The following is a 54,220-nucleotide window of genomic DNA, read 5'->3' on the forward strand; positions in this document are numbered from 1 at the left end:
AGTTTGCAATTGGACACACTCCCATTAGAGTTTTTCGAGTAGAGTCGAAAAACTCCAACGACTACTCTAACGGAATTGTCTCAAAATCTAGACTGAGTTGGAATACACCTTCTTGTTAGACGCTTACGTCATGATCGGGAAGCCTTCGTGGATCGTGGGATCTTCCATGGGATTGTTGGGATCTGTCAAAGCGCAGGGCCATCTGCGAGACATTCTGTTCTCTTCCGGTATCTCCTCGCCGCTTTTGCCTGGAAATGAAGCGTACATCGGCCTGGTTCATGAAAAGATCAATGAGAAGGGCGAACTGACGGACGAACCTACGATACAGTACCTTGATCTCGTAGCCGACAATTTCGTGAAATGGATGAAGGAACAATCCCAATTGAAGCAGCTGCAGAGCTAACTAAAATCAGAAACCTTGGAGGGAGAATAGATGTTCGAGCATATTGTACTGTTGAAGCTCAATTCCAATTTTTCAACTGACCAACAAGAAGATGTAGTGAAGAGTGTGCTTGCCTTTAAAGATGAGATTCCGGGTATTGCCGATATAAGCGCCGGAATTAACGTTACGGAGGAAGTAGAGCATAAGCAGGGTTATACGTTGGGCATTCGAGTTACTTTTGAAAATCAGCAGGCTTGCCGGGATTATAATCAGCACCCCCTGCATCAAAATTTATTGCAATCCATTGGCCCATTTGTTGAAGGGATCGTCGTTATGGATTACCCAATTGCTTAACGCCTCAGAAAAGGAGATAGCAGAAATGGATAAGAAGCTTGCCGGCAAAGTTGCCTTGATCACCGGAGCGTCCAGAGGAATCGGCAGGACGATAGCCGAAAATTTAGCACATCATGGCGCGAAGGTGGTCATCAATTATGCGAACCGTTCGGAGCAGGCGGCAGAGGTCGTACAGGACATAAAAAGAAACGGCGGAGAGGCGACGGCGATTCAGGCCGACATCAGTCGATTGAGCGAGTTAGAGAGACTCTATCAAGAAACCCTTCAAACGTTTGGAAAGCTTGATATTGTTGTCAATAATGCAGGAATTGTCATTACCAAACCTATTGGCGATATTACGGAAGCGGATTTCGATCAGCTGTTTGCGATTAATGTCAAAGGGACCTACTTTTCATGTCAACTTGCGGCCAAGCATCTAGAATCAAATGGCCGCATCATCAACTTCTCCACTTCTGTGACGGGCCAAATGTTCCCAGCCTATAGTCTGTATGCTGGCTCCAAAGGAGCCGTCGAACAATTCAAACGTCAATTGGCAAAAGAGCTTGGAAAGAGAAATATCACGATTAATGCCGTAGCGCCCGGTCCTGTCAATACCGAGCTCTTTACGGTCGGCAAAACGCCGGAACAAATCCAAGGGCTTGCCAAGATGAACGCATTCGGCCGTCTCGGGGAAACCGAAGACATTGCAGCTGTCGTCCTCTTTCTTGCGAGCGAAGAATCGCAGTGGGTGACGGGGCAAACACTTCGCGCCAATGGCGGTTTTATTTAACTTACAGGAAGAACTTCATCAGCCCCTTCGCGGTTAAACCGCTGTAGGGGCTATTTGTTTTCAGCAATAATAGCTCTAGCATGTTTTACAGTCGCTATCTGCGCCTAAATCCTAAAAAATTCGCCCTACTTGTGATAGGGTTCAGCTTAACTGTCATAACGGCGAAAAAGCTGCGTGTTTCCCAAAAATATGTCCCTCATGTCCCAAATGTTACTTTCAAGTAACTATATGAGTTCAAAGTGCGTACTTTTCTCCAGTTCTCCTCCAGCTCATACTAACGGTAAAAGAGGAGGAATGTTTTATGGAACCAGATGAAATGAAAGTAAATAAAACTGCTCTTGTCGTTGGAGCTAACGGAGTGATCGGACGAAATCTCATCGACTATCTGATAACGCTCCCCGAATGGAATATCATTGGCGTTTCACGACGTGGCGGTGAGGATGCCGGCCGGTTACGATATGTGGCGGCAGACCTACTTAACGAAGAGGATACCTTAGCGAAACTAGGCAATCTAACCACAGTCACACATATCTTCTATGCCGCTTATCAAGATCGCCCTACATGGGCCGAACTGGTTCCGCCCAACTTAGCCATGCTTGTAAACGTGGTCAATGTGATCGAACCGATTGCCCCAAACCTTGCGCATATCAGTCTGATGCAAGGCTACAAAGTATACGGCGCACATCTCGGCCCATTCAAAACGCCGGCACGGGAGACGGATGCCAACCATATGCCTCCCGAGTTCAATATCGACCAACAGCAATTCCTTGAACAACGTCAGCCAGGAACCGGATGGACCTGGTCGGCCCTTCGCCCGTCAGTCGTTAGCGGGTTTGCATTGGGTAACCCGATGAACCTCGCAATGGTTATCGCTATTTATGCTTCCATGTCCAAGGAGCTTGGCCTGCCGCTTCGTTTTCCCGGGAAGCCTGGCGCTTATAACAGCCTGCTTGAAATGACCGATGCTAACTTGCTGGCTCGCGCAACAGTCTGGGCGGCGACCGATGAACGCTGCGCAAATCAGGCATTTAACATTACGAACGGCGACTTGTTCAGATGGAACGAGCTTTGGCCGAAGATCGCTTCATTTTTCGAACTCGAGACCGCCCCTCCGTTACCGATGTCTTTAGAGGTAGTCATGGCTGACAAGGAAGCGCTATGGAACTCTATGGTGGAGAAATATGATTTAATGCGGAATAGTTATAAGGACGTTTCTTCCTGGCGGTTCGGGGACTTCGTGTTCTCTTGGGATTACGACTTTTTCTCCGATAGCTCGAAATCTCGCCGTTTCGGCTTCCATGATTTCGTCGATACGGAAAAGATGTTTATGAACATCTTTGAACAATTCCGCCAGCGTAAGGTAATTCCATAACTTAAGGGTAAACTCGTCATACCGGCTCCTATATCCAGGGACCGGTTTTTTATCTCATTCGTCCGATTGCGGCGGTTCGAACAACACGATTCCCCTATCGCCGTATACCTTTTCAATATGCGTATCGCCCCATCTGCACATAAGATGAAGGATTTCTTTCAGGCTCCAGCCATAGACCGTCAGCTCATATTCGACTTTCGGCGGCACTTGATTATAAGAAATACGGTATACGATTCCATCATCTACTAGTTCACCTAGTTGCTGAGTCAGCACTTTTTGCGTTATGGCAGGCATCAGGCGCTTCAATTCGCCATTACGCCTTTTTCCGAACGTGAGATGAAACAAAATAACCGGCTTCCACTTGCCTCCGATCACTTCAAGAGTGGCTTCGACCGCAGTGTTATAAATTTTATCGGGCTCCTGCATAATCTGAACTACCCCCTGCACTTCATTTGTTCTCTTGCACTCGAATACTTTCTTATTCTCGCTGCTGCTTCGCCCTACTTATGATACGGTTCCCCCCTCATAATCTTAAACGCCCGATAAACCTGCTCCACCAGCACTAACCGCATCAACTGATGCGGCAGCGTCATCCGCCCGAACGACAGCTTCAGGTCCGCGCGCGCCAGGACCTCGGGGGCGAGCCCCAGCGAGCCGCCGATCACGAAGGCCACATGGCTGCGCCCATAGGTGGCCAGGTCCTGCAGCTGCCGCGACAGCTCCTCGCTGGACAGCGGGCGGCCGTCGATGGCGAGCGCGACGACGAAGGCATCGCTGCGCAGATGGCTGAGCAGGCGCTCGCCCTCCCGCTGCTTCACCTGCGCCTCCTCCGCGGCGCTCATGGATTCGGGTGCCCGCTCGTCGGGCACCTCAACCAGCTGCAGCTTGGCATAGGGGCCAAGCCGCTTGGCATACTCGGCGATACCCTGCACGAGATAGGATTCCTTCAATTTGCCGACGGCGACGATCTGTATGTGCATTGGCGCTTATCTCCTTTTCAATAAAATCCCAAATAGTTCCACGTGCAACATCGTGGTCTCAACAAAAAAGAAGGCCGTCCCCGACCCTCTCTCCCGCTTGCCTATTATACAACCAGAAACCGTCCCGCTTCCTTACACCGTTCGCAAGTAGACGGAGGCGTCCAGTCGCTGAATGTAACCTGCTCCAGATCGACGATATCCGGCGCTTCCTCATATTCGTCGACGAACATATCGATTGCCAATTCCAAGTGCTCTTTACAAACTACATACATAAACGAGACCCCTTTTTTCCAAACCTATTCGCTCCTGTGCAGACTTTGACCGACGTGCGAAGTACCCTCACACACCGGCTGCTGCCATATGGCGCCTTTCTAGTTTACCCTAATGAGCCACGTCCCACAACTCAGACTTGAGTCCCAATCCTCAGCGGTCCTTCAGCTCCTCCAGCGTCACATTCACCGTCTGCTTCTTCCCTGCCCGGTAAAACGTAATCGCCAGCTTGTCGCCGATCTTCTTGGCATTGTAGATATACTTGCGCAGTGACAGGGTGCTGTCCACCGGCTTGCCATCCAGCTCGACGATCACGTCGCTCCCCTTCAACCCCGCGTCCTTAGCCGGTCCCGTTGCCTCGACAATCAGAATACCCTGCCTCACGTCCTTCGGCAGCTTCAGATCCTCGATCCCCTTGAGCCCCTGCAGGTTCTGCGTGACTACGCCGATATACGGTCGCTTGATCTTCTGCTCCTTGATCAGCGACTCGATGATCGGCTTCGCCTGATTGATCGGGATCGCGAAGCCCAGTCCCTCTACGCCCGAGCCGGCGACCTTGAGCGTATTGATCCCGACGACTTTGCCGTCCAGGTTGACGAGCGCGCCTCCGCTGTTTCCGTGATTAATGGCCGCATCGGTCTGGATGACCTCCATCTCCCAGTCCAGCTCGCCTTCACGGCCTAGCGTTACCGGAATCGTCTGCTTGGGCCAGCTAATAATGCCCTTCGTCACCGTAGGGGCGAAGCCTACGCCCAGCGGGTTACCGACGGCGATAGCCGTCTCGCCAGGCTGAAGCGCATCCGAGTCGCCGAATTCCGCGATCTGCTTGATCCCGCTGCCGTCAATCTCAAGCACCGCCAGATCGGTTATCTGATCGCGTCCGAGCAGGGTAGCCTTGCGGCGTTCGCCCGTCAGCGTGATCACATCCAGCTGATTGAACCCCTCAACCACATGGTTATTCGTGACGATCCTTACCTTATCCTCCATCCGGGAGAAAATAACACCGGAGCCCAGCCCCATCGCATCGGGTCGGGATGATGACGATTTCTCCCCTTCCATGCCGGTGCCCAGAATGCTGACTACCGCAGGCCATACCTGGGCGGCCGCGCCTACGACGGTGTCGCTCATCTGCCTCTCGCCAGCGCCTGAGGAAGCGGCTCCCGGCAGCCCATAAGGTCCTGGACCGCCGCTGCCTCCTGAGCCCTGCCCCGAAGAAGGGCGGGCTATCGCAGCTACCGCCTCCTGCTGGGGATCGGCAGACATGCCGACGCTGCATACGGCCAGGAGCGTGGCGATCAAGAGCGCGCCGCCGGCGGCTGGAATCGCCCAACGCGGCAGATTCCCGAGACCAAGCGGTCCGCGTGCCGGAAGACGCCATGCTTCCCTCGGGGACATTTTTGTCGAATAGAAATCGTCATCAAATAAACTCACCGCCGCTGCCCCCTTGTACGGCGCCTGTCACCAAGCGACTCGTGCCTGTTGTATTGGTTACCCTCATTTTAACCGAAAACTACGAATCTCCGAAACTAAAAAATATAGGAATAGATGGCGCCGAATCCGACTAGAATAAAAGCATACCGTTCCGCAAAGCCGGAAGGAAGGATGATTCCCATGTCCACGAACCGCATGCATTCCCATCTCGACGAGATCGCCTGGATCGGCAAGCTTGCCGACCTGCAGGATCATCAATACCGCTGTACCCTGCTGTTGACGGCCATGCTGGAGCTGATGCAGGAGAAGGGGCTGCTGTCCATGCAAGAGATCGCCGACAAAGCCCGCCTGCTCGAGCAGCTGGACGCCGCCGAATGGAGCCACAGTGATACATCTGCATCTGCATCTGCACCGACACCTACATCTACACCAACCACAACAACGACAACGACGGCTAAGCCTACGTAAGGAACCGGGCGCGCGCCCGGTCTATTCCTCGCCCAGCCGGTCCCAGGCGGTAGCCCGGTCGTGGTACGTATCCATCAGCTTCGCGCGGTGGTCGTCCTCCTCCAGTCGGTCTTCTATGATGTTATTCACCGTAAGCCTGGCCAAATCCATCAAATTATGGTCCCGGCTCAAGTGAGCCAAATATACGCGCTTCGTGCGCTCGGAGACGATGTCCAGCATCGCTTCTCCCGCCGCCTCATTGGATAAATGGCCGACGTCGCTCAAGATGCGGCGCTTGATGTTCCAGGGATAGCGCCCCACGCGCAGCATGTCGATATCGTGATTCGATTCGAGCACGAGCACATCGCTGTCGCGCACCTTCTCCTTCACCTTGGAGCTCATATAGCCGAGATCGGTAGCCACGCTCAGCTTCTGCTCCTCATGATAGAAGCAGTAGCCTACCGGCTCCGCCGCATCATGCGAGATGCCGTAGGATTCCACCTGCAAGGAGCCGAACTCGCGTACCTCTCCGGTCTGCATGACGCACTTGTTCGACTCGGCGATCTCCCCGATGTGGCGCTCCAGCGCTTCCCAGGTTTTCTCATTGGCGTAGACTGGCAAGTCGTACTTGCGCGCGATCGCCCCCAGCCCCTTGATATGATCGGCATGCTCATGAGTGATCAGGATGGCATCGATCTCCGAGAGCGACATATCGCGCTCCTTGAGCAGCTGCTCGACCTTCTTGGCGCTAAGCCCCGCATCGATCAGCACCTTGCCCTCTTCTGTCGCGACGACGGTCGCATTGCCCGTAGAGCCGCTTCCGAGTATGGTAAATTGTATGCCCATGTTGTTCTGTTCTCCTAATCTGCTTGCACTAGTAAACTCTATTGAAATAAGATCTGTTGCACGCCTTATGCCGCTTGAGAGCGGCTAAGGTCTTTTATTCTGCGGGGCCTCCACCGCACCGTTGATCGCATGGATAAAGTAGGGATCGCCTCCGCTAACCGACACGCGCCAGGATGGCACCATATACATCGTCTGCGAATTGTACACCTGCCCGTGATACCCGAGACGCACTCCGGTAATGACCGAGCCGGGGGGCAAATAGTTCTCGATCAGGCTCGCCAGTACGATATACGGCGAGATGACGCTCTGCTCCTTCTGCACGCCCTCGGACTGCACCTCCACATACCCCTGCTTGTACGAGGTGACGATACCGTCCTTCTCCAGCAGCTCCAGCTGCACCTCGAACATCGGGAGCGAGCCGTAGAGCTGGTGAAACACATACGAACCGCTCCGGCTGCCGATCGGATCGAACTGGTACGATTCCGTGTTGGGGATCCCCGTCTTCGCCAGCATATCCTTGAAAGTACCCTTGATGATCAGCGGGTCGAATTTGAACGGAGTGGCAAGCGTCATCGCCTTATCCGGATTGGAACGTTCGTCGAATATGACGACAATCTCCCGAAGCTTCGGCGTCTCCTTCGGAATATCCGAAGGAAGCTGGATATTGTTCAGCTTCATCAGCCGCTGCAGCTCTTCCTTCGCCTGGGCTTCCGGACTCGTGCCGAAGTCGTTCAGCAGATCGGACCGGCTCGACCCGAGCTGCACCGCCAGAATAACATTCAGCAGCAGGAAGGATAGTATCAAAATTGTCTTGGCCCGGCCCCAATCCATCCGCCTTTCCCCTTCCCCGGCGAGTCCGCCGCCTCTATTCTAAAAACTCGTATTCGCCGTTGTACAGCTCGACCGCCCACATCGGCATCAGCTCGAATGTCTTTTCGCTAATCACCGGACGGTACGCCGGGAACAGCGAAACGATCTGCGATTTATCCTTGTACGGCTGCAGCAGCGCATCAAGCACCTCGCCTCCCGCCAGCAAGGCGTCCTGGCGCGACAGATTGCGCGAATCCAGCGAGACCGTCGACCGTTCATAACCGGAGACGATATCCTTCTGCAGCGTAACCTTCATAAACCCGATGTTTTCATCACGTGGATTGATAACAGGGAACGAGCCATAATATTGCCGGAATACATACGCCTGACTGCCCGGCAGGAAACGCTCAGGCACCCGCTGTACCCCATAAGTGCCATTCCAGCCGCCATGCTGGTTAATGAACGAGACGGCGGTCAGGAGCCCGCCGAGATAGTCGATCCGCGTATCCGTCGCCGGCGCGACCGGGTCCGAGTAGGTCATCCAGTGCTGCCCGTTTTTTAACTGCAGCCCCCGCTTGGAGTCCGTATAGATCTCTGAGCCGTCCCGTTCCGTCAGATTCCGCGTCAGGGCCGGATCGACGAAGAAGGTACGCTTCAGCTGGTCTACCGTCAGCTGTGAATATCCCATCGTGTAGGCATTCATCGGGAAAGGCTTCTGCGGGATATAAATATCCGATTGGAATAATTTGTATGGAATATGCGTGCCGACCGCCCCGACGAAACGCTCCTCAATGTCCTTAGTCGTGTAATCCGCCTTGGTGACCTCATACACCACGTTGGCCGTATCGGTGAACAGAATCGTCCGCACCTCATTATCGGTCTGGGCAAAAATCCAGATTCGCGTGATGACATCATTCTCCATCGGCACATCTTCCTTGAGCTGAATAATCCGCTTCAACACCTGAAGGGGAAGTCCGTCCCGGAAGCGGACTTCAAGGCCTGGACGCTTGGCCCGCACCTCGTCCCAGTCGATGCCGAGCGCGACTGCGCTGTTCTTGCGCAGCCCGTCCATATTCCGCTGCTTGACCGTGTTCATAATCTCCGTATATTGCCGGTCGAGCGGATACAGCACCGTGTGCTGCTGATTGCCCAGATGCACGACGAGCTGGTCCGGGAACAGCATGTCATCCAGCGAAGCCTGGGAGCCGAACATCTCCGTCTTTACATACTCGGCCTCCATGGCCGGCTGCTCCGGCTGCGGATAGCTGTAGGACAGCAGATAGCTTTGCAGCAGGCTCAGCAGGACGAGCAGCGTCAGGGCAACCGTCTTCAGCTTCTCCATCATAGGACTGCCTCCTCATGGTGGTAAGGGAGCGTAAACGTCACCTTGGTCCCTTGACCGAGCTCTGACTCCAATTGGATAGATCCTCCATGCGCTTTGACTATTTCCCGGGCAATCGATAACCCAAGCCCTGTGCCCCCCATCGACCGAGAACGAGCCTTATCCACGCGGTAAAAGCGCTCGAAGATGCGGGATAAATCCTTGCGCGGTATTCCGATCCCGTCATCCTGTACCGACACTTCCAGCCTGGCCTCATCCGGACAGCCCCCATGAATGACGATATGACCGCCCTCTGGCGTATACTTGATCGCGTTGGATACCAGGTTGTCCAGCACCTGATCGATCCGGTCGCGGTCAAGCAGGATGCTGCGTACGCCAGGCTCCACTTCCACGTCAATCGCGATACGGCGCTGCTCCAGCTGGAACGAGAAACGGTCCGCTACCTCCTCCAGCATCTCCGTCACATCCGTCTTATCTTTGGCAATAGTCACCCGTCGCGAATCCAGCCTGGAGAGCTGCAGCAGATCGTTCACCAGGCGGATCATCCGCTCCGTTTCGTTGTGGGCGACTCCGACGAATTTGCCGGCAAGCTGCGGATCCTCAAGCGCCCCATCCTCAAGCGCCTCCAGGTAACTCTTGATCGTCGTGAGCGGCGTCCGCAGCTCATGCGAGACATTGGCTACGAACTCCCTCCGCGACTGCTCCAGCTTCTCCTGGCCCGTCACATCCTGCAGCACCGCGATCGTGCCTGCCGCTCCCCGGCCCTTGCTGTGGAGCGTCGTATACGTAACCCGCACGGAGAGCGGATCCTCCTCCTCATGCGAGTATTGCAGCAGAGTCGTATGATCCTCGCTAGCCTCCAGCTGGCGGGCAATATCCGGCGTAATCCCGAGCAGCTCGGCGAGCGGCATGCCGAACGTCGTATCCTCATTGACCTTCAAGAGCTGCTTGGCCCGCCTATTGATCAAAATGACCCGTCCGTTATCGTCGGAGGCGATTAGCCCATCGTTCATATTGGCCAATATCGAAGCCAGCTTCTCCTTCTCTTCTTCATTCAGAGTAAGCGCCTCCTGGAGCCGTTCCATCATGAAGTTGAACGCTTGCCCCAGCTGCCCGAGCTCATCCTGTCCCATGATGAGCACCTTCTCGTCGAACCGTCCCTCGGCCACCCGGCCGGCCTGCTTGGTCAGCGCCTTGATCGGATTCGTGATCGTCGCCGACAGCATGACTCCCAGCACAGCCGTCATAGCCAGCGCGATCAGCGTTCCTGTAATAAAGAACCGGTTGATCCGGTTCAGCGTAATGTAGACGTCTTCCATCGAGGAGACGATGTAAACTGCCCCGATATATTTCGTCCCTGACCCGACAGGCTTCGCGATCACCAGCTTCCGTACCCCGCCCGCATCGGTAAAGGTACGCTGGTTCTCCTTGATGCCCTGCAGCGCCCGGGTGACTTCCGTCTGCGTGTTTTTGCTGCCGATAACCGACTTATTCGTTTCCAGCGAGGTCGTCACGACAAGCCCGTTGGCATCGATGACCTGAATCTCGGCCTGCATGCTGGCGAACAGGCTGTTGACCACCTGATTCAAGTCTGCATAAGTCCGCTTCGGTTCACGCTCGCTTCCGCTGCCCTTGACGGCATCCTGGCTCTGATTCTCGACCAGGTAATTTTCCGCGTACTGGGCCAGCAGCATGGCCGTGCTGTTCATATTGTCGATGAAATCCCTCTTCAGCGAAGCCTCCAGCGTCTGGGTAAAATAAACGGCGATCAGCTGCATCGCAATCATGATCATCAGCAGATAAATAATGATCAGCTTGGCCTGAATGGATTGAAAAAAACGGATGTTTCTCATCGTCCGCAGCACCGCCCGTTCACGCTAGTACCCGCCTGCGCCATTCTTCGCATTCCGCATCATGTACCCGAGACCCCTGCGGGTAATGATATACTCCGGCCGGCTCGGATCATCCTCCAGCTTCTCCCGCAGCCGGCGGATCGTCACATCGACCGTCCGCACATCGCCGAAGTACTCGAAGCCCCATACCGCCTGAAGCAAATGCTCGCGAGTCATAACCTTGCCGCTATGGCGAGCCAGGTACTGCACCAGCTCGAACTCGCGATGGGTCAAGTCCAGCGGCGCTCCGTCCTTATAGACCACGTACATGTCCGTATCGATAAACAGACTTTGAATACGCAAGCCCTGGCGCGCCGTCTCCTCAGCCCCGCCCGTCCCGCCTCCAACAGCCGAGGCCGTTTTCTGCTGTCTGCGCAGATGGGCCTTTACCCGGGCCAGCAGCTCCCGCGTTCCGAACGGCTTGGTCACATAATCATCCGCTCCCAGCTCAAGCCCGAGCACCTTGTCGATCTCATTATCCTTGGCCGTGAGCATGATGATCGGCGTGTTCAGCTTGGCTCTTACCTCCCGGCACACGTCCATCCCGTCCTTGACAGGCAGCATCAGATCGAGCAGGATGAGGTCCGGGCTCTCCGAGTACGCCAGATCGACCGCCGTTCCGCCGTCATAGGCGAGGATAACCTCATGGCCCTCCTTCTCCAGGTTAAACTTCAATATATCGGCAATCGGTTGTTCGTCGTCTACCACTAATATTTTTGCCATGGTACGTCCCACCCGCCTGTCTCTAACAGTCTCTTGCAATTCCAGGTTCATTCTATTTATTTTACCATATTCTCATGCAAAAAGAGACATGGACCCCGCATTTCCTGCGGCTTCCATGTCTCTATCTTTTTATTCCTTCCAAGTGGTTTGAACGGATCTATCAGCGGTTAAGAAACTTTAGAGGATTCTGCGGGGAATCGTTGCTCCGTATCTCGAAGTGCAGATGCACGCCGGTAGAATCTCCGGTGCTGCCCATAATCCCGATCTTCTCGCCTTTCTCCACGATAGCGCCCTTGGTCGTCAAAATCTTGCTCAGATGTCCGTATAACGTCGTATATCCGTTCAGATGATCGATAATGATATAATTGCCGTAATCGCTCTTCGAGCCGGCCGCGATCACCTTGCCGTTATCTGCCGCCATGATGTTCTTGTTGCCCGTAATATCGATGCCCTTATGGAAAGCGCCCCAGCGGGTGCCGAACGTACTTGAAATATTGGCAGACAGCACAGGCCAAGCAAACTTGCCCGTACCCTCTCCTTTAATAACTTTGGTCCCGCGCTTAATCACGGCCTTCACCGGCTGATTCACGATGTTCTCGTTCAGCACCGTTTCTTCTTCCAGCATTCCATTCACCTTGGTCAGCTGGAACGTGACCGTCTTGAGTCCATTCTTGCCGTTCGTGAGCGTCTGCGTCACACCGAGGCGCATCGTATCGTCCTGCACGTATTCCGTATCATGCTGAATCTCCTGATTCTCGACGACCTTCTCTACCGTACGGACGGCCAGCGCCGGCTGCAGAACCGTCAGGTCAAGCTGCTGCCCGACCTTGATCATATCGTTAGTAACCGACGGGTTGTTTTGATAGATGACCTGCTTCGGGATATCCAGTTTTTTCGCGATGCAGGATACGCAGTCGCCTTCCTCCACCGTATACTTCGTAGGAGCGATATTGCCCGTCTCCAGCTTCTTCTGGAGATCCTCCGGCTCCATCAAGTCTTCTTCCTTAATGCGAATCTCCTTCATCTCGACCTGCTGCACGAAATCAGCCTTCAATAGCTCCGTAGATACCGGAGTTTCCTTGGCGGACGCAACAGACAGAATACCTACCTTGCCCGATTCCTTCTTCTTGCCGAGAGAGGCTACCGCGTTCGCTTTCATCTGCTCGAGCATCGTTTGCACCGCTGCCTCATCCTTAAGAACGCCCATCGGCTTGCCGTCTACCAGCAGCTCTACCCCTACCGGATACGTGCTGAAAAAACCGCCCAGCCGATCCAGGACAGCCTGATCATCCGTCTGCTCGTTGAAAGCCTTTTCATGCTTTAATTCGATCCGGGGCTCCATAACGACAACTCTGACATCGGAAGTGCCTTTGGATAGCTCGCTGCGCTTCTCCTGCTTGAATTGCTCGATCTTGGCCGGATTCGCTACAATCCCGATCTCCTCGCCATTGACGATGACCTGGTAATAATCCACCATGCTCGCCTGTACATAATGATGGCCGCTCCACACCACGGCGATCATTAAACCGAAAGCGGCAGCCGACTTCCCGAACAACCATTTATGTTGACGGATGCGCTCCACAATCGTCGCGTTACCGTGTTCTTCCTTGTGATCATTGGATTCTGTCCTGGAGTGTTCAGTCAAGCTGTTTGACCGATCTCCTGAACCTATGGAACGCAGCTTGTCCAATAGGCTTCTGAACCGATCCTTTCCCTTGTTGAATACTGTCATGTTTTTCTCCTTTTAAGCCGTTTTTTGCCGCATTCGACCTGTCGACACTTGCCAATAGCCTCTGACGCTGCTAGCGTCGAGCGCCGTATCCCTTGCTCTGCGAGCGATATCCGAGATGCCGACTCTTGGGAACTGTACGCAGAACGCTCAAAGCTGCAACTCGCAACGGAACATCCGCCGCATCTGCTGCAACCCGGGTTGCTCACGACCTGCACATAAAAACACCTAAAATTGGGACAATAACCATGATGCTAAATTTATAGCCTTAATAAATTTACCACATTGTCTCTACTTATTTCAACAAAATTGTATATTATACCACACTCTGATTAAAAAACGTGGCAGGAGCGTGAAGGGAAGCGATGGAAAACTTAACAGCATATTTTGACAATCAAAGCGATTTGGAGCTTGCGGCCGCGGCTCTCCGGGAGCAGGGAGCGGTCGATATCAAGACGGCGGCCGCCGATTCTCCGGACAACGGCTTTATGGATGGGCAGCCTCACTCCCTGCAGGCTGGAGCCCTGGAGCACTCCGCCCCGCTGAACCGTCTGCAGGTCGTGGTGGAATCCTCCAGACGCCGGCAAGCGGAGGATACCATCGCCCACTGGGGCGGTAAACTGTAAGCTGCAAGCGGCTGTCCAGCCCGCAACAAAACGCCCTGAAGCGTCAAGACTGCGCTTCAGGGCGTTTCTATGATGGCGAGCAAGTCGCGGTATTCTTCGGGCTTCAGATGCTTTTGCAGGATATTCTCCACTTCCTTCATCTCCGCTGCGGTCAAACCGTCCTCCATCAGTCGGGAGATATGCTGCATATCCTCCGGCGGCACTCGGGACACGAGCGTCGAGAAAATCTTTCCCTTCGCCTGATCGGACAGCTGATCCTTCTTCTTCGCGAAGTCTTCCCCCGACACGACGACGCGCCGTTCCTCCTCGGCTGCATCTGTCGTTGCCGCTGTTCCGCTCTGCCCCGTCTGGCGGCTCCATACGGCAACGGCGTCCTCCGGGACCCGATAAGGGTCGCTTTGCGCCGCCGGCGGCTTGCCAGCGGCGTCCTTTTGATGGGAGCCCGTCCCCGCTTTCGTGGAATCAGGCGTCCCGTTAGCAGCGACAGCCAGCTCCTGTTTCTTATCAGTACCGGAGCCGGAGCCTCCTTCGGCCATGTCCCGGCCACCCCGAGCGGCATCAGCCACAGGCCCGATTCCTCCGGCCAAGCGGCTTACGAATGGCCCCCATTCGATCTTGGCCGACGCCGGACGTTCGATATGCAGCTGCTCCAGAATCAGATCCACATACGTATTCACCGCCATAAACGTAAATGCCACACAGCAGCCCGCGGTCACTAGCGCACTCACCGCAAGCTTTGCCAGCCATTTTAATCCTCTCACTTCCGTTCATCTCCCCTTCCTGCCCTCGGTAGCCGTTACGTTCAGTATTGACCTTTTTCTGGGAAATCAACCGAAGGAAGCAAGAAAAAAGAAGCGAACCCAGGGGCCCGCTCCTTCGATATAGAATTCCATTGATTAATAAATCGGCTTTACCAGATTGGTCTGCTCGCGGTTGCGCCCGACCGAGAAGATAGCGATCGGGATACCGGTCAGCTCCGACACCCTGTCCAGGTAACGGCGGGCGTTCGCCGGAAGCTCCTCCAGACTGCGGACGCCGCTCAGATCCTCGCTCCAGCCCGGCAGCTCCTCATAGACCGCTTCGCATTCGGCCAGCATCTTCAGGCTCGCCGGATAGTGCTCGATAACCTCGCCGCGATACTTGTAGGACGTGCAGATCTTAACCGTCTCGAGGCCGGCAAGCACGTCCAGCGAGTTGAGGGACAACCCTGTAATTCCGCTGACACGGCGGGCATGGCGCACAACCACGCTGTCGAACCAGCCTACACGGCGGGGACGCCCGGTCACGGTGCCGTATTCATGGCCGCGCTCCCGGATCCAGTCGCCGGTCTCATTCAACTGCTCGGTCGGGAACGGACCGTCTCCGACACGCGTCGTGTACGATTTGGCCACACCGATGACCTGCTGTATCTTCGCCGGTCCGACGCCCGAGCCGATGCACACGCCGCCAGCCGATGGATTGGAGGAGGTAACGTAAGGATAGGTGCCTTGGTCGATGTCGAGCATCACGCCTTGGGCGCCTTCAAACAATACCTTCCTGCCCTCATCGATCAGATCGTTCAGCACGACCGACGTATCGGCGACATACTTGCGGATGCGTTCGGCGTATCCGAGGTATTCCGTGAGGATGGAATCCGCATCCAGCCCCTTGGAGCCGTATACCTGCTCGATCATCACGTTCTTCTCAGCCACGATATGGCGCACCTTGCGTTCGAATTCCTCCGCGTCCAGCAGATCGGCGATCCGAATGCCGTTGCGTGCCGCTTTGTCCATATAGCAGGGACCTATTCCCTTGCGGGTCGTTCCGATCTTGTTATCGCCCTTGCGCTCCTCCTCAAGCCCGTCAAGCAGAAGATGGTACGGCATGATCACATGCGCCCTGTCGCTGATCTTCAGGTTATCCGAGCTGAAGCCGTTGTCGTGAATATATTGAATTTCTTCCAGCAATGCGCCCGGATTAATAACCATGCCGTTCCCGATCACACAAACCTTGTCTTGGTAGAAAATACCGGATGGAATCATCGTCAGCTTATATTTCTTGTCATTGATAAGAATCGTATGCCCTGCATTATTACCACCTTGATAACGCGCTACAACCTCTGCGGACTCCGCCAGAAAATCGGTAATCTTTCCTTTTCCTTCGTCTCCCCATTGGGTTCCGACAACTACTACCGTTGACATTTCGCACTACCCCCGCGAGGTGGAAACCACCCATTGATTTGCCCTATAGGCGCTTTTAACATGACTAGTTTAGCAGTCGCGGGTAGCAAAGTCAATAAAGACGAACAATTTCCAGTGATAATCATTCATTGTTCGGAATACATTCATTAAATAGCTGAAATTTCGACAAAAAGAGCGGACCCCTTATCGGAGTCCGCATATTGGCCTCTGGTCACCCACCTTATCACGCCTCTTTCCTCCCCGCTTTTGCACCCGCGATTACGGCTGAATCGGGATGACGAATTCCAGATCCCGTTCATAGCTAGGCTGCTCCATTTGCCGGGTTACAAGCGTCAGCGACTCGCCGGCCTCGAAGGCGGGGAATTCCCGAACCCATTTATACGTATGAGGATCGATGACTTTCGTGCTTCTATCCAGCAGCAGATGCTTGCGTCCCGCTTCATCCTCTAGCCATAAAGACGTGCCCTGCAGATGAGGCGAAGCGCCCTCCGCCTGATAATGCACCAAGGTCTTATCCGATAAACGCTCGACCTTCGTCACCAGCAGGCGACCGGCGGCTCCCTGGGAGAGAATCAGCGGCTCCTCCTCGCTCGGCAGACGGTCCAGCGGCACCCGCGTCTCGGGCAGCAGGCCGCCGCTGACGCCCAGTCCGTCGATGTAGGGGCGAACGGTCACATAGTCCGGTATACGCTGCGCCGGGCCGAACTGCTGCTTCCATTCCGAGATCTCAAGCTCCCCTTCCCGCTTCCCGGACCCGCTCCCTCCGCGCTGCTCCAGAAATACGCCCTGATCGTCGATCATCTGAAATTGAATCAACTGGCCGGCCTGGAACGTCTGCAGAGGAGCCTTATATGCTACTTCCAGCTCTGTGGAGCCGGGGGTGAAGGTGATCCGCTTCACGGTCATGGTCACATCCCCTGCCGTCTTGACAGCCATCGGCATGACCACTTTATTGGTGGAAGCCATCTTGCGTACGGGGAATTCGAAGGACCACATGCCCTTGAGCTCGCCGATCTGATAAACCTTCAATCCAAAGGTAAATCGGTCCGGCAGCTCCTGCCCCGGGGTCAGGGTCAGCACCCCCGCATACGTCTGCGCGTCCACGTAGCTTCCTGTCGCACTCCAAGCCCCCTCGTAGGATGTTCCGTTCACTTCAAATTCGAGACCCGGACCGCTTAGCTCCTGAATGCCTCTGGCTGATTCCTGGAAATAACCGATCGATAGACGGACTCCGTCATACATCGCCTCCGTGATTTTCAACGATATGCCTTGATCGGTCGCGGTCTGATGAACCTCGGTCACCATCCCCTTCTCGTCGGCCGCCCGTAAGCCGAAGTCTCCTGCGAACTGAAACACCGAGGTCAGAAGCGGTAACTGCCTCAGCGCAGCCGCCATATCGGGGGAAACAAATCCCGACCCGAGCACGCCGATGCCCACGAGCGCTGCTGCCGCCGCCCCTACAGCGGCTCGCGGCAGCCATCGTCTGCGCCGCTTGAACGGAGGAAGCTCTGACAACGTTGTGTCGATACGCTCGCGGAGCAGGGCGGGCAGAGGCGCACTCGGTTCATGTTTGACCTGCTGAAGACGTTCTTCCCAAGGCGCGTCGGTAGGCTCAACTTTCACAGTTCATCATCCTTTCCGCAGGAAGCTCCAGCCACTGGGCAAGCAGCAGACGGGCCCGATGAAGCCTAGATTTGACGGTCCCTTCCGGAGTGTCCAGCACCTGGGCTATTTGCTTTAGCGGCATGTCTTCGAAGTAATGCAGCGTAACCACGACCCGAAGCGTCTCCTCCAGCCGGTCCACCACCGCCCGGAGATCGATTCGGTCATATGCATGCGAAGCCCCCGGAGCATCCAGCTTGCCGGGCAGCGATTCCGTCGGAATCGTGCGTTTCCTCTTCCTCAGAATCAGGTTGCACTCGTTGATCAGTATACGGAACAGCCAGGTTTTGAAGTAGGCCGGCTCCTTCAAGGCGGATATCCCGCGATAGGCCTTCAGGATCGTTTCCTGGATCGCATCGGCGCAATCCTCATCACGCGTCACCATGGATCTTGCCACTCCGTAGAGACCGTTCTCCAGCCTGTGGATCAGGCGCGTGAACGCTTCGCGGTCTCCTTGCCGGGCAAGCTTGACGTCGTCTTCGAGCTGCAATCGGGTTCCCTCCTCTTGATGTAACTTGAATATGGATTAGATGCGCGGCCAGACGGAAAGGTTCGCAAGGCAAAAAAACAGCCCATGATCTTGGTCAGGGCTGTTGGTTTATCGTAACTTGGTTGGCGGCGTGCCGCCCCCTACACTCGGGAGCGCCTAGCTCGCCGGCTCTTGATGCGTCCGGTCGAGTCCGACGAACTTGTTGAAATTTTTCAGAAACGCCAGCTCGACCGTACCGACCGGGCCATTCCGCTGCTTGGCGATAATAATCTCGATGATGTTCTTCTTCTCCGATTCCTTATCGTAGTAGTCGTCCCGATAGAGGAACGCCACGATATCGGCATCCTGCTCGATCGATCCCGACTCCCGAAGGTCGGACATCATCGGGCGCTTATCCTGCCGCTGCTCGACGCCCCGGCTAAGCTGCGAGAGCGCGATGACCGGCACGTCCAGCTCACGGGCGATCTGCTTGAGCGTACGCGAGATCTCGGAAACCTCCTGCTGCCGGTTATCGCCCTTGCCGCGCCCATGGATCAGCTGCAGATAGTCGATCAGGATCATGCCAAGCCCCTTCTCTTTCTTCAGCCTCCGGCACTTCGCGCGGATATCGGCCACCGTCACCGACGGCGAATCATCGATATAGATGTTGGCCTCCGACAAAGAACCGATCGCCATCGTCAGCTTCTCCCAATCGTCCGGCTCCAGGAACCCGGTCCGCATCCGTCCCGCATCGACATTCGCCTCGGCGCAGATCATCCGCTGGACCAGCTGTGCGGCGCCCATCTCTAGCGAGAAGATGGCTACCGTTTCCTTCTCCCTCACCCCGATGTTCTGGGCGATGTTCAGCGCGAACGCCGTCTTCCCTACGGAAGGACGGGCAGCCACGATAATCAAGTCGGAGCGCTGGAAGCCGGACGTCATCTTATCCAGATCCGAGAAGCCCGACTTGATCCCGGTCGTGCTCCCCTTCTGGTTGAAGAGCATCTCGACCTTCTCGAATACTTCCATCAGCACGTCGCGGATAGCGATAAAGCCCGAGCCTGAGCGTGCCTGGGATATTTCCATAATCCGCGCCTCGGCATCGCTGAGCAGGGTGCCCACCTCGTCCTCGCCGGCATAGCCGTTGGAGACGATCTGGGTAGCCGCGCGAATGAGACGCCGCAGCATCGACTTCTCTTCGACAATCTGCGCGTAATAATCCACGTTGGCTGCAGTAGGCACCGCATTGGCGAGCTGGGATAAATACGAGATTCCGCCCACCTCTTCAAGCTGCTGCTTGTCCTGCAGCCTTGCCGTCAGCGTGATCAGATCGACCGGCTCGTTGGCCTCGGCAATTTCAATCATCGCTTCAAAAATATGCTTGTGCGCCCCGCGATAGAAATCTTCATCCGTAATCCGCTCCATTGCGGTGACCAATGCGTCCCCATCGAGCAATATCGCCCCGAGCACCGCCTGCTCGGCTTCCAGATTTTGCGGCGGTACGCGATCCATAAACAAGTTCTCGTTCATACGTGTTCGTTCCCCCCCGGTTCCTCGCTCTCTCCCTGCCTACGATTATCGATATGAGGGCCGGGCGGACGGCTGCCCTAGCCGCTCCTCAGTCCGTCCGCCTTCTAAATAAAGAAAAGCCCCTGTTCGGAGCCTGCTCGATAAAATAATACTTGCGTGTTTGGCCTTGCCAAAGAACCGGCGCCTCCATCGCACCGGCTCCCTTTCTCTTGGGCAGACGTCTTTCTCCGTCTCCAGGACATGGCTTCCTCTTGCCTGGCAAGCCGCCCTGATCTGCCCTATTCTTCCGTGACTTGCACCTTCAGCTTAGCTGTAACCTCCGGATGCAGCTTGACCACCACTTCCGTCACACCTAACGTGCGGATCGCATCGTCCATGACGATCTTACGCTTATCCACCTTGATGCCGAGCTTCTCCAAGCCTTCGGCTACCTGCTTATTCGATACCGCGCCGAACAAACGTCCGTCCGTTCCCGACTTTGCTTTCAGCTGTACCGTCAGCTCTGCGATCCGGCGGCCGAGCTGTTCGGCATCAGCCTTCTCCTCGGCTTTTTTGCGGTCTTCCGCCTTCTTCTGCTGATCGAGCACCTTGACTGCCGATTCGTTAGCGGGCGAAGCCAGCTTCTGCTTAAACAGGAAGTTCGTCGCGTAGCCTTCGGATACTTCCTTAATCTCACCCTTTTTGCCTTGACCCTTCACATCTTTCAAAAAAATGACCTTCATTCGAACAGTCCCTCCTCGGCATGAATCTGATTCAATACTTGCTTCAGGCGCTGCGTAGCCTCCGCTACCGTGCCCTCCAGCTGTGTCGCGGCATTGGTCAGGTGACCGCCGCCGCCCATCCGTTCCATCACGACCTGCACATTCATCTGCCCGAGAGACCGGGCGCTGATGCCGATAAGGCCATCATTGCGCTCGCTGATGGCAAACGAAGCCATGATCCCTGTCATAGTTAACAATGTATCAGCTACCTGCGCAATGTTCAACTGAGAATATTTGCGTCCTGGCTCTGCAACGGCCAAGGCGATATGATCGAAGATGATAACGGCATTCTTGATAATTTCGGATTTCTTGATGTACTGATCCAGATCTTCCTTCAACAGACGCTGGATTAAGGATGAGTCCGCCCCGTTGCGGCGCAAGTAAGAGGCAGCCTCGAACGTCCTGGCCCCGGTCCTCAAGCTGAAGCTTCGCGTATCGACCACGATACCGGCCAGCAGCGTCGTCGCCTCCAATACGCCCATCGTCAACCGGTCGTTGAAGTAAGGCAGCAGCTCCGTCACCAGCTCGCACGTTGAAGAAGCATAAGGCTCCATATAGACCAAAGTGGCGTCATGAATGAAATCCTCGCTGCGGCGGTGATGGTCGATGATGACTCTCCGGTGGGTCATCTGCAGCAGCCGCGGCTCGCTCGTCATCGGAGCCCGGTGCGTATCGACAACGACCACAAGCGAGCGTGAGCTCGTGACCTGAATCGCCTGATCCGGAGTAATGAACCAGCGGTTCAGCCGTTCATCCTCCTGGATGGCCTCCATCAGCTTCTGAATCGCCGGGTTGATGCCTTCGATGACGATATAGCCTTCCTTGCCGCTGACATGCGCCATCTTCAGCACCCCGATGGCCGCTCCGATGGAGTCCATGTCCGGCAGCTTGTGTCCCATGATCAGCACATTGTCGCTGTCTCGGATCAAGTCCCGCAGCGCATGCGAGATCACGCGGGCCCTCACCCGCGTACGCTTCTCGATCGCATTGGAGCGCCCTCCGTAGAAGGAAAGCCGCTCTCCCATCTTGACGGCCGTCTGATCGCCGCCCCGGCCCAGCGCCATGTCCAGACTCGTCTGTGCCCAGTGCCCAAGCTCCGGCAGCGAGGACGTTCCGGCAGCGATCCCGATGCTGAGCGTCATCGGCAGCTTGTTCTCGATGGTAATGTCGCGAACCTCATCCAATATTTCGAATCTGGACTGCTCCAGCAGCTTGAGACTCTTATGATTCATAACAAGGAAATAACGGTCTGAGGCCGTTCTCCGCATGTAAAGATCGTATTTCTGCGCCCACTCCGTGATCTCGCCGGTAACCTTGGCCATCATGATGCTGCGCGACTGATCGTCCAATCCCTGCGTCGCTTCGTCCAGATTATCCATCATCACGATGCCCATCGCGATCTGCTCTTCGCTGGCCTGGGCTTGCAGCGTGCGCAGCGCGGTCAAATCCGAGATGAAGAGAAGACGTTCCTCCGGCTTCACCTGAATCTCATAAATGTGCTCGCCTTGCGTGATTTCCACGCGCAGCTCCTTCTCCTTGCGGTTCTTGAGACCGGGGAAATGCTCCAGCAGCGGCTCGCCGATCAACGTGTCTTTATCGAACATGCGGGCCACGAACGGGTTATGCCATTCGATTGCTTTCTCCTCATTGAACAAAACAATACCAATCGGCAGATCGTGCATCGCCTCGCTGCCGGCTTTCTTAACCCGAAGCGTGAGCGTGCTCACATAGTCGGTCAGACTGCGCCGAAACTCCAGTTCCGCCCGGTATAAGAGAAACACCAGCACTCCGGACAGGGCAAGGGCGGCCACTCCGATCCGCCACTCAAAGTAGGACAAGATCAGGATCAACGCGAATAGCAGGCCGAACATCCAGTACATGTGCAAGCCGCGCCATCGTTTCAATAAGAACTTCGGCATTTCATTCGCTCCAATCTTGCAGAATTGCGCAGGTTCCAACTCCAGGGTCTAGACCTATTCCTTGCTCTTGATGCGGTCCCGGACGGGAAATGCCACATCGAATACCCCAACCAAACTAAGCAGAAAAAAAGCCGGCGGGAAAACGAGCAGCAGCACAATGCCGATAATCGGCAGCGTCTTGTTCCACCTTTTGGCATGGGCCACGAAGAAAAGCAATGAAATCGCTTGAATCGCAAAAGCTGTACTCAGCAGCGGCAGCAGGTTCAGGACAAGCGTGAACACCGTCGACTTGGTGTCCCTCGCGAACATTTCCAGAACAAGCGCAATGACATAAATCCAGATGAACGATTTCGGCAGCATCCAATCCTTCACAGCCCGGAAGGCCGGAATCGACTCGCCCGCCCGCACCAGAAAGCGTCTGGCGATCGTATGCGATATCACCGTATACACGATGGAAAACACGATCATGTACAGCGGAAGCATCTGGACCGAGAGCTGAACGAGCGTATCGACATCGATGCCGATCAGACTTCTCATCTGCGGCGAATACATATTGAACGATTCGATCATGAAAGCCTTGATTTTACTTATCGGATTCAGGCCGAGCAATTGGGCGATCACCAGACTGATCAGCAGCTCTGCAAGCAGCGTGACGGAGCCGGCCGTCAATACGTTTCTGGCCGGGGCGCGTTTTTTGTACAGGTTGCCCATCTGAATGACCGGCGGCAGCAGGAATAAGGACACCGCCACCAGCAGCGCACCGACCCAGCCCGCCAGCAACGAGGAGACAAGCACGTACACGATGGCCAAACACGCCAGATAATGAATGAGAAACGCCTTAGTTCCAAGCCGCACATACATCACCAATACCGGCACAAGCAGGAAAAACATCGTGATCAGCATTAACGGCGGCAAGAAAAACGATAACAAGGTTAACATATAAACAATGCTCCATACGAGCATTCGCGGCTTCTGCGTTTCCTGCAAGCCCTTCACCTCTTACGCAAGTGATCTTCTAACGCGGATATATCGCCATACCATTCTTCGAGCTGATGGCCTTCTTCGCGATGTTTTTTCATTTTCTCCATCACCGCTTCATCCAGACTTCGCAGAGAGATGCCGAGCCGTCTGCCAAGAATATAGCAGCATGCCACAAGACTTGCGAGCCCATCCATCATTTTATGATGGCTTCCTTCCCATATGCCTTTAAGCAGATGAGCCAGTTGATCAACCAATTCCGTCTTCAGCCATTCGATGATTTTGGCCCGCTTGGCCAGGTCGATATCCTTATCCATGAATGACAAAACGGCTTCACCCCTTACGTCGGGCACTTTCAAATAGTATACCACAATTGCTATATTTTTTGTTCGGACTGCCAGAGCTTGAAGCAATAATCAATAATATCACTACGCCGAATAATGCCGATAAATACTTCGCTGTCATCGATGACGGGTACATAGTTTTGCCGCGTAGCGAGCGTGATCAGATCCTGCATCTGCTGGTCGATGCGCACCGGCTTGATCGCCATATGCTGCGGCACATCCTTCAGCTGTACCTTGTGCGCGTGCTCAAAGCCGATCTCCGGCGAGCGCTTCAGCTTCCACAGCAGATCGCCTTCCGTAATCGTCCCCGCGTACCGGCCTTGATCGTCGACCAAGGGGACCGCCGAATAGCGGTGATATTCCATCCGTTCAAGCGCCTGTCTGATCGTCGAATGCGGTGATAAATAAATAACCTGATCCTTAGGTACTAAGAAAAAAGCGATATTCAAGGAACCCCCAACCTTTCTTCAATTGCCAGTTCGACAAGTCGGCATGATCCGCCCCGACTTCGCGAACAACCTCTTTTCAAGTATAAAAGCGCGATGAATACACCCCTTCCACTATATCACGTTCAGGCCCTTATTGAAAAACTGTAGGCACGGTATTTCTTTCATCTGCCAGAAGTCCGTTTGTTGGAATGAGGGGGAATCCCCCTTCCCTTTTCGCATGGCTCCAGCCAGCCGCAAGCCCAAAAACAAACGCAAAAAAGGACTGACGCAAACGTCAGTCCCCTTGTGTCCAAACCATCAGGCTTCGACCTATTCCGTTGTGTAAGGCAGCAATGCGATTTGACGGGAGCGCTTGATAGCGATCGTCAGAGCGCGTTGGTACTTAGCGGAAGTTCCCGTTACACGGCGTGGAAGAATCTTGCCACGCTCGCTGATGAACTTCTTCAACGTCTCGATATCTTTATAATCAATGTGCTTGATTTTATTTACAGTGAAGTAACAAACTTTACGGCGCTTGCCGCCTTTTTTGCCACGTCCGCTGAACTTTCTTTCGCCGCGTTCGCCACGGTCTTCGGAACGTTCTCTTTTTTCAAATGCCATTGTTCTCCATCCTTTCTACGTTAGATTCATTCCATACCGTTCCTTAGAACGGCAGATCATCGTCGGAAATATCGATCGGTCGCCCGTCGTCCTGGAACGGATCTTGATTGTTATCGCGTCCACCGCCGTAGCCGCCACGGTTGCCACTGCTCCCGCTTCCGCCGCCATAATTACCACCGCCGCCGCTGTTATTGCCGCTGCCACCGCCGTAATTACCGCCTCCCGCGCCGCCGCCTTCCTCACGGTTGCCGCTGTTCGCCGATTCCAAGAAACGCACATTGTCAGCAATGACTTCAGTCACGTAAACGCGCTTTCCCTCATTGTTGTCATAGTTGCGCACTTGAATTCTGCCTTCTACAGCAGCCAATCGACCCTTGCGAAGGTAATTCGCGCAAGTCTCCGCCAGTTGGCGCCAAGTGACGATCGGGATAAAATCCGCTTCCCGCTGCCCGCCTTGGTTAGAAAAAGGCCGGTCTACTGCAAGGGTAAACTGGGTCACAGCCACACCTGCAGGCGTATAGCGCAGTTCAGGGTCGCGTGTCAGTCTACCGATCAGAATCACACGATTCAACATCCGCATTCCCTCCCGGATTCACTGCCTGCATCGCTGCCTGCAGCGCGCTCGATTACAGCACTTAATTAAGCTACGTCTTTCGTGATCAGGTAACGAATGATTTCGTCAGAAATCTTCATCACGCGGTCAAGCTCAGCAATAACTTCATTATTAGCGTTGAATTGTACCAACACATAATGACCGTCACGGAACTTGTTGATCTCATACGCAAGACGGCGCTTACCCAACACATCGTGCTTCGTAATTTCGCCACCGTTGTTGATGATGCCTTGGAATTTCTCCACCGCAGCCTGAACCGCTTCTTGCTCGATATCAGGACGGATGATGTACATCACTTCATATTTGCGCATGTTGTCACCTCCCTTTGGACTATGGCCCCTGACCGGCTTGTACCGTCAGGAACAAGGAGCGAGAATAAACCTAAGTCAAAAACTCGCACCTGAATACTATACCAGAATGAACGCATCAAATCAAGCAAAACCCTGCCAATAATTGATCTACATGCCTCCGATGCTTCTGGGCCAATCTAAACCTACATCTACAAGCAGGAGGTGACCTGTGATGGGTGAATGGAGTCAATTCCGTCCCGGCGATAAAGCGCCGAACGACGGCGAGTATATGGAAGTCGGTGAAGATGCCTTCCATATGGGGATTAATGACCCCAAGATCGTCAAGCTCAAAAAAGGAGACGCCTTCCCGGATACGAGCAACCACAACCGCAAGTGGAAGCGCATGTTCCGCGGATGATGCCTTCTCCCGTCCGCCTTCCATATAAGCGGACGGGGCTTATTCTCCCTGTTGCCGCCTACTTTGGATAATCCGTAGCTATAGCGGCTTATTATGAATCGTATCGATACTCCAAGCAAAGGAGACTTTGACTGATGAATTATAAATGCACGGCTCTCTTTACCGTCATCGGCGCGGCGTTATGTCTGATCCACTACTTCGGCCATGAATACGACCCGGTGTATCTGCTGTTCTATTCGCTGAGCGTACCGGCCTGGTTCTACCCGATTTTTACGTATACCGACGTCAATCCCCTTCTGCTCTACCTGCTAACCACGCTTTCCTGGACCTTGATAGGCTACGTAGTAGACCGTTTTTCCGTCTACCGTCGCGACCGCAGCACGTCCAGATAAGCCAGATATGTACAACCCTCTTTTTTCCGCTCCTTGCGACTCCTTCCTTCCCTAATCCCTGGAACAACGGCTATCCATCCCAGTCGTTTCCAGGGATTGTCTTTCTCTTTCTATTACCCTTGTCCCCTAAACTAACGATTTTCAATGAAATATAAAGAAAAATAAATATTTAATCGCTTACATGGGTTTTTCGCTTCCCCGCGTTACCTTGTTTTTATGTATAATTTCATATCGTAGACATCGGCCCCGACTTTTCTGAGAGTGGAAAGTCATATTTCTCTATGGACTAAGGAGGATTTCTCGCTTGAACAAACAATTGAATAGCAACGGATGGTTCAGCAATACCCGGCAGGATGTTTTATCCGGCATTACGGTTGCACTCGCCTTGATTCCCGAAGCGATCGCTTTCTCTATTATCGCGGGTGTCGATCCGATGGTAGGTCTTTATGCTTCCTTCTGTATCGCAGTTGTCATCGCCTTCGTCGGCGGAAGACCCGGGATGATCTCCGCGGCGACAGGCGCCATGGCTTTATTAATGGTGAATTTGGTCAAGGACCACGGCCTGGAATATTTATTCGCCGCTACCGTACTGGCGGGCATTCTGCAAGTGATACTCGGTATGCTGCGCCTTGGGCAGCTGGTTACATTTGTCCCGCATTCCGTGATGACCGGCTTTGTGAACGCGCTCGCCATCCTTATCTTCATGGCCCAGCTCACTCACTTCACCGGCGCGGGCTGGTTAATGTATGGACTGGTAGCGCTGACGCTCGTTATTATTTACTTGCTGCCGCGGATAACCAAAGCCGTACCGTCCGCCCTTGTCGCCATCATCGTGGTGTCGATATTGACGATCAGTCTCGGCATGGACGTGAAGACGGTAGGCGACATGGGCAAAATGACCAGCGAGCTGCCTGTCTTCCACCTGCCTCAAGTACTGCTCTCGCTCGATACGCTGTGGATCATCCTGCCCTATTCGATCTCCCTGGCCATGGTCGGCATTCTCGAATCGCTGCTGACTGCGACCATCGTGGACGAGATGACGGATACGACCAGCGACAAAAACCGCGAGGTCAAGGGACAAGGTATCGCCAACATCGTGACCGGCTTTTTCGGCGGTATGGCGGGCTGCGCGATGATCGGCCAATCGGTCATCAACGTCAAGTCGGGCGGGCGTACCCGTCTCTCTACCTTGGTGGCGGGCGTTTTCCTGCTCTTCCTGATCATCGTGCTCGGAGATGTCGTCAAGCAAATCCCGATGGCGGCCCTTGTCGGTGTCATGATCATGGTATCGATCGGAACGTTCGATTGGAAATCGGTAACACGGCTGAATAAAATACCGCTCTCCGACGCGATCGTCATGATCGTGACCGTGACGATCGTGGTCGTTACGCATGACTTGTCTTACGGCGTCTTCGCCGGCATCCTTCTGAGCGCGGTCATCTTTGCCTGGAAGATGTCCAAGATTCGGATCGCCTCCTCCCTTCGGCCGGATGGGAGCCATGTCTACCGGGTTTCCGGCCCGATTTTTTTCGGCACAGTTTCGGAGCTTCTGGCTTCCTTCTCCTATCTGGAGGACCCGGAGCAAGTCATCCTTGATCTGACCGACTCCCATGTATGGGACCACTCGGCCGTTACAGCCATCTCCAAGATCATCGCCAAATATCAGAGCCTCGATAAGCAGGTCACGATCATCGGGCTCAATGAAGAAAGCCGGACGCTGATCGACCGGACCGATTTGGTCGTGCCTCAAGGCCGTTAAACCGAAAGTAGGACCTAAAGGGATATCCCCTTAGGTCCTTTTTTGGTGCTTCTGCGCTTTTACACACCTGTTAATAAAAAAAAGGATAACACGCCTACGGCGGTTATCCACATGTTTATAACTTTTGGCCGGAGGCATTTGCATGTTCTCGAAAAAGTTATCAACAATCTGCATGCTCGCTTCCACTCTCCGGTTTATCCACAGTCGGCCTATAATTATGATCTCTTGTCATAATTGATTTTATCAAGATAGGAATCCACCACTTGATTGCCGGTTCTGATGCTGTCGCTGATCGTTAAAATAACATAGTTTCTTGTTCTGCGGATAGCATAACCTCGCAAGCGTTCATATTCCTCTGCATTCTCCACTCGATATTTTTCCGCAAGCTCATTGCAATAGGAGCTTAACGCAGTTTGAATGCTGTCGGCACTTTGTGAATTGTTCGCTTCGATGATTGAGAATTCTCGGGCACTCCCATCTGTGCTGACGAACACTTTCGCGCTGGAAACATCAGCATTGGGCACGCCGCTGTAATGCTCCATGATCTGGGCAGCGTTCAGTTCCTCCATGTCCTTGTAATAAACCGACGACGTTAGCATAAACTCGGAAAACTTATTAAGATCTATTTTTGTTTTGGGGCGCATCAGACCGTACATACTGGTCAGGACAAGAACGACAGCTATTACGGCAGCAACGACTTTATTCTTTGAAATAGTATTTATGATGGCTCTCCTCCTTGCCTCAGAGACTGACTCCTAAGATCCCGTCGATGGTACGCAGTTCACCTTCTAGGTCCAATACGAAGATCTATAAAGAAAAAGACCCCTACGCATAATTTTAACGTAGAAGGTCTTAACGAATCAGTCAGCTACTTTTCCGCTTAAATTTCCCCGTTTATAGAAACAAAAAAGTGGCTCCACCCTAGAGCCACTTGGTTAGTTATGTATGGCGGAAAGAGTGGGATTCGAACCCACGCACGGCGCGAGCCGCCTAGCTGATTTCGAGTCAGCCCCCTTGGGCCTCTTGGGTACCTTTCCGCATTTTCAAAAGGGACAAGTAGTATAATACCACACAACCGGTCCCTATTGCAAGAGGTATGCCCCTATATTTTTTAACTTTCAGCAGATGCTTCCGAATTCGCCTCCGCGTTCGAGCGGAGTACCTTCTTTAGCTTGCTTTCGAACTTGGCGCGGGGTACGAGCACACTGTGCTTGCAGCCGACACACTTGATCCGGATGTCCATGCCCATGCGGATGATTTCCATTTCATTCGTCCCGCAAGGGTGCGGCTTCTTCATCTGCACAACATCGCCGAGCTCATACTGTTTTCTCTCCATCAGGCTTCCGCTATCTCCTTCCTCAAGACGCTATCCGGTATTTAGGGAAGCTCCATACCTTCTTCCCTGAGCGCCTTACGAATTTGCTCATTAAGCTTCCGTGTTACGTTACTGGCGGTATTCGGCTTGCACTCCGCGGTTACCCGAAGCGTGATCTCCGAACCGCTGACATTTTGGATTCCCAGAACCTGAGGCTCCTTCACCAAATCAACATTTTCTTCATATCCTTTTTTAATCGTATCCTCTAATAATTTCCTTATCTTTTCAATATCAGCTTCTTGACTGATAGGAACATCGATGACCGCCAGGGCGTTATGAATAGAGAAATTGGTTACCTGAGCAATCGTCCCGTTTGGAATAATATGGATTTCCCCTGTCCAGCTTCTGATCCGGGTCACCCTTAGCCCTATTTCCTCTACATTTCCTTTAAATGCTCCGATTTGCACCACATCGCCTACTGCAAATTGATCCTCAAAAATAATGAAAAAGCCGGTTATAACATCCTTCACCAAGCTTTGTGCGCCAAAACCGATAGCAAGCCCCACCACCCCTGCCCCAGCAAGCAGCGGACCAAGATCAATATTAAATTGACCCAGGATCATTAATATCATAATAAAATTAACAATATAGGTTAGAATATTTCCCACAAGCTTGCCAATGGTTTTGGTACGTCGGGTATCCAGCTTCAATGGATTTTTATCCCGTGCGACGATCAATTTCTCCACGGCTCGATGGGCAACCTTGGTTATCGCTCGAGCGACTAAGTAGATTAGCGCAATTTTCAACGCGATAATGAGGATGCCCAGCCACAGCTCCGGATTGGATATATAGGTAACAAATCTTTGCTGTAAACCCTCCCAGCTCTGCTCCCATTCCTTAATGGACTTAACCTCCGTTATGAGTGGAGGATTCGTGAACACAAGCATCCCCTCCCCTCATTCCATCGTAACATACTTTCCATCGATTTTGGAATAAATGCCTCGGATTTCGACCTTCTCACTTCTCACAATCTCCTTCACTTCCAGTAACGCCTCTTCCGGAAACTCCAACGATAGAGCACAGCCGGCCGTAATTTCCTTCGGAGTCGGGCACATATCATTTTCGATATCGGCATACTCCAGCAGCATCTCGGCTCGCAGGGCCTGTTGGGTCGAATCGAACGCCATCAAGAGCATATTTTCCGACTCCTCTCTCCAAGCTAATCCCCTAGATCTGAACGTATTCTTTGAAAATTTTTGCAGCCATCCTATTTCTTTGGATCGAGTGAGTATAAAACCTATCTACAATCCGTATACTAGTACTATTCTATTCAACCGTATGTTACTAGTCCTGCCAATCCTTCATCTCCCAAGGAGGGAAAGCCTGTGAAGCTTCCATTTTCGAAAGATGTCTCCCCTAAAGAAAGAGAAACCGCCCCATCTTCGCAAACCCTTAAGATTATGCATTCGGAAACGAATTGTATCGAGCTCTTATCCGAGGCTTTATTTTCATCTATCCAGGAAGTTCCGGCACAGCAGCCTATCATTATCGTATGCGTAGGCACAGACCGGTCTACGGGCGATTCCCTGGGACCGCTTGTTGGCTCTCAGCTGAGACGCATGGCTCTGGATGGAGTTCATCTATACGGTACGCTAGATCACCCTGTACATGCGATGAATTTAAGTGAGACGCTGACGACGATTTACCAACACTTTAATAATCCTTACATTTTAGCGGTGGACGCATGTCTTGGCCAACTAACCAGTGTAGGCTGCATACAGCTCGGTCAAATTCCGGTTAAACCTGGTGCAGGTGTTAACAAGGAGCTGCCTCCGGTCGGCAATATGCATGTCACCGGTATTGTTAATGTAGGGGGATTTATGGAATATTTCGTCCTTCAGAACACTCGTCTAAGTCTTGTCATGTCGATGGCGGAAGCCATCGCCAAGTCTATTCATTCCGCGCTATTGATGAAGCGTAGATGGTCTCCTATTCCTTTAGTGAAGATCGATTGATCGCTTCCTTCTCCTCCGGCGACAAGGCGTATTTCGACTGCCCTTTTACCAATGGCTTGGCATACACATAGGCTTGATCCCGATTATGTATCGCGCTAAGTACGACTCCTGTTGCTTCCTCATCTACCAGAGCGATAGCAAAGCTCAAATCACTGCCGCTTTCAGAAAAGGCATTAAACCGGTATACACCCAGTCTTGACTTCATGCGGATCATGTCCTGACGGATGTTCTGGATGGATTGATCCGCCTGATCAGTCTGCACCTTCAGGGCATTATACCGATCTTGTAGTCCGATAACTACTTCTTCTATATTCATTCCCGTCTGACCATTTAGAAGTGCCGTATATGTCTTTTTTACTCGATTAAGCTTCACCCACATGATAATAAGCAGAATCAGAAAAATGAACAAGATTGCTGCCGCGGCAAGTAAAACAACTTCGATTGGTAGTTCCATTCAAACGCCCCCATGTTCGCGATTACGGCTTCATATGCTTCGCTATTTCCCTTATTGCCTCTACCAGCTGCTCGACTTCGCTCTCCGTAGTAAAACAACCTACGCTAGCCCTAACGGCTCCCCGTTCCATTGTGCCGGCCGTTTCATGCGCAAGCGGAGTACAATGATAACCGGCTCTCACCGCTATCCCGAACGACTGATCGAGAATGAAAGCTATTTCAGACGAGTCGGTTTGAGCGACGGTGAACGACACGATGCCGGTTTTAGCTTGTCCGATATCCGGCCCCAGTATCTCTACCCCTTCGATTCCCAGCAAGCCTTCCATCATTTGTTGAGTCAAATTCCACTCGTGCTGGTATACACGTTCCACGGTTTCTCGCTGAACCCATTTCACTCCCTCAACAAGGCCAGCAATACCCGGCGTATTTTGCGTACCGCCTTCGAATCGATCCGGTCGTACCGTGGGCTGCTCGATCGCCTCCGATTGACTTCCCGTCCCGCCATGAAGCAAGGGATCAAGCTCGATATCGGGATGCACATATAACCCTCCCGTTCCCTGGGGGCCTAGAAGGCCCTTGTGACCCGGGAAAGCAAGCATATCGATCCCCATGCTATTGACATCAATATCGACCGTCCCAGCTGTCTGTGCAGCATCTACAAGCAGCTTGATCCCTCGTCCTCGGCATAGCTCTCCCAGGTCGGATAGAGGCAATATACTTCCCAATAAATTAGAGCTGTGGTTGCATACGACCAAACGGGTAGTTGGGCCTATAGCCGCTGCCACATCATCCAAATTAAGATGACCTTGTGCATCTGTTTTTACGTAACTAACTTTAACATCGCGTGTTTGCCGCAAATACTCGAGCGGTCTCCTGACAGAGTTATGCTCCACAGCCGTACATATAACATGATCGCCTTCTTGCAGAAAACCTTTAATCGCCAGATTCAACGCCATCGTTGTATTTAATGCGTACGATATATCATTTGGATTTTTGATGCGGAACAATTTGGCAAGCTGCTTTCTTCCCTCGAATAATGTCCTGCTTGCCTTCACGGCCATCGCATGACTTCCCCGCCCCGGATTGGCCGCATACTGCTCCATGCATTCCACCATAGCCTTCACGACCTCAGGGGGCTTAGGCCATGACGAAGCAGCATGATCCAGATATATAGTCGACATCCTTTATTCCTCCTCTTGTGAAATGCTCTCATTTACACAAATATAGCATACCTAGAACCTCCTGATCTTATCAGGCAGATCCCTGGTATGCTATGAGTTTAGTCTACGAGGTTTTGCCTTGCAAGAGCTCCAGCAATCGGTTCAGGTCATCATTCGAGAAATACAGCAGCTCGATTTTCCCTTTGTTATTGTTATGTTTGATTTTTACGGTCGTTCGGAAAGCCTCACGCAAGTTTTCTTCGATCTGATCAATATAAGGATCCTTGCGTTTCGGCTTCTGCTTATTCTTTTTCGTATCGTTCTTTTCTTCCAGCTTTTTAACTTCCTCTTCCAGCTCGCGAACGCTCCACTGCTCTTTGATGGTCGTATCCGCCAAAGCTTTAATCAGCTTTTTGTCCTTTAAGCCTACGATAGCTTTGGCGTGACCCATCGATAATGTTCCACGTGAAACATATTCCTTCACTTCCTCAGGCAGCTGAAGCAGTCGAAGGAAGTTCGCAATATGCGACCGGCTCTTTCCTACTTTCGTGGATAGCACTTCCTGAGTTAAGGAAAACTGATCGATTAGAGCCTGATAGGCGATTGCAATTTCCAGAGCATTGAGGTCTTCCCGCTGTACGTTTTCGATCAAGGCGATTTCCATCACCTGTTGATCGGTAAACTTCTTGACAACTGCAGGTATAGTCGCCAATCCCGATACCTGAGAAGCGCGGTAGCGTCTTTCTCCGGCAATAATCTCGAAGCCCTTCAGTACGCTGCGAACAATTATCGGTTGAATAACTCCATGCTCCTTAATGGAGGAAGCTAGTTCCTGAATCGATTCGTCGTTGAAGTGCTTTCTTGGTTGATAAGGGTTTGGACGAAGCTGAGACAACGGAATTTCTACTACTTTATCATCATCATTTATACTAAGTGCCGGCAAGAGTGCATCCAATCCTTTTCCTAAACCTGTTCCAGCTCGCTTACTCAAACCTCAATCACTTCCTTCGCCAGCTCCAAGTACACTTCCGCACCTTTGGATCTTGGGTCATAGGTGATGATCGACTGTCCATGACTCGGAGCCTCGCTTAATCTTACGTTTCTTGGGATTATAGTTTGATAAACCTTTTGTTGGAAATACTTTTTAACCTCTTCGATAACCTGCATCCCCAGGTTAGTTCTTGCATCAAACATCGTCAGCAGAACGCCTTCAATTTGCAAAGTAGTATTCAAGTGCTTTTGGACCAATCGAACGGTGTTCAATAATTGGCTCAGTCCTTCGAGCGCATAATATTCGCATTGAATAGGGATAATGACGGAATCGGCAGCCGTTAAAGAATTGACGGTTAGAATCCCCAGTGAAGGCGGACAATCGATCAGAATATAATCGAATTGCTGCTTGACCAAAGAAAGAGAACGTTTCAACCTAACTTCTCTTGAAATAGTAGGAACTAACTCAATCTCAGCTCCAGCCAGTTGGATGGTGGCAGGGATAATTTTCAAGTTTTCGATCGCCGTATCGACCATGGCGTCCTTCGGATGAACATCGTTAATCAATACATCATAGATACAGTACTGTACATCCGCCTTATTTATCCCGATACCGCTAGTCGTATTTCCTTGCGGATCGATATCGACCAGCAGCACTTTTTTACCGAGAGAAGCTAGAGAAGCGCCCAAATTAACGGACGTCGTCGTTTTGCCAACCCCACCCTTTTGGTTTGTGATGGCGATTATTTTAGACAACCTATTCACCTCAAATACTAGGATAGCCGAGCATGCAAGCAGCTAATGATATGTACATAAAGCCTTTGACTGTGAAGCCGCCCGTACCAGTAATGCGAACTTGCTAAGAGTCTACCCGACTTGCTAAACCACCATAATTCCCGGTACGCATCATGTGTAAACCCGTCAGGCCGGCAGCTTGGACCGCTTGCACAGACTCAAGTGCTTCAATAGCTTCCTTACAAACTGGCTTCGGAAAACTATCGGTATTCGGATTGCATAGAGGTAACCTGGCAATGTGGTAAAAAAAGATCATTAGAGAGATATGGGTGCCCTCCCCAATGACCAAAACTGCGTCTATTCTATTTTATCGTTTTGGAATTCGAATTACAATCTCATAGTGGTCATCCCGGTCATTTTCTTCCGTATTGATGGGTAAACCGGACGAAGTTACCATATCGACGGACTGCCGAATGGTATTCAAGGCTAGGCGAACATCCTTCGAGAAGGAAACCCGCTTAGATTTATTGCTTTTCACTTTTTCCGCTTCCTTGAGAAAGGCAATTCTCGTTTCGGTCTGTTTAACGTTTAACTCCTTGGCGATAATTTCCTCTAACAGCTTTACCTGCTGCTCTTCCTTTTCTAAGGAAAGCAGCGCTCTGGCATGACGCTCGGTAATCTTCCGTTCCATAAGTGCCAATTTGACCGGCTCGCTCAAATGCAGCAAGCGAATTTTGTTGGCGATGGTAGATTGGCTTTTGCCCAAACGCTGAGCTAAGCTCTCCTGAGTCAAGCTGTGGAGATCGATGAGTTGCTGGTAAGCGATCGCTTCCTCAATGGCAGTAAGGCCCTCGCGTTGAAGATTTTCGATTAACGCAATCGACGCGGCCTGAGCATCATTGAACTCGCGGATAATAGCGGGAATCGTTTCGAGTCCTAACTTTTTCACGGCACGCCAACGACGTTCGCCCGCAATCAGCTCATACTTTTGATTCCGCATTCTCACGACGATCGGCTGGATGACGCCATGCGTTTTGATGGTCTGACAGAGCTCTTCGATCCGTTCATCGTCGAAAATCGTACGAGGCTGATACGGACTAGCCACGATATCTTGAACAGGAATGTTTTTCACTTCATCAGTAGAAGTCTTCTCATTTAACCCGAACAATCTGGAAATCTGTTCCTTCATAACGATAACCACCCGATCTTTTTCATCATGATAGAACAAGCCAAGTTCAACTTTCCTATATTATTTATCCTTTAAGAAAAGTGACGTCACAGTCTTTACCGGCTGGGCAGCAAGCTTGTTCTCATCCCTGCTCAGCTTCGCTCATTTCCTGTTTCCAACATGGAACATCGCACCTGATTCACTCTATGTAAGTAAGTAATTGTAAGAATCCGTGCTATATGGTTACAACTAAATATTCTCCAGACGCACCTTATTTTCCTGCAAAGGCATCTACAGAACTTTCTTGTACGATTCTCCAAAAGAAAAACGTCTTGCGACGTTATGAGTAAAAATCGATGTTTTCGGTAAATTCTTCCCTCTGCATATAACAACTTATGTTAGCTTTTATAGGATGGAGTTGTTCCACGTGGAACAACTCTCTGTGTTCTTCCAATTTCATTTCACGGTGAAAGTAAGGGTGTTTTTAATGGTGTTCCCGCTTTTCTCGGATACTTTCGGGGCGTTGATGCTATCTTCCTTATCTCAACTAATTGTCTCGTAGATTCTTCTATAGGAAGCTGGAAATGATAAGTATTTACCCATTCCCCTTGTAATTCCTTCAGGCTGAATCCGGCTTCTTTCAGTTCGTCCTGTACATCCTGCCCTTTCATCGCCACAAACCTACCTTTAGGTTTTACGAAGGGCAAGCAAAATTCATTGAGTACAGCGAGCTTGGCAACCGCTCTGGCAGTAACCAGGTCATATCGGTCCCGATGCTCGGGAAGACGCGCTATATCCTCAGCACGTCCATGCACGCAGCGCACCTCCTGAAGCTCGAGCTCCGTCACGATATGCTGCAAAAATTGAATTCGCTTGTTAAGAGAATCAACAATAGTAACCTTCAAGTGAGGAAAGGCAATCTTTAGCGGAATACTTGGAAAACCTGCTCCGGAACCGATATCAGCCAGGGAATGGATGTCCGTCATCTTCGTAAAAAAAGCCAAGGAGAGCGAATCATAGAAATGCTTCACATAAACCTGTTCCCTCTCCGTGATACCGGTCAAATTCATCCGTTCGTTCCAGTCCACCAGTTCGCGATAATACGCTTCGTACTGACTGAGCTGGGGCTCGGTCAGTACGATCCCTTTCTCCTGCAATAATTCGCAAAACAACCGCTGAACGTTATCCATCATTGCGCCCGTGCCGCCACGACTCTGTTATAGTGCTCGAGATGAACCAACAGAATGGAAATATCGGCAGGTGTGACCCCGCCAATACGGGAAGCTTGCCCGATCGAGATTGGACGGATCTTGGCCAGTTTCTGCTTGGCTTCCGTCGCGATCCCATGAATTTCTTCATAGATAATATCGTCGGGGATCCGTTTCTTCTCCATCTTCCGCAGACGTTCTACCTGCAGCAGCTGCTTTTCGATATAGCCGCTGTATTTCACTTGAATCTCGACCTGTTCCTTCATATCGTCTGTCAACTCCACAGGCGACGGGAAGAGAGCATGAAGCTTCTCATAAGAAATCTCGGGGCGGCGGAGAAGCGAGATCAAGTCTACCGAATTATTTAGCAAGGTACTGCCGAGCGATTGAAGCATGGCTTGCACGTCTTCGGTTGGCTTTACCTTTGTTGTTTTCAACCGTTCGATTTCTTCCTCCACACGTTGGACCTTTTCCAGATAACGGCCATAACGCTCTTCCGTGACCAAGCCAACCTCATAGCCTATTTTCGTCAGACGCAGATCGGCATTGTCATGACGAAGAAGCAAGCGGTACTCGGCACGCGAGGTTAATAGACGGTATGGTTCAGTCGTCCCTTTCGTCACCAGATCATCGATCAGAACACCGATATAAGCTTCGGAGCGCTCCAGCACGATCGGTTCCTTGCCTTGCGCCTTACGCGCCGCATTAATCCCGGCCATGATCCCTTGAGCGGCCGCTTCCTCATAGCCGGACGTGCCATTAATTTGACCGGCGGTGAATAATCTGGAAACCGCTTTGGTCTCCAGGGAAGGCATCAGCTGTGTCGACACGACGGCATCATATTCAATCGCATAGCCCGTTCGCATCATTTCCGCCTTCTCGAGCCCTGGAACCGACCGGACAATTCTCAACTGCACATCCTCCGGCATACTCGTAGATAAGCCTTGAACATAATATTCCTTCGTATTGCGGCCCTCTGGCTCCAGGAATACTTGATGCTGCGGCTTATCGCTGAACCGGACAATCTTATCCTCAATCGATGGACAATAAAGCGGCCCCGTTCCTTCGATCGCACCCGAGAACATCGGCGCACGATGCAAGTTTTCGCTAATAATCCGGTGCGTATCTTCAGACGTATAAGTCAGCCAGCATGGCAGCTGATCGGGAACCTCTTCCGTCGTATCGGCGGAGAAAAACTTCGGCTTGTCATCACCCGGCTGAATCACCGTCTTCGAGAAGTCGATCGTATCCTTATGCACGCGCGGCGGCGTTCCCGTCTTGAACCGGATAAGCTCCAACCCATGCTTGCGCAAATCCGCCGACAGCTTAACGGCCGGTTGTTGATTGTTGGGACCCGATTCATACATGAGCTCGCCCATGATGATCTTGCCGCGCAGGTACGTTCCCGTCGTCAACACGACCGACTTGGCATAATAAGTCGCCCCGGTTTGAGTTATGACTCCCTTGCAGACGCCATCTTCAACTACGAGATGCTCAACCATGCCTTGACGCAGCGTCAAGCCTTCTGTCTTCTCGATCGTCTCCCTCATCTTGTGCTGGTAGAGGAATTTATCGGCTTGCGCTCGCAGCGCATGAACAGCCGGTCCTTTTCCCGTATTCAGCATTCTCATCTGGATATAGGTCTTATCAATATTCCGTGCCATTTCTCCACCAAGCGCATCGATCTCCCGTACGACATTCCCTTTAGCCGGCCCTCCGATGGACGGATTGCAAGGCAAAAAAGCGATCATATCGAGATTTATCGTCAACAGGAGCGTGTCACAGCCCATACGCGCGGAAGCGAGTGCAGCTTCACACCCGGCGTGCCCCGCTCCGATGACAATCACATCATACTCACCTGCCGTGTAACTCATTCTGTCTACCTCCTAACAAATATAGAACTTGCTTTGTATGCTTATTTCCCCAGACAAAACTGAGAAAAGATTTGATTAATTAACGATTCGCTGACCGCATCTCCGATAATTTCCCCCAGATGCTCCCAGGCGTTGCGGATGTCGATTTGAATCATGTCGATCGGAACGAAACCTTCCGCAGCCGTATAAGCTTCCGTCAAGTCGGATTTGGCCGACTTTAACAGATGAATATGCCGCGCATTGCTGACGTAGGTCAGATCGTTTGCTTCGACCTGACCGCTGAAGAAAATACCAGCGATCGCTTTTTCCAATTCGGAGATTCCCTCATGCTCAAGCAGAGACATGCGGACCACGCGATCTTCTCCGAAAGCCTTCACAAGCTCCTCAAGCTCCAGCTGTTGAGGCAGGTCGACCTTATTGACGATGGCGATTACCTGGCGATCGGCTAGTTCCTTCACCATCTCGCGTTCCTCGGCCAGCAGCGGCTCCGCTCCGTTGAATACGAGCAGAATCAGGTCTGCGTCCGACAGCGCCTGACGGGATTTCTCAACCCCAATTTTCTCCACCACATCGCTCGTCTCCCGGATACCGGCCGTATCGAGCAGCTTCAGCGGAATGCCGTTCACATGCACATACTCTTCCACCACATCGCGCGTCGTTCCGGCAATATCCGTTACGATAGCACGGTCCTCCTGGGCCAGCGTGTTCAATAGCGATGACTTCCCGACATTCGGCCTGCCGATGATCGCCGTCACTAAGCCCTCACGCAAGATTTTACCCTGTTCGGCGGTCGCCAGTAAACGCTCGATATCTTCCAGCGCTGCTAGGCACTTATCCTTAATATACGAATTGGTCAGCTCTTCGACATCGTGTTCGGGATAATCGATATTCACTTCGATGTGAGCCATCAGCTCCACCAGCCGATGGCGCAGCTCCGCGATTCGCTTCGACAGACTGCCTTCGGACTGCTTCATCGCAATACGGAAGGCGCGGTCGGACTTGGCGCGGATCAGATCGATAACAGCCTCCGCCTGAGACAAGTCGATGCGTCCGTTCAAGTAAGCCCGTTTCGTAAACTCTCCCGGCTCGGCGAGTCTGGCTCCGTTCTCCAGCAGCAGGTCCAGCACCTTGCGCACGGACACAAATCCCCCGTGGCAGCTGATCTCCACCACATCTTCCTTGGTAAAAGAGCGTGGCCCCCGCATAACGGTAACAAGCACTTCCTCCATCCGAATTCCGGTTCTCGGCTCCCGGATAAACCCGTAGTGTACCGTATGCGTCGGTACATTCTCAAGCCTTGACTTGCCGCTGAACAGCCGGTCGCTTACTGCGACGGCCTCATCTCCGCTCACGCGTATGACCGCGATGCCCCCCTCGCCGGAAGGGGTCGCGATCGCCGCGATGGTGTCCTGCATCATGTCCATTCGCACCTCATTTTTATAGTTGAAGCATCCTAACTAAAGAAAAAGCAATGAAGTCATTCGAACCATGACGTCATTGCAGCATCAGATCAACGTAATACGATAACAACCCGGCGATTCGGATCTTCTCCGCGGCTGAACGTCTTTACTCTCGGGTGTTGTTGCAGTTGATAATGAATCACCTTGCGCTCCTGGGGAGACATGGGCTCCAGCACAACCTCTTTCTTCGTGCGGATGGCACGGTCGGCCAGCCGGTCCGCCAGCTCCTCCAGCGTCTTCTTCCGGCGCTCCCGAAACTGCTCGGCATCCAGCACAACACGCAGATGACGGTCGGAATAACGGTTGGCCACGATATTGACCAGGTATTGCAGAGCATCCAGCGTCTGGCCGCGGCGCCCGATCAGCATGCCGAGTTCGCCTCCATGCATATGAAGCTCTATGCCTTCCTTGTCCTGCTTTTGTTCGATACGCACATCCAGCTCCATCGTGCGCAGGATGTCCTGCAGGAACTTGACGGCTTCTTCCATGGCATCGGGCAGCAGCTCCAGCTCAACCTTGGCGTTCTTCACGCCGATGAGGCCGAACAACCCTTTGGAGGGCTGCTCCAAGACTTGAACGTTAACCCGGTCTTCGGTTGTGCCGAGCTGCAACAATCCGCTGCGAACAGCGTCTTCGATCGTTTTGCCCGTTACCACTATTTTTTTCATCTCATCGGCCACCCTTATTTTTTAGATCCGCCGGTTTTCTTAGACTTGGTTTCGACAACCTCTACGCCCTTGGCCGCCGACGGTTTCCCATAAATAAAATAAGTTTGTACAACGGTAAACAAGTTGCTGTATACCCAGTATAGCGGCAATGCTGCGGCAAAGTTCATGGCCATAACGAAGATCAGCACCGGGAAGATAAACATCAAGCTTTGCATCTGCGGATTCATCTGCGAGGACATCATCTTCTGTTGAAGGAAGGTAGTCAGCGCTGCGAGCAGCGGCAAAATATAATACGGGTCCTTCTGTCCAAGCTCGAGCCAAAGGAACGAGTGGGTGCCGATATCCGGATTACGCATAATCGCGTTATACAAGGCGATCAGGATCGGCATCTGAACCAGAATCGGGAAACATCCGGCAAGCGGATTGACGCCTTCCTTCTGGAACAGCTTCATCGTCTCTTCCTGGACTTTTTTCGGGTCATCCTTATATTTAGCCTGGAGCTTCTTGATTTCAGGCTGTACTTCCTGCATCCGTTTGGAGCTCTTGTACTGCTTGAGCGTCAGCGGCAAAATGATCATCCGGATAATAATCGTCACGACCAGGATCGAAAGTCCGTAAGAACCTCCCATCAGATTGGCGAACCAATCGAGCGTGTCCGACAGCGGACCTACGAAATACTTGTCCCAAAAGCTGTTCTCCCGATCCAATTTGGCCGTAGCCGGATTGCTACATCCTGCCAGCAGCAGCAATGCCGTCAAAGGCATATATTTTAATAATCGACGCGTCAAAAGGACATCCTCCCAGCTTCATCTTTTCCAATAATAAACTATATCACATTCGGACTCACAAAGAAACTAATCCACAGGTTTCGCCTGCTCCCGCGGACGCAGCAGCGACGCCCGCTTCAGCACATGGAAAACGCTCTTTTCCATCTCGTGATACGACATCTGGGTTACCGGCTTGCGCGCGATCAAAATCAGATCGTAGCCGCCAGGCAGCCGATCCGCATTCAGCCGGATAATTTCCTTCAAGACGCGTCGGATCCGGTTGCGTACGACGGCATTGCCGAGCTTCTTGCTGACCGACACGCCGAAGCGAAACGATTCCTGCCGCGGCTGCGGCTTATAATAGAGCACGAACTGGTGATTGGCCGACGACTTGCCATGCCTGTACACCTTATCGAAATATTCCCGTTTGGTCAGCCGATTCTTCTTTTCCACCTCAGGATCTCTCCCATACGTCTTTCGATTAACGCCCAGCTCATCTCTTGCTTCCATATATGAAAAACAAAAAAGACCACCGGGCAGTGGTCTTTCGTCTTAGGCACTCAGCACTTTTCTTCCTTTAAGGCGACGAGCAGCAAGAACCTTGCGGCCATTCTTTGTGCTCATTCTTTTACGGAAGCCGTGAACCTTCTTGCGTTTTCTTACATTCGGCTTAAATGTCGGTCTCATTTCGATCGTGCACCTCCTCTAGGACAGGATTTATTCCAATCCCGAAAATACCTTACAACATTAAACCATTTTACAAGCCAAAAGTCAACCAGCCGCTTTCCCCCTTACGCTCAAAAAGTTATACACAAGCCCCTTCCAAAAATTCCTCTCCCCCCCTGTGCATAAAAAAAATCGGATTTCCGCCGAATTTGTCGAAATGTAAACAGATTATAAACAATATCTTGTGCTGTTGATAACTTTTATACACAAGGTATTGGGTATGTGGATAAATCGGAACCTTCCATTGCGGATCAAGGTCTTTTTTGATATCATGAATATGTTTTCCTTTGTGGATACTCCATAGTCCGTCAAAAGTTATCAACAGCCTGTGGATAGTTTTGTGAACAATTTACAAGGTTCTGTATAAGAGGTTTGTCGCTCATCTGCATACTGTGGATGAATTCCGACACCTTTCATTTTTTTTCTACAGCCGCGCGAAAGAGCGCTGCACCGGTATCCAGCTGAAGGAGTGAATAATTTGTGGAAAGCCATCCTAACGAACAATGGCAGCAAGTCCTTTCCATTTTGCAAAAAAGGGTGAGCAAACCCAGCTACGAAACGTGGCTGATCTCCACAAGGGCTGTCGCATTCAACGAATCGGCCGTCGTCATCTGTACCCCAAATAATTTCGCGCGTGACTGGCTTGAAAACCGGTATACCAAGCACATCAAAGAAGCCGTCTACGATTATACCGGCAAGCAGGTCGAGCTGAAGTTCATCATTGAATCCGACGACGATACGCATTCGTTCGGTGCGCCCCCCACACCTGTCATTCCTCCAGCGAAAGCCAGGTCCGCGGCCGAAGAAACCTTCGCTCATATGATGAACGCGAAATACACATTCGATACCTTCGTTATCGGATCCGGGAACAGATTCGCCCATGCCGCCTCGCTTGCGGTCGCGGAAGCGCCCGCCAAAGCTTACAATCCGTTGTTTCTTTACGGAGGCGTGGGACTTGGGAAAACTCACTTGATGCATGCCATCGGACACTACGTGCTTGAGCACAATCCGAGCGCCCGTGTCATGTATATTTCATCCGAGAAATTCACCAACGAATTCATTAATGCCGTCCGGGACAATCGCGGCGAGGATTTCCGCAACAAATACAGGACGATCGACGTGCTGTTAATTGATGATATTCAGTTTCTTGCCGGAAAAGAAGGAACACAGGAAGAATTTTTCCACACGTTCAATGCCCTTCATGAGGAACGCAAGCAAATCATCATCTCCAGCGACCGTCCGCCCAAAGAAATCCCCACCCTGGAAGAAAGGCTGCGTTCCCGCTTTGAATGGGGTCTGATTACGGACATTCAGCCTCCGGATCTCGAAACAAGGATTGCCATTCTCCGGAAGAAGGCGAAGGCCGAGAATCTGGACATTCCCAATGAGGCTATGGTGTACATAGCCAACCAGATCGATACGAATATCCGCGAGCTGGAAGGCGCGTTAATCCGTGTCGTAGCTTATTCCTCCTTGATTAACAAGGACATCACGTCCCATCTGGCGGCGGAAGCGCTGAAGGATATTATCCCGAGCAGCCGGCCCCGCGTTATTACGATTCAGGATATTCAGCAGAAGGTCGGGGAGTTTTACGGCCTTAAGATCGAGGATTTTAAAGCGAGGAAGCGGACCAAAATGGTTGCTTTCCCGAGGCAGATTGCCATGTATATGGCCCGCGAGATGACCGATTTCTCTCTGCCGAAGATCGGCGAGGCTTTTGGCGGGCGCGATCATACCACCGTCATCCATGCGCATGAGAAAATATCGGAAGCGATCAAGGCTGACCAGGAATTATATAAAATCATCCAAAATATTACGGAAAAAGTGAAAAACGTGACGATGTAAGCGTGGTGAAGCGAACCTCCGGGCATCGATTCACAGCTGAATAAACCAAAGCCTATGCACAAACTATTCACATGTGGATAGGCTTTGGTTTTGCGTTGTTCATGCACATATCCACATATTAGACGCCCCTACTACTTCAACTAAATAAAAAAAACATGTAATATAGATGCATATGACCATCTGGCCCACTTTAGAACCTGTAGGAGTGACATTATGAAATTATCGGTCCTTAAAGATTTTTTGAACGAGTCCATTCAGCATGTGTATAAAGCCATTTCGAACAAAACGACCATTCCCATTCTCACCGGTATCAAAATAGATGCGGATTCATCCGGGATGACGCTAACGGCCAGCGACACGGATATTTCGATTCAGAGCTTTATCCCGATAGAAAAAGGCGAGCTTCAGGTCATCGAGATGAAGCAATCGGGGAGCGTAGTCCTTCCTTCCAAATTTTTTGTAGAAATTATCCGCAAGCTGCCGGCCCAGCATATCGAAATCGAGGTTAAAGAGCATTTCCAAACGATCATCCGCTCCGGCTCCTCGGAGATCCAGCTGATGGGACTTGATCCGGAAGAATACCCGATCATGCCCGGCATCGAAGAAAGCAAGCGTATCCAGATTCCAAGCGATGTGCTGAAGACGATGATCAAGCAAACGTCCTTTGCCGTCTCGACGAATGAAGCGACGCCGATACTGACCGGGATTTTGTGGTCGATTGCCGATGGCAAGCTCAAATTCATAGCCTGTGACCGGCACCGTCTCGCAACCCGCGAAACGCCGATCGATACCGAGGAAGGGCTGACCTTGTCGAATGTCGCGATTGCCGGCAAGACGCTGAATGAGCTCTCCAAAATTTTGCCTGATCAAAATACGCTGATCGACGTCGTATTTGCTGATAATCAGGTGCTCTTTAAGATGAATTCCATCTTGTTCTACACCCGTATTCTGGAAGGCACCTATCCGGATACGTCCAAGCTGATCCCGCAGTCCTACCAAACTCAGCTTGTGGTACAAACCGACAATCTGGTCGATGCGATCGACCGGGCTTATCTGCTGTCCCGTGAAGACAAAAGCAACATCGTCAAGCTGGTCATGCGCGAGGACCAAACGATCGAGATCTCTTCCAGCTCCTCAGAGCTAGGCAAAGTCACCGAGGAATTGAACACGGAGAGCTTGACCGGGGAACTGCTGCGCATTTCTTTCAACTCCAAATACATGCTCGATGCGCTCAAGGTGATGGACAGCCACCATATTCACATTGGCTTTACCGGCGCCATGCAGCCGATCATCATCCGGCCGGATGAGCAAGCGAGCCTGCTTCAGCTTATCCTGCCTTACCGGACAACAACGTAAGACAGCCTAGTCAAGCAAGGCGAGAAGGGAAGGCGAAGCGAATGAAACCGATATCGATTCATACGGACTATATTACGCTCGGGCAGTTTTTGAAGCTGTCGGATTGCATATCCACAGGTGGACATGCCAAAAGTTTTCTGCAGGAAACGAAGATCGTTGTGAACGGAGAGGCGGAGAACCGCCGGGGCCGGAAGCTGAGAGCCGGGGACCGCGTCGTTGTCGACGGCTGCGGCGAATTCCAGGTTGTGCAGGAGCAGTAGGTGGGAGGAAGACATCCGTGCTATTGAAAAAGCTATCGGTCCAGAACTACCGCAACTATGAGCATATCGAGTTTGCGACGGACCAGATGGTTAACATCATCGTCGGTCCGAATGCCCAGGGGAAGACGAACTTGCTGGAAGCGATCTATGTGCTTGCGCTGACCAAGTCGCACCGTACGAACCAGGACAAGGAACTGATCCGGTGGACGGAGAAGACGGCGCTGCTTCATGGGGAAATCGAAAAGCGGTACGGCTCGCTGCAGCTGGATCTGTCGATTTCCAATCAAGGGAAGCGCGCCAAGGTCAATGGGCTGGAGCAGCGCAAGCTCAGTAATTTTATCGGGTCCCTCAATGTCGTCATGTTTGCTCCGGAGGATCTGGAGATCGTGAAGGGGGCGCCCGGCGTTCGCCGCCGGTTCCTCGACATGGAGATCGGACAGGTGCATCCGGCTTATTTGTATGACCTGTCGCAGTACAACAAGATTCTCGTGCAGCGCAACAATTACCTCAAACAAATGTTCGGTTCGGCGGGAAAAACGCCTCTGTTGGACGTCTGGAATGAACAATTGGCGCAATTTGGTACTAAAATTATTAAAAAACGTCAAAGCTTTATAAAAAAGCTGCAGAATTGGGCTGAAAGGATTCATGCCGGCATTACAAACGGACAAGAAAGGCTTCAAATCGAGTACGACAGCGCTCTATCTTCGTTCCTGGAACAAGAAGACGCTGTTTTATTTGAACAGTTTATGATAAAGTTATCACAGGTAAAAGAACAGGAATTGCGACGAGGCGTTACACTGGTCGGCCCGCACCGAGACGATTTGCGCTTTTATATCAACGGCAGGGAAGCGCAGACGTTTGGATCCCAAGGACAGCAACGCACGACTGCGTTGTCTTTGAAGTTGGCTGAGATCGAGCTAATTGGCGAGGAAGTCGGCGAATATCCCCTCCTGCTTCTCGATGACGTTTTATCCGAACTGGACCAGTTTCGCCAGACCCAGCTGATCGAAACGTTCCAGAGCAAGGTTCAGACGTTCATTACAACGACCGGAATTGAAAGTATAGATTTGTCAAAATTGGAAAGTGCTTCCGTAATTCATGTGCGGGACGGAAGCTTCATATAGATCGATTTCCCGATAAGGAGTGGGCTTCCTCTATGTTTATCCATTTAGGCGGGGAGAAAATTATCCGGGCGTCGGAGCTAATCGCCATTTTTGACTTGTCCATCGAGAAATCTTCAAAAATATCCAAGCAGTTTGTAACCTATGCGAGCAAGGAGAAGCGGGTCGAGGTTATCGGTGAGGAAGAAAGTAAATCGCTTGTCGTTACCCAGACAAAGGTCTATTATTCTCCGATCTCATCGATGACCTTGAAGAAACGTGCGCATCAGCTGCTAACGACGTAATGTTTTTTCGTGCGTTTTAGCACGGTTTAAAGTTTGGCGGGAACCACTACGACCGCTGAACGCGGTCGCTCATCCTGCCAATGGCCTCGGCTCGAGGCTAACACAGTTCTTATCATGGAAAAGTGGGTGTCTGCATGTCTGTAAATCCGGGTACAACCTATGATGAAAGTCAGATACAGGTGCTTGAAGGTCTGGAAGCGGTACGCAAAAGACCTGGTATGTATATCGGCTCCACAAGCGCTCGGGGACTTCACCACTTAGTCTGGGAAGTCGTTGACAATAGTATTGACGAAGCATTGGCCGGCTATTGCACAAGGATCCAAATCACGGTCCATTCCGATAACAGCATTACCGTCATTGACAACGGTCGCGGTATTCCCGTGGGCCAAAATACGAAGCTGAAGAAGTCGACCGTCGAGGTCGTGCTTACGGTGCTCCATGCCGGCGGTAAGTTCGGAGGCGAGGGCTATAAGGTGTCCGGCGGGCTGCATGGAGTCGGGGTTTCCGTCGTCAATGCTCTCTCCAAGAAGCTGGTCGTTACGGTCAAATTAAAGGGCAAAGTGTACCAGCAGGAATATCGCTGCGGGGTTCCCCAGTATGAACTTAAGGAGATCGGGGAAACGGAAGATACCGGTACGACGGTGACCTTCTGGCCGGACGAGACCGTATTCACCGAAACTACGGAGTTCGATATCGATACGCTGCAATCTCGAATTCGCGAGCTGGCCTTCCTTAACCGCGGGATTGAAATCGTACTGACCGACGAACGTACGAACGAAAGCCAGACCTTTATTTACGAAGGCGGCATCATTTCTTTCGTCGAGTACCTGAACCGCACGCGCGAAGCGCTTCACCAGCCTCCGATTTATGTCGAAGGTAACAAAGATAATATCCAGGTAGAGGTCGCTCTGCAGTACAATGACAGCTACACGGAGAACATATACTCGTTCGCCAACAATATCAATACGCATGAGGGCGGAACGCATGAATCCGGCTTTAAGAGCGCCTTGACCCGTGTTCTGAATGAATATGCCCGCAAATACAATACGATTAAGGAAAGCGATGCAAATCTGTCGGGCGATGATGTTCGCGAAGGCTTGACAGCTATTATTTCGGTTAAAATTCCTGATCCGCAATTCGAAGGCCAGACCAAGACCAAGCTTGGCAACAGCGAGGTTCGCGGGATTGTGGAGTCGTTATTTGCCGAGAAGCTGCAGGAATTTCTGGAAGAAAATCCTTCCATCGCCAAGAAGATTGTGGAGAAGGGCGTATCGGCGCAGCGGGCCCGCGAGGCCGCGCGTAAAGCGCGTGAGCTGACGCGGCGCAAAAGTGCGCTTGAAGTAAGCTCGCTGCCCGGCAAGCTTGCTGACTGCTCCTCCAAGGATGCTTCGATCAGCGAAGTTTATATTGTCGAAGGTGATTCGGCCGGCGGCTCAGCCAAACAAGGACGGGATCGGCACTTCCAGGCGATCTTGCCATTGCGCGGTAAAATTTTGAACGTTGAGAAGTCCCGACTGGACAAAATTTTGTCCAACGCCGAAATCCGCGCCATCATCACAGCGCTCGGCACTGGTATCGGCGATGACTTCGATCTCGCCAAGGCGCGTTATCATAAGATCATCATCATGACGGATGCCGATGTCGACGGCGCGCATATTCGTACGCTGCTGCTGACCTTCTTCTACCGGTACATGCGCAAGATCATCGAGGCTGGCTATGTTTATATCGCCCAGCCGCCGCTCTACAAGCTGGAGCGCAACAAAACGATCCGCTACGCTTATAACGACAAGCAGCGCGAGCAGATTACGGCCGAGTTTGGCGAAGGAGTCAAGATCAACGTCCAGCGTTACAAGGGTCTCGGCGAGATGAACCCGGGTCAGCTGTGGGAAACGACTATGGACCCGGAGAGCCGCTCAATGCTTCAGGTCAGCATCCAGGATGCGATCGAAGCCGATATTATGTTCGATACACTTATGGGCGACAACGTGGAGCCGCGGCGCGATTTCATTCAACAGCATGCCAAATATGTGAAAAATCTCGATGTTTAGTCTTTATTCCACATCGAGGGATTTAGTATAAGAAGCTCAGTCGATTCGGTCAGGGCTGAATTTCGATGCTATGCGTACTGCTTGAGGCGCCCGGGTTCGTTCACTCGGGCGGTTCCTCTGTTTATTATACCGAACGGCCAGTGAAAACGTATGCGCGCATACGTCCGACCGTTATGTCGGATACGGTGCGAAAGCTTCCTGTGATTACTCAGGATGCCTAGCGTACGAAGGAATTCTTTAACTAATGTGAATGTGCATAAGCTGCAGCGTTCGTCATCCAGCACTACTATCAACTCATACGAAGCGGCCTGCTCCGTAAACTTGTAGGAGGTACACATGTCGGAAGAATCCCGTTCGCAGATCAAAGAAATCGATATCGGCTCAGAGATGCGCACGTCCTTTATGGACTATGCGATGAGCATTATCGTCAGCCGTGCGCTGCCCGACGTCCGGGACGGACTAAAGCCGGTTCACCGCCGCATCCTATTTGCGATGTCCGAGCTTGGCATGGCCCCGGACAAGCCGTATAAGAAATCGGCAAGAATCGTCGGCGAAGTTATCGGTAAGTATCACCCGCACGGCGACAGCGCCGTCTACGAGACGATGGTCCGGATGGCACAAGACTTTTCCCTGCGTTACATGCTGGTCGACGGGCATGGCAACTTCGGATCGATCGACGGCGATATGGCGGCAGCCATGCGTTATACCGAAGCGCGTCTGTCCAAGATCGCTATGGAACTGCTGCGTGATATTAATAAAGAGACCATCGACTTTGCTCCGAACTATGACGGCGAAGAGCAAGAGCCGGTTGTATTGCCGGCCCGGTTTCCGAATTTGCTCGTCAACGGTTCATCGGGGATCGCGGTCGGGATGGCCACAAACATTCCGCCGCATAACCTGGTAGAGGTCATCAATGGCATTCAGCAAATGATTGAGAATCCGGACGTGACTTCACTCGATCTGATGCAATCCATCAAGGGCCCGGACTTCCCGACCGGCGGCTACATTATGGGACGGGAAGGCATTCGCTCCGCCTATTCTACCGGACGCGGCTCCGTGACGATGCGCGCGAAGGCCGATATCGAGGAATCGGGCAACAAAGCGCGAATCATCGTGCATGAATTGCCTTATCAGGTCAACAAGGCTCGCTTGATTGAGAAGATCGCGGAGCTCGTTCGCGAGAAGAAAATAGAGGGAATCACCGATCTTCGCGACGAGTCCGACCGCAATGGTATGCGGATTGTAATCGAGCTTCGTCGCGATGTCAATCCCAATGTCGTACTGAACAATCTGTTCAAACAAACGGCTATGCAGTCCAATTTCGGGATCATCATGCTGGCTCTGGTCAATGGCGAGCCGAAGGTGCTTAACCTGCGCGATATGCTGTTCCACTACCTGGAGCATCAGAAGGTTGTTATTCGCCGCAGAACGGAATATGAGCTGCGCAAAGCCGAAGCAAGGGCCCATATTCTAGAAGGCTTGCGGATCGCGTTGGATCATCTGGATGAAGTCATCGCGCTCATTCGCAGCTCGAGAACCGCAGAGCAGGCCCGTGAGGGCTTGATCGAGAGATTCGGGTTAAGCCAAGATCAGGCTCAAGCTATTCTCGATATGCGTTTACAGCGCCTAACAGGCTTAGAGCGTGAGAAAATCGAGGAAGAATATGCCGAGCTTATGAAGCGTATCGCCGAATACAAAGCGATTCTTGCCGATGAGCAGTTGGTCCTTGAGATTATCACCACGGAGCTAAACGAGATCAAAGAGAAATTCGGCGATGACCGCCGCTCGGAAATTACGATGGGCGGAGACATCGAGGATGAGGATCTCATCCCTCAAACGGATGTGGTCATCACCATTACCCATACGGGCTATATCAAGCGTCTGCCGGTTACCACCTACCGCAGCCAGCGCCGTGGGGGCAAGGGCGTGATCGGGATGGATACGAAGGATAACGACTTTGTCGAGCATCTGTTCGTCACGAATTCCCATCATTACCTGATGTTCTTCACGGACAAAGGCAAGGTATACCGGCTGAAGGCTTATGAAATTCCAGATTTGAGCCGTACGGCTCGCGGTACGCCGATTATCAATCTGCTCCAGATCGAGCAGGGCGAGACGATCAATGCGGTCATACCGGTGGAAAGCTTCGACTCGGACAAATATTTATTTTTCGCGACGAAGAACGGTATTGTGAAAAAGACACCGCTTGACGATTACAGCAACATCCGCAAGGTAGGCCTTATCGCCATTAATCTGCGCGAAGACGACGATCTGATCGGCGTGCGCCTGACCGACGGCAACCAGTCTATTATTATGGGAACTAAGGAAGGCATGTCCATTCACTTCCCTGAGCATGACGTACGCGCGATGGGTCGCTCGGCGACGGGAGTGAAAGGTATCCAGCTCGACGAAGGTGATGTCGTTATCGATATGGACGTGGCTCAGGAAACCGATAGTGTCCTGATCGTAACGTCCAAAGGCTACGGCAAGCGTACCCCGGTAGAGGAATACCGTATTCAATCCAGGGGCGGCAAGGGTATCAAAACGCTCAATGTAACGCCTAAGAACGGCCCTGTAGTCGGCCTGAAGGTCGTGCGCGAGGATGAGGATCTCATGATCATCACGGCGCTCGGTACCGTCATCCGGACAAGTATGGGCGGCATTTCGTTGATGGGACGCAACACCCAGGGCGTACGCGTTATTCATATCCGCGATGAGGATGAGGTATCCACCTTGGCGCGCGTCGATAGAAGCGACGAGGAGCCTGAAGAGAGCGAATTCGACGAGCTGGCTGCGGATGAAACGGCCGCGAACACAGGAGACGAGGACGCGGAAGAATAAGACGCTGCTGTTGTGTTGTTTTTGAAAATAGAGAAGAATGGGGTTACATCCCCATTCTTTTTCGTTTATAATGATTGCAGAAATGGGCTTGTGTCTGGAATTAGTGCCCATTCTGGCTACATTGAGCGGAAATGAGGAATCACCTATGGCGACTGTTCCAGTTTCCCAATTGAAACTTGGTGAGCGAATCATCGAGAATGTCATGACTAAGTATAACAACGTTTTGTTTGCCAAGGGACGAATTGTAACGGAGCGGGATCTGGAGATTCTTAGGGCGTTTATGATTCCTTCTGTCCAGATCGATTCTAGATATGCGGAAGCCGTCCAAGGGTCGGAGGATATAGGGTCCGAGGAATCGTCAGCCACCGTACTGCCCTTTCATAACTGGTATGAGAACATGCTGCAGCTGGTCCGCCGCGTCTTTACAACAGCCAACTCGGGTGGAGAAAACCTGCCCATCCTGGACATTAGGACGTCGCTTGAAGGACTTATCAAATATATTAACCATTATAACATCCTAACTTTCAGTCCTAAAAATTTCCAATTACAGGATTACGTTTATCATAACAGCATTATGGTAAGCCTGACCTCCTACTATTTGGCTAAATGGGCGGGAATGCCGGTCAAGGATCTGATGCCTATTGCGTTAGGCGGATTATTCCATGATATCGGAACGGCCAAAGTAGACTCGGCAATTCTGTTCAAGCCGACCAAGCTTACCGGTAAGGAACTCGAGGAAATGAAGCAGCATACCGTCATAGGCTACAATATGCTGAAGACCGTCCCGGCTATTAATGAGGGAGTTAAGCTTTGCGCGCTTCAGCATCATGAACGGGAAGACGGGTCCGGCTATCCGCTGGGTACGCGAGGAGATAAGATCCATACTTATGCGAAGATCGTGGCTATATCGGATATGTTTCATGCCATGACGACGGATCGTTTTCATAAAAAAGGAGTCTCTCCCTATCTGGTTTTGGAGCAGCTTCAAGACGAAGCCTTCGGCAAAATGGATCCTGTATTGGTTCAAACCTTTGTTCAGAAGGTCACCTCCTTCCATAACGGGATGCTGGTAAGGCTTAGCGACCATACCATCGGTGAGATTGTATTTTCAGATCGGGCTCATCCCACAAGACCATGGGTTAACGTGAATGGGAATATCGTCAATTTGACGACGGATCGGCGCTTGTATATTGAAGACGTCATCCAAAGATAAAGTGATCTAAAAGAATGCTTGACTTGTTAAGTTTTTATGTGATATATTAATCTTCGCTGCTTCGGCGGCGGAGCTTTTTTTTAGTAAGTTGAGCCTAACTTAAAACTTAAATTAAAAAAAAGCTTGCATTAAGATATCAGAATATGATATATTGTAAAAGTCGCCGATTGAGAGGTCGACGGATTGTCCTTTGAAAACTGAACAACGAGTGAGTGTTAAATAGAGAATGAAAATTCTCGCTAGCAGTAACTTTTGAGCAAGTCGAACAAACCTTAATGGAGAGTTTGATCCTGGCTCAGGACGAACGCTGGCGGCGTGCCTAATACATGCAAGTCGAGCGGACTTATTCCTTCGGGGATAGGTTAGCGGCGGACGG

General features: G+C 52.0%; 56 protein-coding genes, 1 tRNA gene, 1 rRNA gene and 1 pseudogene. 19 read left to right on the forward strand and 40 right to left on the reverse strand.

The window, feature by feature from the left end; all coding sequences use genetic code 11:
• Nucleotides 1–127 precede the first annotated feature (127 nt).
• From GSF01_RS25380 to GSF01_RS25395, 4 genes and pseudogenes are all read left to right on the forward strand, one after another.
• Nucleotides 128–403: pseudogene (locus GSF01_RS25380) on the forward strand (NADPH-dependent FMN reductase); the annotation flags it as partial.
• 30 nt (nucleotides 404–433) lie between these two features.
• Nucleotides 434–736, forward strand: a complete 303-nt coding sequence (locus GSF01_RS25385; RefSeq protein WP_159888071.1) for a Dabb family protein — start codon at nucleotides 434–436, stop codon at nucleotides 734–736.
• Nucleotides 737–761: 25 nt separating this feature from the next.
• A complete protein-coding gene (locus GSF01_RS25390; RefSeq protein WP_159888072.1) occupies nucleotides 762–1,505 on the forward strand; it encodes an SDR family oxidoreductase in 744 nt (247 codons plus the stop codon).
• 301 nt (nucleotides 1,506–1,806) lie between these two features.
• Nucleotides 1,807–2,877 (forward strand): SDR family oxidoreductase, encoded by a 1,071-nt coding sequence (locus tag GSF01_RS25395; protein ID WP_159888073.1) that lies wholly within the window; start codon nucleotides 1,807–1,809, stop codon nucleotides 2,875–2,877.
• A gap of 54 nt (nucleotides 2,878–2,931) precedes the next feature.
• On the opposite strand, the gene GSF01_RS25400 is transcribed toward GSF01_RS25395, so the two are convergent.
• The 4 genes from GSF01_RS25400 to GSF01_RS25415 form a co-directional block, all read right to left on the reverse strand.
• Nucleotides 2,932–3,303 (reverse strand): winged helix-turn-helix transcriptional regulator, encoded by a 372-nt coding sequence (locus GSF01_RS25400; protein WP_159888074.1) that lies wholly within the window; start codon nucleotides 3,301–3,303, stop codon nucleotides 2,932–2,934.
• A gap of 74 nt (nucleotides 3,304–3,377) precedes the next feature.
• Nucleotides 3,378–3,857 (reverse strand): 23S rRNA (pseudouridine(1915)-N(3))-methyltransferase RlmH, encoded by a 480-nt coding sequence (gene rlmH / locus GSF01_RS25405; RefSeq protein WP_159888075.1) that lies wholly within the window; start codon nucleotides 3,855–3,857, stop codon nucleotides 3,378–3,380.
• Between the two features lie 104 nt (nucleotides 3,858–3,961).
• Nucleotides 3,962–4,129, reverse strand: coding sequence for a CxxH/CxxC protein (locus GSF01_RS25410; RefSeq protein WP_159888076.1), 168 nt, complete (start codon nucleotides 4,127–4,129; stop codon nucleotides 3,962–3,964).
• A 151-nt stretch (nucleotides 4,130–4,280) separates the two neighbouring features.
• The gene (locus GSF01_RS25415; RefSeq protein WP_235941734.1) at nucleotides 4,281–5,558 is read right to left on the reverse strand and encodes a S1C family serine protease; all 1,278 of its coding nucleotides are present in this window, start codon (nucleotides 5,556–5,558) and stop codon (nucleotides 4,281–4,283) included.
• A 180-nt stretch (nucleotides 5,559–5,738) separates the two neighbouring features.
• On the opposite strand from GSF01_RS25415, the gene GSF01_RS25420 reads away from it, so the two are divergent.
• Entirely contained in the window at nucleotides 5,739–6,026 is a 288-nt protein-coding gene (locus GSF01_RS25420) for a hypothetical protein (protein WP_159888077.1), read from the forward strand.
• Between the two features lie 21 nt (nucleotides 6,027–6,047).
• On the opposite strand, the gene GSF01_RS25425 is transcribed toward GSF01_RS25420, so the two are convergent.
• The 6 genes from GSF01_RS25425 to GSF01_RS25450 form a co-directional block, all read right to left on the reverse strand.
• The gene (locus GSF01_RS25425) at nucleotides 6,048–6,851 is read right to left on the reverse strand and encodes an MBL fold metallo-hydrolase (protein WP_159888078.1); all 804 of its coding nucleotides are present in this window, start codon (nucleotides 6,849–6,851) and stop codon (nucleotides 6,048–6,050) included.
• 84 nt (nucleotides 6,852–6,935) lie between these two features.
• Complete coding sequence (gene yycI / locus GSF01_RS25430; RefSeq protein ID WP_159888079.1) at nucleotides 6,936–7,682, reverse strand: two-component system regulatory protein YycI; 747 nt, start codon at nucleotides 7,680–7,682, stop codon at nucleotides 6,936–6,938.
• A gap of 34 nt (nucleotides 7,683–7,716) precedes the next feature.
• Nucleotides 7,717–9,006 carry a YycH family regulatory protein gene (locus tag GSF01_RS25435; protein ID WP_159888080.1) on the reverse strand — a complete coding sequence of 430 codons (1,290 nt, stop codon included), beginning with the start codon at nucleotides 9,004–9,006 and terminating at the stop codon, nucleotides 7,717–7,719.
• Complete coding sequence (gene walK, locus GSF01_RS25440) at nucleotides 9,003–10,856, reverse strand: cell wall metabolism sensor histidine kinase WalK (RefSeq protein WP_159888081.1); 1,854 nt, start codon at nucleotides 10,854–10,856, stop codon at nucleotides 9,003–9,005. Before walK ends, GSF01_RS25435 begins: the two co-directional genes overlap by 4 nt.
• 24 nt (nucleotides 10,857–10,880) lie before the next feature.
• A complete protein-coding gene (gene yycF / locus GSF01_RS25445) occupies nucleotides 10,881–11,618 on the reverse strand; it encodes a response regulator YycF (RefSeq protein ID WP_159888082.1) in 738 nt (245 codons plus the stop codon).
• Between the two features lie 160 nt (nucleotides 11,619–11,778).
• Entirely contained in the window at nucleotides 11,779–13,350 is a 1,572-nt protein-coding gene (locus tag GSF01_RS25450; RefSeq protein WP_159888083.1) for a M23 family metallopeptidase, read from the reverse strand.
• Nucleotides 13,351–13,712: 362 nt separating this feature from the next.
• On the opposite strand from GSF01_RS25450, the gene GSF01_RS25455 reads away from it, so the two are divergent.
• The gene (locus GSF01_RS25455; protein WP_159888084.1) at nucleotides 13,713–13,973 is read left to right on the forward strand and encodes a hypothetical protein; all 261 of its coding nucleotides are present in this window, start codon (nucleotides 13,713–13,715) and stop codon (nucleotides 13,971–13,973) included.
• 56 nt (nucleotides 13,974–14,029) lie between these two features.
• On the opposite strand, the gene GSF01_RS25460 is transcribed toward GSF01_RS25455, so the two are convergent.
• From GSF01_RS25460 to rpsF, 13 genes are all read right to left on the reverse strand, one after another.
• A complete protein-coding gene (locus tag GSF01_RS25460) occupies nucleotides 14,030–14,734 on the reverse strand; it encodes a hypothetical protein (protein WP_159888085.1) in 705 nt (234 codons plus the stop codon).
• 135 nt (nucleotides 14,735–14,869) lie between these two features.
• Nucleotides 14,870–16,153, reverse strand: a complete 1,284-nt coding sequence (locus GSF01_RS25465) for an adenylosuccinate synthase (RefSeq protein WP_159888086.1) — start codon at nucleotides 16,151–16,153, stop codon at nucleotides 14,870–14,872.
• A gap of 258 nt (nucleotides 16,154–16,411) precedes the next feature.
• Nucleotides 16,412–17,776 carry a DUF4179 domain-containing protein gene (locus GSF01_RS25470; protein ID WP_159888087.1) on the reverse strand — a complete coding sequence of 455 codons (1,365 nt, stop codon included), beginning with the start codon at nucleotides 17,774–17,776 and terminating at the stop codon, nucleotides 16,412–16,414.
• Entirely contained in the window at nucleotides 17,766–18,305 is a 540-nt protein-coding gene (locus tag GSF01_RS25475; protein WP_159888088.1) for a sigma-70 family RNA polymerase sigma factor, read from the reverse strand. Before GSF01_RS25475 ends, GSF01_RS25470 begins: the two co-directional genes overlap by 11 nt.
• 156 nt (nucleotides 18,306–18,461) lie before the next feature.
• On the reverse strand, nucleotides 18,462–19,814 hold the full coding sequence (dnaB, locus tag GSF01_RS25480) for a replicative DNA helicase (protein ID WP_159888089.1): 1,353 nt from the start codon (nucleotides 19,812–19,814) through the stop codon (nucleotides 18,462–18,464).
• A gap of 278 nt (nucleotides 19,815–20,092) precedes the next feature.
• Nucleotides 20,093–20,536: a 50S ribosomal protein L9 gene (rplI, locus tag GSF01_RS25485; protein WP_159888090.1), complete on the reverse strand. Its 444-nt coding sequence runs from the start codon at nucleotides 20,534–20,536 to the stop codon at nucleotides 20,093–20,095.
• Entirely contained in the window at nucleotides 20,533–22,494 is a 1,962-nt protein-coding gene (locus tag GSF01_RS25490; protein ID WP_159888091.1) for a DHH family phosphoesterase, read from the reverse strand. The genes rplI and GSF01_RS25490 overlap by 4 nt, the downstream gene beginning before the upstream one ends.
• A gap of 54 nt (nucleotides 22,495–22,548) precedes the next feature.
• Nucleotides 22,549–23,481, reverse strand: a complete 933-nt coding sequence (locus GSF01_RS25495; protein WP_159888092.1) for a DUF2232 domain-containing protein — start codon at nucleotides 23,479–23,481, stop codon at nucleotides 22,549–22,551.
• Between the two features lie 5 nt (nucleotides 23,482–23,486).
• Nucleotides 23,487–23,789 (reverse strand): MazG-like family protein, encoded by a 303-nt coding sequence (locus tag GSF01_RS25500; RefSeq protein ID WP_159888123.1) that lies wholly within the window; start codon nucleotides 23,787–23,789, stop codon nucleotides 23,487–23,489.
• A gap of 59 nt (nucleotides 23,790–23,848) precedes the next feature.
• Nucleotides 23,849–24,265, reverse strand: a complete 417-nt coding sequence (locus tag GSF01_RS25505; protein WP_159888093.1) for a CBS domain-containing protein — start codon at nucleotides 24,263–24,265, stop codon at nucleotides 23,849–23,851.
• Nucleotides 24,266–24,574: 309 nt separating this feature from the next.
• Nucleotides 24,575–24,865 carry a 30S ribosomal protein S18 gene (gene rpsR / locus GSF01_RS25510; protein ID WP_072334001.1) on the reverse strand — a complete coding sequence of 97 codons (291 nt, stop codon included), beginning with the start codon at nucleotides 24,863–24,865 and terminating at the stop codon, nucleotides 24,575–24,577.
• Nucleotides 24,866–24,908: 43 nt separating this feature from the next.
• Nucleotides 24,909–25,439, reverse strand: coding sequence for a single-stranded DNA-binding protein (gene ssb / locus GSF01_RS25515; RefSeq protein WP_159888094.1), 531 nt, complete (start codon nucleotides 25,437–25,439; stop codon nucleotides 24,909–24,911).
• 65 nt (nucleotides 25,440–25,504) lie between these two features.
• On the reverse strand, nucleotides 25,505–25,789 hold the full coding sequence (rpsF, locus tag GSF01_RS25520) for a 30S ribosomal protein S6 (protein WP_159888095.1): 285 nt from the start codon (nucleotides 25,787–25,789) through the stop codon (nucleotides 25,505–25,507).
• A 211-nt stretch (nucleotides 25,790–26,000) separates the two neighbouring features.
• Here rpsF and GSF01_RS25525 point away from each other — a divergent pair, with 211 nt between their 5' ends.
• The 3 genes from GSF01_RS25525 to GSF01_RS25535 all read left to right on the forward strand — a co-directional run bounded on the left by GSF01_RS25525 (nucleotide 26,001) and on the right by GSF01_RS25535 (nucleotide 28,337).
• On the forward strand, nucleotides 26,001–26,186 hold the full coding sequence (locus tag GSF01_RS25525; RefSeq protein ID WP_159888096.1) for a YjzC family protein: 186 nt from the start codon (nucleotides 26,001–26,003) through the stop codon (nucleotides 26,184–26,186).
• A 134-nt stretch (nucleotides 26,187–26,320) separates the two neighbouring features.
• Nucleotides 26,321–26,578, forward strand: a complete 258-nt coding sequence (locus GSF01_RS25530) for a hypothetical protein (RefSeq protein WP_159888097.1) — start codon at nucleotides 26,321–26,323, stop codon at nucleotides 26,576–26,578.
• 304 nt (nucleotides 26,579–26,882) lie between these two features.
• On the forward strand, nucleotides 26,883–28,337 hold the full coding sequence (locus tag GSF01_RS25535) for a SulP family inorganic anion transporter (RefSeq protein WP_159888098.1): 1,455 nt from the start codon (nucleotides 26,883–26,885) through the stop codon (nucleotides 28,335–28,337).
• 215 nt (nucleotides 28,338–28,552) lie between these two features.
• Here the strand turns inward: GSF01_RS25535 and GSF01_RS25540 are convergent, their stop codons facing one another.
• From GSF01_RS25540 to GSF01_RS25560, 5 genes are all read right to left on the reverse strand, one after another.
• Entirely contained in the window at nucleotides 28,553–28,906 is a 354-nt protein-coding gene (locus tag GSF01_RS25540) for a DUF4358 domain-containing protein (protein ID WP_159888099.1), read from the reverse strand.
• Between the two features lie 377 nt (nucleotides 28,907–29,283).
• Nucleotides 29,284–29,374: transfer RNA gene (locus GSF01_RS25545), tRNA-Ser, on the reverse strand.
• A 74-nt stretch (nucleotides 29,375–29,448) separates the two neighbouring features.
• Nucleotides 29,449–29,673: a DUF951 domain-containing protein gene (locus tag GSF01_RS25550; RefSeq protein ID WP_159888100.1), complete on the reverse strand. Its 225-nt coding sequence runs from the start codon at nucleotides 29,671–29,673 to the stop codon at nucleotides 29,449–29,451.
• 41 nt (nucleotides 29,674–29,714) lie between these two features.
• Nucleotides 29,715–30,593: a mechanosensitive ion channel family protein gene (locus GSF01_RS25555; RefSeq protein ID WP_235941737.1), complete on the reverse strand. Its 879-nt coding sequence runs from the start codon at nucleotides 30,591–30,593 to the stop codon at nucleotides 29,715–29,717.
• A 15-nt stretch (nucleotides 30,594–30,608) separates the two neighbouring features.
• A complete protein-coding gene (locus GSF01_RS25560) occupies nucleotides 30,609–30,848 on the reverse strand; it encodes a DUF3343 domain-containing protein (RefSeq protein ID WP_159888102.1) in 240 nt (79 codons plus the stop codon).
• A gap of 189 nt (nucleotides 30,849–31,037) precedes the next feature.
• On the opposite strand from GSF01_RS25560, the gene yyaC reads away from it, so the two are divergent.
• Entirely contained in the window at nucleotides 31,038–31,667 is a 630-nt protein-coding gene (yyaC, locus tag GSF01_RS25565) for a spore protease YyaC (RefSeq protein WP_159888103.1), read from the forward strand.
• Here the strand turns inward: yyaC and GSF01_RS25570 are convergent.
• The 12 genes from GSF01_RS25570 to rpmH all read right to left on the reverse strand — a co-directional run bounded on the left by GSF01_RS25570 (nucleotide 31,642) and on the right by rpmH (nucleotide 42,837).
• Nucleotides 31,642–32,121 carry a DUF4446 family protein gene (locus GSF01_RS25570; RefSeq protein WP_159888104.1) on the reverse strand — a complete coding sequence of 160 codons (480 nt, stop codon included), beginning with the start codon at nucleotides 32,119–32,121 and terminating at the stop codon, nucleotides 31,642–31,644. The genes yyaC and GSF01_RS25570 overlap by 26 nt on opposite strands.
• A 22-nt stretch (nucleotides 32,122–32,143) precedes the next feature.
• Nucleotides 32,144–33,301: an aminotransferase class V-fold PLP-dependent enzyme gene (locus tag GSF01_RS25575; RefSeq protein ID WP_159888105.1), complete on the reverse strand. Its 1,158-nt coding sequence runs from the start codon at nucleotides 33,299–33,301 to the stop codon at nucleotides 32,144–32,146.
• A 103-nt stretch (nucleotides 33,302–33,404) separates the two neighbouring features.
• Nucleotides 33,405–34,271, reverse strand: a complete 867-nt coding sequence (locus GSF01_RS25580; RefSeq protein ID WP_159888106.1) for a ParB/RepB/Spo0J family partition protein — start codon at nucleotides 34,269–34,271, stop codon at nucleotides 33,405–33,407.
• The gene (locus GSF01_RS25585; protein ID WP_159888107.1) at nucleotides 34,268–35,026 is read right to left on the reverse strand and encodes a ParA family protein; all 759 of its coding nucleotides are present in this window, start codon (nucleotides 35,024–35,026) and stop codon (nucleotides 34,268–34,270) included. The genes GSF01_RS25580 and GSF01_RS25585 overlap by 4 nt, the downstream gene beginning before the upstream one ends.
• A 346-nt stretch (nucleotides 35,027–35,372) precedes the next feature.
• Nucleotides 35,373–36,194: a nucleoid occlusion protein gene (noc, locus tag GSF01_RS25590; RefSeq protein ID WP_159888108.1), complete on the reverse strand. Its 822-nt coding sequence runs from the start codon at nucleotides 36,192–36,194 to the stop codon at nucleotides 35,373–35,375.
• 440 nt (nucleotides 36,195–36,634) lie between these two features.
• Nucleotides 36,635–37,363, reverse strand: a complete 729-nt coding sequence (rsmG, locus tag GSF01_RS25595; RefSeq protein WP_159888124.1) for a 16S rRNA (guanine(527)-N(7))-methyltransferase RsmG — start codon at nucleotides 37,361–37,363, stop codon at nucleotides 36,635–36,637.
• Complete coding sequence (gene mnmG / locus GSF01_RS25600; protein ID WP_159888109.1) at nucleotides 37,363–39,255, reverse strand: tRNA uridine-5-carboxymethylaminomethyl(34) synthesis enzyme MnmG; 1,893 nt, start codon at nucleotides 39,253–39,255, stop codon at nucleotides 37,363–37,365. Before mnmG ends, rsmG begins: the two co-directional genes overlap by 1 nt.
• Before the next feature lie 41 nt (nucleotides 39,256–39,296).
• Complete coding sequence (gene mnmE / locus GSF01_RS25605; protein WP_159888110.1) at nucleotides 39,297–40,673, reverse strand: tRNA uridine-5-carboxymethylaminomethyl(34) synthesis GTPase MnmE; 1,377 nt, start codon at nucleotides 40,671–40,673, stop codon at nucleotides 39,297–39,299.
• Between the two features lie 92 nt (nucleotides 40,674–40,765).
• Complete coding sequence (gene jag, locus GSF01_RS25610) at nucleotides 40,766–41,383, reverse strand: RNA-binding cell elongation regulator Jag/EloR (protein ID WP_159888111.1); 618 nt, start codon at nucleotides 41,381–41,383, stop codon at nucleotides 40,766–40,768.
• 14 nt (nucleotides 41,384–41,397) lie between these two features.
• A complete protein-coding gene (gene yidC / locus GSF01_RS25615) occupies nucleotides 41,398–42,171 on the reverse strand; it encodes a membrane protein insertase YidC (protein ID WP_159888112.1) in 774 nt (257 codons plus the stop codon).
• 66 nt (nucleotides 42,172–42,237) lie between these two features.
• Nucleotides 42,238–42,603: a ribonuclease P protein component gene (gene rnpA / locus GSF01_RS25620; RefSeq protein ID WP_159888113.1), complete on the reverse strand. Its 366-nt coding sequence runs from the start codon at nucleotides 42,601–42,603 to the stop codon at nucleotides 42,238–42,240.
• A 99-nt stretch (nucleotides 42,604–42,702) separates the two neighbouring features.
• Entirely contained in the window at nucleotides 42,703–42,837 is a 135-nt protein-coding gene (gene rpmH, locus GSF01_RS25625) for a 50S ribosomal protein L34 (protein WP_010502230.1), read from the reverse strand.
• Nucleotides 42,838–43,356: 519 nt separating this feature from the next.
• Here rpmH and dnaA point away from each other — a divergent pair.
• The 9 genes from dnaA to GSF01_RS25670 all read left to right on the forward strand — a co-directional run.
• Nucleotides 43,357–44,721, forward strand: a complete 1,365-nt coding sequence (gene dnaA, locus GSF01_RS25630; protein WP_159888114.1) for a chromosomal replication initiator protein DnaA — start codon at nucleotides 43,357–43,359, stop codon at nucleotides 44,719–44,721.
• Between the two features lie 213 nt (nucleotides 44,722–44,934).
• Nucleotides 44,935–46,077 (forward strand): DNA polymerase III subunit beta, encoded by a 1,143-nt coding sequence (dnaN, locus tag GSF01_RS25635; protein WP_159888115.1) that lies wholly within the window; start codon nucleotides 44,935–44,937, stop codon nucleotides 46,075–46,077.
• Nucleotides 46,078–46,118: 41 nt separating this feature from the next.
• Entirely contained in the window at nucleotides 46,119–46,337 is a 219-nt protein-coding gene (yaaA, locus tag GSF01_RS25640; protein WP_159888116.1) for a S4 domain-containing protein YaaA, read from the forward strand.
• A 17-nt stretch (nucleotides 46,338–46,354) separates the two neighbouring features.
• A complete protein-coding gene (recF, locus tag GSF01_RS25645) occupies nucleotides 46,355–47,461 on the forward strand; it encodes a DNA replication/repair protein RecF (RefSeq protein WP_159888117.1) in 1,107 nt (368 codons plus the stop codon).
• 32 nt (nucleotides 47,462–47,493) lie between these two features.
• Complete coding sequence (gene remB, locus GSF01_RS25650) at nucleotides 47,494–47,742, forward strand: extracellular matrix regulator RemB (protein ID WP_159888118.1); 249 nt, start codon at nucleotides 47,494–47,496, stop codon at nucleotides 47,740–47,742.
• A 134-nt stretch (nucleotides 47,743–47,876) separates the two neighbouring features.
• Nucleotides 47,877–49,790, forward strand: coding sequence for a DNA topoisomerase (ATP-hydrolyzing) subunit B (gyrB, locus tag GSF01_RS25655; RefSeq protein ID WP_159888119.1), 1,914 nt, complete (start codon nucleotides 47,877–47,879; stop codon nucleotides 49,788–49,790).
• Between the two features lie 336 nt (nucleotides 49,791–50,126).
• Nucleotides 50,127–52,631 (forward strand): DNA gyrase subunit A, encoded by a 2,505-nt coding sequence (gyrA, locus tag GSF01_RS25660; RefSeq protein WP_159888120.1) that lies wholly within the window; start codon nucleotides 50,127–50,129, stop codon nucleotides 52,629–52,631.
• Nucleotides 52,632–52,776: 145 nt separating this feature from the next.
• Nucleotides 52,777–53,844: an HD-GYP domain-containing protein gene (locus GSF01_RS25665; protein ID WP_159888121.1), complete on the forward strand. Its 1,068-nt coding sequence runs from the start codon at nucleotides 52,777–52,779 to the stop codon at nucleotides 53,842–53,844.
• 272 nt (nucleotides 53,845–54,116) lie between these two features.
• Nucleotides 54,117–54,220 (forward strand): 16S ribosomal RNA (locus GSF01_RS25670); the annotation flags it as partial.

The organism is Paenibacillus puerhi (assembly GCF_009846885.1).
Lineage (GTDB): Bacteria > Bacillota > Bacilli > Paenibacillales > NBRC-103111 > Paenibacillus_G > Paenibacillus_G puerhi.

Excerpts from the sequence above, each read along its gene's own strand:
- GSF01_RS25385 (WP_159888071.1), top strand. The coding sequence starts at position 434 with ATGTTCGAGCATATTGTACTGTTGAAGCTCAATTCCAATTTTTCAACT.
- GSF01_RS25390 (WP_159888072.1), top strand. The coding sequence starts at position 762 with ATGGATAAGAAGCTTGCCGGCAAAGTTGCCTTGATCACCGGAGCGTCC.
- GSF01_RS25395 (WP_159888073.1), top strand. The coding sequence starts at position 1,807 with ATGGAACCAGATGAAATGAAAGTAAATAAAACTGCTCTTGTCGTTGGA.
- GSF01_RS25400 (WP_159888074.1), bottom strand. The coding sequence starts at position 3,303 with ATGCAGGAGCCCGATAAAATTTATAACACTGCGGTCGAAGCCACTCTT.
- rlmH (WP_159888075.1), bottom strand. The coding sequence starts at position 3,857 with ATGCACATACAGATCGTCGCCGTCGGCAAATTGAAGGAATCCTATCTC.
- GSF01_RS25410 (WP_159888076.1), bottom strand. The coding sequence starts at position 4,129 with ATGTATGTAGTTTGTAAAGAGCACTTGGAATTGGCAATCGATATGTTC.
- GSF01_RS25420 (WP_159888077.1), top strand. The coding sequence starts at position 5,739 with ATGTCCACGAACCGCATGCATTCCCATCTCGACGAGATCGCCTGGATC.
- GSF01_RS25425 (WP_159888078.1), bottom strand. The coding sequence starts at position 6,851 with ATGGGCATACAATTTACCATACTCGGAAGCGGCTCTACGGGCAATGCG.
- yycI (WP_159888079.1), bottom strand. The coding sequence starts at position 7,682 with ATGGATTGGGGCCGGGCCAAGACAATTTTGATACTATCCTTCCTGCTG.
- GSF01_RS25435 (WP_159888080.1), bottom strand. The coding sequence starts at position 9,006 with ATGATGGAGAAGCTGAAGACGGTTGCCCTGACGCTGCTCGTCCTGCTG.
- walK (WP_159888081.1), bottom strand. The coding sequence starts at position 10,856 with ATGAGAAACATCCGTTTTTTTCAATCCATTCAGGCCAAGCTGATCATT.
- yycF (WP_159888082.1), bottom strand. The coding sequence starts at position 11,618 with ATGGCAAAAATATTAGTGGTAGACGACGAACAACCGATTGCCGATATA.
- GSF01_RS25450 (WP_159888083.1), bottom strand. The coding sequence starts at position 13,350 with ATGACAGTATTCAACAAGGGAAAGGATCGGTTCAGAAGCCTATTGGAC.
- GSF01_RS25455 (WP_159888084.1), top strand. The coding sequence starts at position 13,713 with ATGGAAAACTTAACAGCATATTTTGACAATCAAAGCGATTTGGAGCTT.
- GSF01_RS25465 (WP_159888086.1), bottom strand. The coding sequence starts at position 16,153 with ATGTCAACGGTAGTAGTTGTCGGAACCCAATGGGGAGACGAAGGAAAA.
- dnaB (WP_159888089.1), bottom strand. The coding sequence starts at position 19,814 with ATGAACGAGAACTTGTTTATGGATCGCGTACCGCCGCAAAATCTGGAA.
- rplI (WP_159888090.1), bottom strand. The coding sequence starts at position 20,536 with ATGAAGGTCATTTTTTTGAAAGATGTGAAGGGTCAAGGCAAAAAGGGT.
- GSF01_RS25490 (WP_159888091.1), bottom strand. The coding sequence starts at position 22,494 with ATGCCGAAGTTCTTATTGAAACGATGGCGCGGCTTGCACATGTACTGG.
- GSF01_RS25500 (WP_159888123.1), bottom strand. The coding sequence starts at position 23,789 with ATGGATAAGGATATCGACCTGGCCAAGCGGGCCAAAATCATCGAATGG.
- rpsR (WP_072334001.1), bottom strand. The coding sequence starts at position 24,865 with ATGGCATTTGAAAAAAGAGAACGTTCCGAAGACCGTGGCGAACGCGGC.
- ssb (WP_159888094.1), bottom strand. The coding sequence starts at position 25,439 with ATGTTGAATCGTGTGATTCTGATCGGTAGACTGACACGCGACCCTGAA.
- rpsF (WP_159888095.1), bottom strand. The coding sequence starts at position 25,789 with ATGCGCAAATATGAAGTGATGTACATCATCCGTCCTGATATCGAGCAA.
- GSF01_RS25525 (WP_159888096.1), top strand. The coding sequence starts at position 26,001 with ATGGGTGAATGGAGTCAATTCCGTCCCGGCGATAAAGCGCCGAACGAC.
- GSF01_RS25530 (WP_159888097.1), top strand. The coding sequence starts at position 26,321 with ATGAATTATAAATGCACGGCTCTCTTTACCGTCATCGGCGCGGCGTTA.
- GSF01_RS25540 (WP_159888099.1), bottom strand. The coding sequence starts at position 28,906 with ATGGAGGAACTGAACGCTGCCCAGATCATGGAGCATTACAGCGGCGTG.
- GSF01_RS25550 (WP_159888100.1), bottom strand. The coding sequence starts at position 29,673 with ATGGAGAGAAAACAGTATGAGCTCGGCGATGTTGTGCAGATGAAGAAG.
- GSF01_RS25560 (WP_159888102.1), bottom strand. The coding sequence starts at position 30,848 with ATGCTCTTGATGGCGTTCGATTCGACCCAACAGGCCCTGCGAGCCGAG.
- GSF01_RS25570 (WP_159888104.1), bottom strand. The coding sequence starts at position 32,121 with ATGGAACTACCAATCGAAGTTGTTTTACTTGCCGCGGCAGCAATCTTG.
- GSF01_RS25575 (WP_159888105.1), bottom strand. The coding sequence starts at position 33,301 with ATGTCGACTATATATCTGGATCATGCTGCTTCGTCATGGCCTAAGCCC.
- noc (WP_159888108.1), bottom strand. The coding sequence starts at position 36,194 with ATGAAGGAACAGATTTCCAGATTGTTCGGGTTAAATGAGAAGACTTCT.
- rsmG (WP_159888124.1), bottom strand. The coding sequence starts at position 37,363 with ATGGATAACGTTCAGCGGTTGTTTTGCGAATTATTGCAGGAGAAAGGG.
- mnmG (WP_159888109.1), bottom strand. The coding sequence starts at position 39,255 with ATGAGTTACACGGCAGGTGAGTATGATGTGATTGTCATCGGAGCGGGG.
- mnmE (WP_159888110.1), bottom strand. The coding sequence starts at position 40,673 with ATGATGCAGGACACCATCGCGGCGATCGCGACCCCTTCCGGCGAGGGG.
- jag (WP_159888111.1), bottom strand. The coding sequence starts at position 41,383 with ATGAAAAAAATAGTGGTAACGGGCAAAACGATCGAAGACGCTGTTCGC.
- rpmH (WP_010502230.1), bottom strand. The coding sequence starts at position 42,837 with ATGAGACCGACATTTAAGCCGAATGTAAGAAAACGCAAGAAGGTTCAC.
- dnaN (WP_159888115.1), top strand. The coding sequence starts at position 44,935 with ATGAAATTATCGGTCCTTAAAGATTTTTTGAACGAGTCCATTCAGCAT.
- yaaA (WP_159888116.1), top strand. The coding sequence starts at position 46,119 with ATGAAACCGATATCGATTCATACGGACTATATTACGCTCGGGCAGTTT.
- remB (WP_159888118.1), top strand. The coding sequence starts at position 47,494 with ATGTTTATCCATTTAGGCGGGGAGAAAATTATCCGGGCGTCGGAGCTA.
- gyrB (WP_159888119.1), top strand. The coding sequence starts at position 47,877 with ATGTCTGTAAATCCGGGTACAACCTATGATGAAAGTCAGATACAGGTG.
- gyrA (WP_159888120.1), top strand. The coding sequence starts at position 50,127 with ATGTCGGAAGAATCCCGTTCGCAGATCAAAGAAATCGATATCGGCTCA.
- GSF01_RS25665 (WP_159888121.1), top strand. The coding sequence starts at position 52,777 with ATGGCGACTGTTCCAGTTTCCCAATTGAAACTTGGTGAGCGAATCATC.